This is a genomic window from Pseudomonas sp. NPDC089752, assembly GCF_044748725.1.
Lineage (GTDB): Bacteria > Pseudomonadota > Gammaproteobacteria > Pseudomonadales > Pseudomonadaceae > Aquipseudomonas.
The window spans coordinates 115,344-171,093 of the sequence record NZ_JBIVGP010000012.1 but is presented as its reverse complement, the minus strand read 5'-3'; the positions used below and the strand labels follow the sequence as shown (position 1 = coordinate 171,093).

Genomic DNA, 55,750 nt, shown 5'->3' with positions numbered 1-55,750 from the left:
CTGCTGCACCTGGTTTACGGGGTGGTGAAGTCGGGGATACCGTTTGACCCCAAAATCGCTCTTGCAGGGTGAGGGTCAAGACGGTATCTACAGGGGCTGGCGTCGCGCAATCCAGGTAGGAGCGGCTTCAGCCGCGATGAGGCCGGCACAGGCAACCCAACTGGCACAGTCCATGCACTAACTCCCACACAACAACCCCACTGATCAACGGCGATCAACCCAGGGGCACTCCGTGATGAATACAGGCAAAGGCGCCTGGAGCTTCGGCTCCAGGCGCTTTTTTTTTGATCGAGGATCGGCGTATGAAGGCAACAGCGAGCAGCGGGCAACGAGAGCGACTGGTCATCGTCGGCAACGGCATGGTCGGCCACCATTGCGTCGAGCAACTGGTCGAACGCGGCGCCCTGGCGCGCTTCGAGCTGCATGTGTTCGGCGAAGAGCGCCAGCGCGCTTACGACCGCGTGCACCTGTCGGAGTACTTCGGCGGCAGCTGCGCCGAAACCCTGGCCCTGTGCGAGCAAGGGTTCTATGGCGACAACGGCGTGCACCTGCACCTGGGTGAAGCGGTGCTGGAGATCGACCGCGAACGCTGCGAAGTGGTCACCGCCGAGGGCCGTTACGGCTACGACCAACTGATCCTGGCCACCGGTTCCTATCCGTTCGTGCCGCCGATCGAAGGCTCCAGCGGCAATGCCCGCCTGGTCTATCGCACCCTCGATGATCTCGACGCGATCCGTACCGCCGCTGCCAATGCCTCTCGCGGCGTGGTCGTCGGTGGTGGATTGCTTGGTCTGGAAGCCGCCAACGCCCTAAAGTCGCTAGGCTTGGAAGCGCACGTGGTGGAGTTCGCTACTCGCTTGATGCCGGTGCAACTGGACGGCGAGGGCGGCGCGGCGCTCAAGGCGCAGATCGAAGCCCTGGGCGTGGGCGTGCACCTGTCACGCGCCACCCAGTCGATCAGTGCCGGTGAAGCCTACCGCTATCGCATGAACTTCGACGGCGGCGAATACCTTGAGACCGACCTGATCGTCTTCTCCGCCGGCATCCGCCCCCAGGATGCCCTGGGCCGTGCCAGCGGCCTGGAAGTCGCCGCGCGCGGTGGCGTGGTGATCGACAACCACTGCCGCAGCAGCGACCCGCGCATCTTCGCCATCGGCGAATGCGCCTCATGGAACGGCAGTGTGTTCGGCCTGGTCGCGCCGGGTTACAGCATGGCGCGCAACCTGGCGGCGCTGCTGCTGGGCGAGGCCGCCGGTGAATTTACCGGCGCCGACATGTCGACCAAGCTCAAGCTGCTGGGCGTGGATGTCGGCTCCATCGGCGACGCCCACGGCGCTACGCCAGGCTCGCGCAGCTACCGCTTCATCGACGAGGCCAACGCCGCCTATCGCCGGCTGGTGGTGGATGCCAGCGGCAAGCACGTGCTCGGCGCCGTGCTGGTGGGTGACAACAGCTACTACGACACCCTGCTGCAGTACGCCCAGAACGGCATCGTCCTGCCGGCCGACCCCGCCGCGCTCATCCTGCCGCAGAGCGGTGGAGCGCCAGCCCTGGGCGCCGACGCATTGCCCGACAGCGCGACCATCTGCTCATGCCACAACGTCAGCAAGGGCGCTGTGTGCGCTGCCATCGACAACGGCTGCGGCGACCTCGCCGCCGTCAAGGGCTGTACCAAAGCAGCGACCGGGTGCGGCGGTTGCGCAGCATTGCTCAAGCAGGTCTTCGAGCATGAACTGACCGCCCGTGGCGTCACCGTGGACAAGAGCCTGTGCGAACACTTCGCCTACACCCGCCAGGAGCTCTACGGGCTGGTTCGGGTCGGCGGCATCCGCACCTTCAACGACCTGCTCGAACGCCACGGCAAAGGCCACGTCGGTTGCGACATCTGCAAGCCGGCGGTGGGCAACATCCTCGCTTCATGCTGGAACCAGCCGATCATGGACCCGGCGCTGGTGCCGTTGCAGGACACCAACGACACCTTCATGGCCAACATGCAGAAGAACGGCACCTACTCGGTGGTGCCGCGCATTCCGGGTGGCGAAATTACTCCCGACAAGCTGATCGTGATCGGCCAGGTCGCTAAAAAATACGACCTCTACACAAAGATCACCGGTGGCCAGCGCATCGACCTGTTCGGCGCCCAGTTGCACGAGCTGCCACTGATCTGGGGCGAGCTGATCGAAGCCGGCTTCGAGACCGGCCACGCCTACGGCAAGTCGACCCGCACGGTGAAGTCGTGCGTGGGCAGCACCTGGTGCCGCTATGGCGTGCAGGACAGCGTCGCCATGGCGCTGCGCCTGGAAGACCGCTACAAGGGCCTGCGCAGCCCGCACAAGCTCAAGTTCGCGGTGTCCGGTTGCACCCGCGAATGCGCCGAGGCGCAAAGCAAGGATATCGGCGTGATCGCCACCGACAAAGGCTGGAACCTGTACGTCTGCGGCAACGGCGGCATGCGCCCGCGCCACGCCGAACTGTTCGCCACCGATCTGGACGACGAAACCCTGGTGCGCCTGATCGACCGCGTGCTGATGTTCTACATCCGCACCGCCGACAAACTGCAGCGCACCTCGGTCTGGCGCGAAAGCCTGGAGGGCGGCCTGGACTACCTCAAGCAGGTGGTTCTCGACGACAGCCTGGGCCTGGCGGCCGAGCTGGAAGCGCAGATGCAGCATGTGGTCGATCAGTATGAATGCGAGTGGGCCAACGCCCTCAACGACCCGGAAAAACTCAAGCGCTTCCGCACCTTCGTCAATGACCGGCGCGCCGACCCTGATGTGCATTTCGTACGCGAGCGCGAACAGCGCCGGCCGGCTGCTGCGCTACATCTGATCCCAACTGTCGAGGAGGCTGTGTGATGAACTTGTCCAATGCTGCTATGAAAACCCAAGAGAACTGGCAGGCGGTGTGCCGGGCTGATGATCTGGTCGCCGATTCGGGGGTGGTGGTGTGGCTAGAGGGGGAGCAGGTTGCGCTGTTCTACGTGCCTGGGCAGGCACAGCCGCTGTACGCAGTCGATAACCGCGACCCTCGCTCGGGGGCTAATGTCATCGGCCGAGGGTTGGTGGGGAGCTTGCAAGGGGAGCTGGTCGTGGCAGCGCCGCTATACAAACAGCACTTCAGCCTGGCGAGCGGCGAGTGCCTGGAAGATGCCGGGCAACGGCTGCGGGTGTGGCCGGTGCGGATGAACGGGGGGGCTGTGGAAGTGGCGGTGGCCTGATCCGATGGGGTTGGCCCCATCTCCTGTATGTGGAGGATGGGGCCGCTTTAGAGGTTACTTTTCAAGCAAAGGCCTGCCGCTCATTGAGGTATTGGGCTGCTATGGAGGCCGCCCAGGAGCACCTCAGCTTGATGATTGCTCTACTTGGTCGGGGGCAGTGCGTGATTCCAGGTCCATTTCGGCGGGCCATTTGACTTTTGGGGCACGTTGATCGAAGGGGTTGGAAAGTTTCTCTTCGTTCCAGTCCCGCGGCGGGTGAATAAAGTCAGGGATTGCATCGGGACCTTCTTGCATGAATAACCTGGCGATGGCCCAGTACTGCTCACCTTCTTGAATGTCGTCGCTTAGGAAGAAGCGGTCGATGACTTCACCGCTTTCAAGGTCGCGGACTGATATCCGTACTTCCTCCTTCAAACCGCCGTAGCCCATTGGCAGGTACATGCGGTAAACCTCGGCAGTGAGAGCGTCCCAATCGTAGGCGATGGGCTGGACGCCCCATCCTTTGCGGCCAAAGGGATTTAGTCGATTCATTCTGTATTGGTAGAAATACACTTTTCGACGGTGTCTATTGAAACGGATGGGCTCATCGCGCGGCAGGCCTAGCTCGAAGCGAAGGTAGGGTATCGTGGCAAATATTGAAAGGATGCAAAGTGCCAGTATAGCGAAGAAAAGTTCTAAGTCTAGTTTTGCATCAGCGAGCATGCTAAGAAAAATTCCAATTGAACCTATTATTGTGAACAACAATACTGGTGGCATTAAAATTATAGAGATGCCTCTAATTTTTAGTGTGGATCTTGGTATTTCTAAAAAAATAGTATTCATTTGGTTAGGAGGGGGATCCAGGTGGGTCAAGATTGACTCTGATGAAGCCGCATGAGAGGAACTTGGAATGTCGTATTTCCAGCCGGGCGCACGAGGTGGCAGGCTCATTTGTTTTCCTCCTGAATCACGATTTCGGCCACAGCGCTTGGGATGTCTCGGTCTGGCCAATAGGCTAAAAATAGCGTCGCGCTCGTTATGTTGTGCTTCCCCAGATCAGGAGAAAGTTCGATGCTGCCGGTAACTGCCTCGGTGGTTAACGCACCATTTGATAGGGGGCTAGATTGCGTTCTTTTGCTAATGGTCAGTGTTTCAGGCCTGTAATCAGGGAATCTTTGAGGGGTTGAGGGCCCGGGAAACTCGTGGCTTGAGGCTCTCGTAGTAAAGCTTGGCACGCCGTGCTTGAGGTTTGCTATTACTTCCCCACTCATTTGGCTCTGTGCAATGACATCCCCTGCTCGGTGAGCTATTAGAATGCAGTGAAAGCTCGAAAGAGTTTCTGAGTATTGAGGTAGAGTAAAATTAAAGTTAAGCGTGGTTCTGGTTTCGATGTTCACCAGTCCGCCTATTTTAGGGCTTGAGGCATAATCCGCTCTAGTGGTTTTGAACTTAATGTTGGCGGTCGCGCCTAAGGTGCACGCGTTCAGTTCAGACAGCGCAATGTCTGCGTGATTAGGTGAGTTCCAATGAATGGTTGGAATTTCGTTAGCTTTACCAAAGTAGCAGCGCCTAGCCCATCGCTCCAAAGGTGTGGACTCTTCCTGTTCTCCTTTTTTCGTAAATGCATAAGTTATAAGCCCTGCCACGATGGCAATCCCCAAAGCTCCAATTAATGCTGGAAAGATACTGCGATGATTGCGGATGCGGTACTAATTGCACCTGAAATGCTAGTGGCTATGTACCATTTGAAAGCATTTTGGTCGCCAGCGATGTGAGTCCGCTTCGCTGCAATAGCAGCTTGAATTACATCGAATATGCCTGCTGCAGCATTGATGATTGCCCCGGCACGAACAACTTTGCGGCCGGTCGAGAATTTGTTAGGCGTGCTCTCCTTGTGGGGCATCAATAATCCCAAAAACTCAATACCTCCACCGAGAATACCTACGCTCGACCCATACAACGCCATCATCGCTTCGCTGGACTTCGGCCCTAATTCTTCTTCCGCCTTTTCCAGATTCTTCCCCAGGCTATCACTCAACAAATAAAGCCCGCCGATTGAAAGCAGCAACTCCCACCCTTTGCCGGTCCCCCTCAACCCAGTAAAACCACCGCTCACCAACCGCGAAGCCTGCCCCGCACTGATCCGCATGCCATCGAGCAATTTCCGCGCACTCGGCTCCAGTGTCCCCGCCGCCACTTTGAGATCGACCAGCGTCATCTGTGCCGCAGGCCCCAGTTGATTGACGTTCAACTTGACCTCATTGGCCAGTCGTTCATGCAGTTCGTGGGCCGTACCCTCGACCCAGACGCTGACGTTGACCACCGTGTGCGCCACCTTCGGGTCGAGCACCGCCAGGCTCAGCAAGCCGGTCTGGATGATGGGCTTGACCTTGTTTGCCTTGTTCTCCACGCCCCCCATGACTTCGTGAAGCGGCGGCATCATCCGCGTCCGCGCCTTGGCCAGTTTCTCGCTGGCGCTGTTTTGCAGTTCGCGCAGGTGGGCGCTCTGCAAGGCGTAGTACTCGCCCAGCTTCATCTGCACCTGCAACTCGATCAGGTGCACGCCGTTGTAGATTCGTTGACTGGCGCTGTTCAGGTGGCGGATTACCTGTTGCACACCGGGGTCGAGCCACACGGCCAGGCGCTGGCTGGACGCGTTGACTGCCCCTTGCAGTTCGGTGACCGACTGCTTGAGCGCATCGCGCAGCTTGAGACCGGCGTCTTCACTGGCGATGAATTTGCTCAAGGCGGTGTACAGCTTTTCGCTGTCATTCCAGTTGTTCGATTCGGTCTGCGAAAAGCTGGGCAGCAGCGCGGCCAGCAAGGCGCCATCGCGCAGCAGCAAGGCGCGGTAAGCGGGGCTGTTTGGGTCTTGTAACCACTTGAGCCACAGGGCTGCGCTGGTGCCGGCGGCAGGTGCGGCGGGCTCGGCGCTCGTGGATGGGGCTTCGGTAATACCGCCCGCCAGGCAGCCGGCCATGGTCTTGGTGTAGGCGATGCCCGACTCGCGGTTCCTGCCGTCATAGTCATGCCGCTCGATCAGGGCGAAGGCTGCGCTTTCGCAGTGCGCTACGTAAGCGGCGGCGTGTTGGTCGATGTGGCGTTGGAACTGAAGTTCCTGCTGGTCGTACTCGGCCTGGAAGGCAGCGCGCCGGGGTTCGTCATACCGCTCTTCGAGCTTTTCATCGCTCTCCCGCTGGCGCACGTCCACGAGTCGCTGGCGTTCGGTGGCGGGGTCGGTGAACGCCGGCGGGCCGTCGCCGGTTTGCGGCTCGAAGGACGGCTGTATCTCTTGAGCCGCCCATTCACGCTGCGTTTCCCGGATGATCTGTAGAATCTGCGAGGTTTGCAGTTGGTAGGCGCGCAGCGGATCCTCGCGCCAGGCCTGGCGTTTGACCACCCAGTTCAGGCGCTGGTGGTTGTACTCCTGAACCAGGCCGACGGTGTCGTCGAGCACCACCGCCAGCACGCCGTTTTCCAGCGCGTGCTGCTGCATGGCGTTGACCACGTAACCGCGCAGGGCGAACTTGCGCAGGAAGCGGCTGTGGAAACCGTGGGCACTGTCGAACGGGCCGTTCAGTTGCTGGGCGTATTCGAAGACCTGCTTGTCCACTTGCAGGTTGTCCGGGGTCATGGCCAGGCCGAGTAGCTCGGGATTGTTGCGCGCCTGGGTCAGGTCCAGCCCTTCGAAACGGTGCGCGGGCGCCTGGCCATTGCGGTAAGCCTGCAGCACGCTGACCGGCCAGGCATCGCTGGAGAAGGCCAACCAGGCCGAGCCGTAGGTCTCGGTGTCGATGTTGAGAAAGGAAGACGGCAGGTCATGGTCCGCCTGCGTGCACCGTTCGGGCAGCGGCGGCGGTGGCCCGGGTGGCGGTTCGTAGGGGTTGAAGCGGCGCAGGTGGCCGTGGTCGGTCACTTCGTAGGCGTGCCAGATACGCTGGTCGAGCAGCACGTAGAGGTAGCCGCTGCGCAAGGTGCGCAGGCCCATGCGGGTTTGCGTGGCCGAGTCGCGGCCTGGGCGGGTATCGGGGACCAGGGCTTGGCGCAGGGGCAGGATCGGCAGGCCTTGGCGCTGGCAGGCTTTGCAGGGGGTGAGGAGGAAATCGGTTTCGGCGACTAAAGTGGCGATGCTCTGGCTGATGCTCATGGGCAACAACCCCCCAGTTCAAGCTGAGAGGATTTTTTGATATGGAGCATGGAGGTCCCTCATTCACCCGTCATCGCTCGGCTACGCCGGCCAACGGTTGGTTAGCAAACAGTTGCGTCGAAGTTGCACCTGAACACTAACGAGGAACGATTTCTCAGAGGAGTTTGGCTCTTCCTAAAACTCTGTAGGAATATTCGCCGATTAATTTTCCAAAAGTATGGCCTGACATTACTGCACTGCTGCTACCGGCTTCTTCGCGATCCGACTTGCCCCGCGAAGAGGCCGGCACAAGCTACTTAGATCACCAACCCCTGCGGCTCACGTCCAGCAAACACATCCACCAGGCTAGCCACCACCATTTCCCCCATGCGCGTGCGGGTCTGCACCGTGGCACTGGCCCGATGCGGCTGCAAAACGACGTCCTCACGCTCGAACAACGCCTCTGGCACACGCGGCTCATCCGCGAACACATCCAGCGCCGCCCCCGCGATTTCACCGGCTTCGAGTGCCGCGATCAATGCCGGTTCATCCACCAGCTTGCCGCGCGCAATATTGATCAGATACCCCTCAGCGCCGAGCGCCTGGAGAACCTCGCGGTTGATCAGGGCTTCACCTTTGTCCGCTGCCGCTGCCAGGATCAGCGCATCGCTGTCCTTGGCCAACTGCAGCAGATCCGCCTCGAACCCGTAAGGCACATCCTGCGCCTGCAGATCGGTATAGCGAATCGGGCAGCCAAACGCCGCCGCCCGCTGGGCCACCGCACGACCCACCCGGCCCATACCGACAATACCTACGCGCATGCCCGACACTTGGCGTGCCAGCGGCAACGGCGCCAGTGGCGTGGCGCTGGTTGCCCACTGGCCTGAACGCACGAAGCGGTCGCCGGTGCTTATTCCTCGGCACACGCCGATCAGCAAGCCGATGGCCAGGTCGGCGACGTCTTCGGTGAGCGCGCCAATAGTGGCCGTTACCTGGATGCCGCGATCACGCGCATAGGCCAGGTCCACCGCATCGGTACCCACGCCATTGACCGCCACGACTTCCAGCTTGGGCAGGCGCGCCATCAGCGCCTGGCTGATGCCAGTGTGGCCGCCGGTGATCACGCCACGAATGTTGGGGCCGTGCTGGCTGACATAGGCCTCCTTGTCGGCCTGCTCGTAGTAGCGGTGCACGGTGAACAGGGCTTCCAGACGCTCGCGGATGGTTGGGATGAGGATCGGGCTCAGTTGCAGGACTTCAGGTTTCATCGGGTACTCCATTCAAGGCAGGGGTCAGCCACGGCCGACAAAGGGCATGTTGCTGGCCATCACGGTCATGTTCAGGACGTTGGCGTCGAGCGGCAGCGCGGCGATGTAGCGCACCGCGTCGGCCACATGGCGCACGTCGAGCATCGGTTCGGCGGCGATCTCGCCATTGGCCTGGCGCACGCCACGGGTCATGCGTTCGGACAGCTCGGTCAGGGCGTTGCCGATGTCCACCTGGCTGCACACGATGTTGTACGGGCGGCCGTCCAGCGCCAGGGCCTTGGTCAGGCCCAGCACCGCATGTTTGCTGGCGGTGTAGGGCGCCGTGAACGGGCGCGGGGTGTGCGCCGAGATCGAGCCGTTGTTGATGATCCGCCCGCCCTGTGGCTGCTGACGGCGCATCAGGCCGAAGGCGGCGCGGGCGCAGAGGAACACGCCGTCGACATTGGTGGCGATGACGTTGCGCCAGTTTTCCAGGGGCAGCTCGTCGATCGGCACGGCGGGGGCGTTGATGCCGGCATTGTTGAAGATCACGTCGAGGCGGCCATGCACCTCTTCGATAGTGGCGAACAGCTGCGCAACGCTCTGTTCATCGCGCACGTCGGTGGGCACCGCCAGGGCTTCACCGCCGGCGGCCTGGGCTTGCTCGACCAGCGCCTGCAACGGCTCGGCGCGGCGCCCGGCGAGCACCAGGCTGAAGCCATCCTGCAGCAGGGCGAGGGCGACGGCGCGGCCGATGCCGCTGCCGGCGCCGGTGACCAGGGCGATTTTCTTGTGTTGGCTCATGTCAGGGCTCCAGAGGTTCAGGCCGCGTCGGCGGCTTGGGCGGCGGGGCGGGGGCCGACGCGCAGTTGCAGTTCGCCGATGCCGTCGATGCCGGCATGGATCAGGTCGCCTGGGTGCAGCGGCGCTACGCCGGGCGGGCTGCCGGTCATGATCAGGTCACCGGGGCGCAGCGGCAGTTGCCGGGACAGCCGGCTGATCACCTCGGCCAGCGGCCAGGTTTGCTGGCTCAGATGCGCGCGCTGGCGCTCCTGGCCGTTGACCTGCAGCCACAGCGACGCATCCAGTGGCCACGGCAGCTGGCTGGCGGGGGTGATGGCGGTCATCGGCGCCGAGGCCTCGAACACCTTGGCGCCTTCCCACGGCAGGCCCTCGCTCTTGGCCTGGCGCTGGCGGTCGCGGCGGGTCAGGTCGAGGCCGGCGGTGAAGCCGAACACATGCTCCAGCGCGCGTTCCGGGGTGATGTCGGCGCCACCTTTGGCAATCGCCACCACCAGCTCTATTTCATGGCAGAACTCGTCGGTCTGTGGTGGGAAGGGCAGTTCGCCCAGCGCCTCGACCACATTGCTCGCGGGCTTCATGAAGAACACCGGCTCGCGCGGCGCCGGGCCTGTGGACTCGGGCCAGGGATAGTTGCGGCCCAGGCAGAACACCCGGCCGACCGGGAAGCGCGCAGTGTCGCCAAGGATCGGCAAGCTGACGACGGCGGGCGGGTTGAACAGGTAGGTCATGGGTGGATCCTCTGTACTGGAGTGGCCAGCGTAGCCTGCGGCTGGCGGGCAAAGTTGGACGAAAACGGTGTTGGTTTGGACTATCCAAGGCATCTTTACCGGCCTCTTCGCGGGGCAAGCCCGCTCCCACAGAGCCCCGGCAAGCCGCTATACCTGTGGGAGCGGGCTTGTCCCGCGAAGAGGCCTTTGAGTCAGGCCGCAGTTTTCAATTCGATGCGGAACAGCTTGCCCAGCAGCAGCGAGTACGACAGCGTGCCCATCAAGGCCACCGCGCCGATGAACCAGAACGCCAGAGCGAACGAGCCACTGGCCTGCACGATCGCGCCAATCACGATCGGCGTGACGATGCCGCCGATATTGGCCGCCAGGCTGGTAATACCGCCGGTCAAACCGATCAGCTCCTTGGGCGCGACTTCCGACACCGCCGCCCACGACGACGAGGCGATGCCCTGGGCGAAGAACGCCAGGGTGAGAATGGCGATGCACAGCACATTGGAATCGGTGAAGTTCACCAGCACGATCGACATGCCCAGCATTGAACCCACCACCAACGGCAACTTGCGAGCGAACGACAGCGAGTAGCCTTTGCGAATCAGCAGGTCGGAAACGATACCGGCGAGGAGGATGCCGACCGTGGCGCCAATGAACGGCATCACCGCGAAGATGCCGACCTTGATCAGGGTCAGCTGACGCTCTTCGATCAGGTAGGTCGGGAACCAGGTGAGGAAGAAGTACAGCGCCGAGGTGCTGGCGAATTTGCCCAGGCAGATCGCCCACACCTGACGGTAACGGAACAGCTCGGCCACCTGGCGCCAGTCGAAGCGGGTGCGTTGCTGGCTGCTTTTCACCAGCCCGCCGCCGTTTTCGATGTAAGCCAGTTCTTCCTTGCTGACTTTCTTGCAGTTCAGCGGGTCGCGATACAGGAACAGCCACACCACGCCAAACACGATGCCGACCACACCCGTGCTGTAGAACACATGGCGCCAGTCGTAGGTGGTGGCCAGCCACAGCAGGGCACCGGTGAACAACGCGGTGCCCAGGTACTGGCCACACACGTAGATGCTGCTGGCCATACCGCGCTCACGCGCCGGGAACCACACCGTGACCGCGCGGCTGTTGGCAGGGAAGGCCGGCGCTTCCATGGCACCGACCGCCAGGCGCAGGCCGAACAGAGAAGCGAAACCGCTGGCCATGCCTTGGGCGACGGTGACCGCCGACCAGCTGATCAGCGACACGCCGTAGGTCAGGCGCGAGCCGAAGCGGTCGGCGATGAAGCCGGCGGGTACCAGAGCCAGCGCGTAAGTCCAGGCGAAGGCGGAGAAGATCAGGCCCATCTCGACCTTGTCCAGGCCCAGGTCCTTGGCCATGAACGGCGCGGCGATGGAGATGTTCACCCGGTCGACGTAGTTGATGATGGTCGCCACCAGCAGCAGCGACAGCATGAACCAGCGGCGGCGGGTGGGCAGGCGCTGGGCAGGGGCCGCGTCCAGCGCGTACGACGACGCGGCGCGGGGGGTAGGCGTGCTCGACATGAGTCGACCTCGTTTGTTGTTGGTAGAGGTTGGGCTGCAGTCCCTTTTCTAAGGTGGTCGTACAACGTCGTGAAAGCAACGGGGGTTTTAGATCGTTTTTTTCACCCGGAGCGGGGGTGAGTCATGGTGTCCAAGAAAATCCAGGGGCGGGGTTTTGCCTCGATATTTTGCTGAATTGCTGATTTCTAGAGGGCTGTAGCGATTTGCTGTTGCATCGGTTTTTGCAGACGGGGTTAAATTGCAGAGTTTGGACGTCGTACAACTTAATGCCTGGTTTCTGGAGATAGCCCATGCCCCCCAAGCGCGAGGTGCCGACCTACCTCATGCAGCAGCGCAGCGAGCTGATGGATTTCTACATCCGCGATCAGCGTGGCCGCCCCGCCGAGACCGCGCCGCATCGCCATGAGTACTTCCAGATTCAGGTCAATTTTGGCGGCGACACCGTGCAGCATATCGGCAACGTGCAGCGCCCGTTCCGCCGCAACACCCTGGCGTTCATCCTGCCGCACCGGGTGCATGTGATCCCGCATCCGGCCGACAGCGACTTCGTGGTGATCAACTTTTCCCAGACTTTCCTGCTGCCGCACCTGGCCTGCGATCCGATGGACCTGGAAGAGGTGTCGATTCTGCAGGCACCGGAGCTGTCACCGTTCCGCTTCCAGGAACACCTCGACTTCTGCCTCGATGAGGCCGATTTCGCAGAGGTCCGGCGCCTGCTCACGCAAATGCGCGAGCTGGATGCCAACCGCCGCTTCGGTAGCCGCGAGATCCTCAAGGGTCTGCTGCTGCAACTGATCGGCCAGGTCTGCGGCCTGTACGCCGAAGCCCTGCGCGAACTGGCCGACAACAACGCCGCACAGCTCAGCCGCCGCGCTGCGCTCGGGCGCATGAGCGAGTACCTGCGCCGGCATATCGACGACCCCGATCTCAACTTGCACAAGGTCGCAGCCGCGACCTACCTGTCACCCACTTACCTGACCCACTGGCTGCGCAAGGAAATCGGCAAGACCTTCAGCGAGCTGGTGCTGGAGCGGCGCATGCACGCGGCGCGCAACTACCTGCTCAATGGCAGCCGACCGGTAGGGGAGGTGGCGCGCCTGTGTGGCTTCGCCGACGAAGCCTATTTCTCGCGGCGCTTTCGGCAGATCCACGGCTTGCCACCCGGGCAATTCCGCCGCCAGCAGCGCGACCCGGATACGCCGCAGGTGGCGATGCGGTAAGCTTGCCGGCATGAACCTCGACACCCGCATCAAGTACCGCCACCTGCTGTGTTTTCTGGAGATTGCCCGGCAGGGCAGCCTGGCCAGGGCGGCCGATATTCTGGCGATCAGCCAGCCGGCGATCTCCAAGACCCTCAAGGAACTCGAAGACCTGCTCGAAGCGCGCCTGTTCGAGCGCAGCCGCCAGGGCGTCGAACTGACCCCGGCCGGTACCCGCTTCATGCGCTATGCCGGGCCCAGCGTGCAGGCCCTGCGCGATGGCGTGAACAGCCTGCGTGGTGAGGCGCGGGCGCCATCGCAGGTTCGCATTGGCGTGCTCTCGACGGTCGAAGGCCTGCTGATGCCAGAAGTGCTGTGCCGCCTGCATCAACGCCATGAAGCGTTGCTGATCAGCGTGGTGACCGGGGCCAGTGCGCAGTTGCTCGGGCAATTGCGCCTGGGCGAGCTGGAGCTGGTGGTCGGGCGCATGACCGACAGCCCGCAGATACAGGGGTTGTCGTTCGAGCACCTGTACAGCGAGTCGATGGCCCTGGTGGTTCGCTCCGGGCATCCGTTGCTGGCCAGCACGCCCGTGGAGCGAGCGCGTGTAGGCCGCTATCCACTGGTGCTGCCGCCGCCCGGCACGACCATTCGCCAGCACGCCGACAGCCTGTTCGTGCAGTGCGGCATTCAGCTGCCGTCACAGCGCCTGGAGACCCTCTCACTGGCGCTGAGCCGTCGCTACTTGTTGGGCAGCGATGCACTGTGGGTGGCGCCGCGTGACGCGGTGCTGCTCGACCTGCGTCGTGGCGAGTTGGCCGAGTTGGACTTGGGTGTCCGCGAGCCGGGCGGGTCGGTGGGCATCTGCCGCAATGCCGCGTTGCCGCAAAGTGTGCCAGGGCAATGGGTGGGCGATGTGCTGCGCGAGGTAGCGGGGCAATACCGCGAGGGTGATTACCCCTGAGCGGCTGCTCAGAACCTGCAGACATAAATCGCCACAAATTCCGGGCAAAAGCGCGATGAAGGGTCAATACTGGCCAATGGCTGTAAAGCTTGGATGAATTCGCTTTTAAGTACTGAACTTCCTTATCAGAACCCGCTCTTATGCCGGTAGCCATTGGTAATGGCCGCCTGATAAGCTCGCGGCTTTACCCTGATTGCCCACATGGCGCATGAACAAGGAAATAGCATGAAACAGCATCGTTTGGCGGCTGCGGTTGCCCTGGTAGGCCTGGTACTGGCTGGCTGCGACCAACAAGCCAGCAGCCCCGAGCTGAAGACTCCGGCACAGAAAGCCTCCTACGGTATCGGCCTGAACATGGGCAAGAGCCTGGCTCAGGAAGGCATGGAAGACCTTGATTCCAAAGCCGTCGCCCTCGGCATCGAAGACGCCGTCACCAAGAAAGAACAGCGCATCAAGGATGAAGAGCTGGTAGAAGCCTTCACCGCGCTGCAGAAACGCGCCGAGGAGCGCCTGGCCAAGGCCAGCGAAGAAGCTGCCACCGCCGGCAAGAAATTCCTTGAAGAAAACGCCAAGAAGCCAGGCGTGGTCACCACCGCTTCGGGCCTGCAGTACGAAGTGATCAAGAAGGCCGACGGCCCGCAGCCCAAGCCGACCGACGTGGTCACTGTCCACTACGAAGGCAAGCTGACCGATGGCAAGGTGTTCGACAGCTCGGTAGAGCGCGGCAGCCCAATCGATCTGCCGGTCAGCGGCGTGATCCCAGGCTGGGTCGAAGGCCTGCAACTGATGCACGTCGGCGAGAAGTACAAGCTGTTCATCCCGGCTGAACTGGCCTACGGCGCGCAGAGCCCAAGCCCGCTGATCCCGGCCAATTCGGTACTGGTGTTCGATCTGGAACTGATCGCCATCAAGGACCCGGCCCAGCTGCAAGGCGACGCGCCTGAGGCTGAAGCTCCAGCTGAAGCACCTGCCAAGTAATACTGGCCGGTACCTGCACAACGCCCCGTCTCTACGGGGCGTTGTCATTTGTGCGCCAGGTACTGGGCCGAACCTCATGACCCTGATAGTGTCCGAGGTAAGGCAGCGCAAATCTTTTGCGGATTTGAAACGACTGTGTAAAAAACGCCCGATCTGACCGGGGCCCTTGCCTTGTGGGCGCCTGAAGTCGGAAACTCCGCCCTGTTCACAAGGTTATCCACAATAAATGTGGATAACCTATCCCTGCTGGAGGCTCCATGAGCGCACCCTGGAATTTCGCCCGCTTCCTGCCCCTGGCCGAACGCCTGCTCAGCCGTGGCCGGCTGCCGGCCCTGCTATTCGCCGTCGCCCGCAAAGGCCCGCGCCTTGGCCAGCTGCGCGAAGACATCAAGCTGCTGCAGTCGTTGTGCCTGGCCTGGTGGCGCGGCGAGTATCGCGCCATCAGCCCCAAGGCCCTGGTGACCATAGTCGCTGGCCTGCTGTACTTCGTCAGCCCCATCGATGCGATCCCCGACTGGTTGCTGGGTGTAGGTTTTCTCGATGACATCGCCGTGCTCGGCTGGGTGCTGAAGACCGTGTCCGACGAACTGGCGCGCTTCAAGGCATGGCGTGACAGCCAGGCGCCAGAGCGCCTGCGCGTGGTCGAACGCCTGCCGGATACGCCGGAAGCCTTGCGTCTGGAACGTAAAACGCACTGAAAACGAGCAGATCCCCACAGACTCCCGAGCTTGGTAATATAATTGGCATAAGGATTATGCCTACGGATTACATGCCGTAATCCTACGTTAGGGGGTTGTTATGGGTATTCAGGTCATTAGCCGGGACGGTCAGCCCGAGTACGCCGTCGTTCCCTGGGAGCAATACCAGGCGTTGCTCAAGGCGGCCGGACAGGCGCCAGCCGAGGCGGTTGGCGGATCAAACGAGCAGAAGTCAGCAGAAGCCAGCTTGCCTGCGTTCAGCGAAGTGGCGCAGTTGCGACAGAGCAAAGGCATCGCCGCCGAACAGCTGGCGCGTAATGTCGGCGTCAGCCCAGCCTATCTGGCGATGATCGAATCGGGCGAACGGGAGCCGGGCGACGCGATTCGTCGTGCCCTGGCCTGGCACTTGGGCGTGGCGGGCTGGAGCGAGCCGTCATGAGCCAGGTCAGGATCAGCCGACAGCATTGGCAGAGCCTGCTGGATGAGCTTGACCTGGCCCGCCGTCAACGGCACTTGCTGACTTACCGTGCGCTGATCGAGCGCCTGCAATTGCCCACCCCGGCCATGCAGACCCTGACCGCCGCGCTGGAGTATCTGGCCGTGCTCGATGCCCGCGCCGAGCAACCGCTGCGCAGCTCGCTGGTGATCAGCCAGGGTGCCAGTCGCCTGCCGCGTACCGGCTTCTTCGAATGCGTGGAGCGCCTGGGGCGCTTTTCGGGGCCGGTAGACGGTATGGAAGCGGCTTCGTGGCATGCCTCGGAGGTGGTGCGGGTGTTTGAGTATGCTTATCCCGAGGTTGCTTGAATTGTGTTGGGCTGCCGGGTGCATGCCGATAGTTTTTCGGCGTTCACGAGATCGAGCGCCGCCCGCGCGGCGCATCGCGAGCAACGCTCGCTCCTACGTTTGTTTCGGGCCAGTAACGTCAGTAACAGACGCGCGCGGACGCCTGGTGTGTAGGACTCAATATCGCGTCAAGCACCGAGGCGTTCGCGCGCAAATCCCACAGGAATAACTGGCCAAAAACAAACGTAGGAGCGAGCGTTGCTCGCGATGCGCCGCGCGGGCGGCGCTCGATTTAATCGGCGCCACATATTTCAAGACATGCGCCCCAAAAGAAAGGGCCGGGCATTCACATGCCCGGCCCTTCATTTCACCCTGACGCAATGGCCGCTTACTGCTTGGCCACCTTGGTGCTCGCACTCAGGTAGTCGATCAGAATGCGCCCAGTCTCGGACAAGTAAGCATCGTCTTCCGGCTTGGTATTTTCATCCTCGGTCGGCAGCGCGTCTTCGTCCTCTTTTTTCAGCTCTTTCAACGGCTCCTCACCCTTGGCCTTGCGGCGGATGTTCTCCAGCGCCAGCTGCTTGCCTTCGATCTCGTCATGACGGGCGCGGCGGTCCTGCTCGTTGAGGCTGACGGTTTTTTCGTCCATCAGCTTCTTGGTCAGCGCCAGGCGATCACGGATGTAGGTGAATTCCGCGTCCTTGTCGCTGCGCGCCTCATGCTGCGCCTTGAGTTGGGCCAGGAACGGCTTGAACGGGTCGGCCGCCGGCTTGACCACCGGGCGGATGGTGTCCCATGGCATGGCTTCGGGCAGGGCGCTTTCGCCGATTTCCTTGGTGTCGATGATCGACGGGTAGTCGATGTCCGGCAGTACGCCCTGGTGCTGGGTGCTCTGCCCGGAAACCCGGTAGAACTTGGCCAGGGTCAGCTTCAGCTCGCCGTGATTGAGCGGCTGGATGGTCTGCACGGTGCCTTTGCCGAAGGTCTGGCCGCCGATGATCAGGGCACGGTGGTAGTCCTGCATGGCACCGGCGAAGATCTCCGAGGCCGAGGCCGACAGGCGGTTGACCAGCAGCGCCAGTGGGCCTTTGTAGAAAGCACCGGGGTTTTCGTCTTCGAGCACGTCGACACGGCCGTCGCTGTTGCGCACCAGCACGGTCGGGCCTTTCTCGATGAACAGGCTGGTCAGCTCGGTGGCTTCCTGCAGGGAACCGCCGCCGTTGTTGCGCAGGTCGATGACCACACCGTCGACTTTTTCCTTCTGCAGCTCGGTGAGCAGCTTTTTCACGTCACGGGTGGTGCTTTTGTACTCCGGATCGCCGGCACGGTAGGCCTTGAAGTCCAGGTAGAAGGCCGGGATCTCGATGATGCCCAGCTTGTAGTCACGGCCAGCCTGCTTGAGCTTGAGCACCGATTTCTTCGCCGCCTGCTCTTCGAGCTTGACTGCCTCGCGGGTGATCGAAACGATCTTGCTGGTCTGGTCGCTCGGCGCATTGCTGGCCGGGATGATTTCCAGGCGCACCACCGAGCCTTTCGGGCCACGGATCAGCTTGACCACTTCATCCAGGCGCCAGCCGACCACGTCGACCATTTCCTTGTTGCCCTGGGCCACGCCGATGATCTTGTCGGCCGGGGCCACCTGCTTGGTTTTCGCCGCAGGGCCTGCCGGCACCAGGCGGACGATCTTGACCTGGTCGTTGTCGCTTTGCAGCACCGCGCCGATGCCTTCGAGCGACAGGCTCATGTTGATGTCGAAGTTCTCGGCATTGTCCGGCGACAGGTAGTTGGTGTGCGGGTCGTAGGACTGGGCGAAGGTGTTGATATAGGCCTGGAAGATGTCCTCGGCACGGGTCTGGTCCAGGCGCGACAGCTGATTCTTGTAGCGCTTGGTCAGGGTTTCCTGAATCTGCTTGGGCTCTTTGCCAGCGATTTTCTGGCGCAGCACTTCGTCCTTGACGCGTTTGCGCCACAGCTCGTCGAGCTCAGCCTGGTTCTTCAGCCACGGCGCATCCTTGCGGTCGATCAGCAAGGTTTCCTTGGTGGTGAAGTCCATCTTGTCGACGCCTTTGTTCAGCTCGGCCAGGGCGAAGTCCAGGCGTTGCTTGACGCGGTCGAGGTAGCGTTTGTAGATGGTGAAGCCAGGGTCGAGGTTGCCGCTTTTGAGGAAGTCGTCGAACTGCGTCTTCCACTTGTCGAACTCGGCGATGTCGGCTGCGGTGAAGTAGCTGCGCGCCGGGTCCAGCAGCTTGATGTAGCTATCGTAGATGATCACCGAGCGGGCGTCATCGAGCGGCGGCTTGCTGTAATGGTGGCGCTTGAGCAGCTCCACGACGTTGAGGCTGGCGACGATCTCGTCACGGTCCGGCTGCAGGCTATCCCACTTGTTGGCGGCCGCCGCATTGCCGCCGAGCGTGAGGCTACCCAGGCCGATCATCAGGGCCAGGGCGGTGCTAGGTAGGAAATGCTTCATGCTGATTCGACGTGGAGGCAATTGATCACGCATAGTAGGCCGTCTTTTCCGTTGCCGGTTCCATGGAGCCGGACAAATACTGCAAAAAGCCCGGGGCGAGGGTTCCCCAGGCTCAGTCATGTGATTCAACTATGGAGGCACTGTGAAGGCATTGCAAGGCGAAGACGGACATGTGGAGTGGGTCGAGGCCGAGCGCCCGGCCCTTGACGCCGGCCAGGTACGCATTCGCGTGGCCGCTGCGGGGCTGAATCGCGCCGACCTGTTGCAAATGAAAGGCCTGTATCCGCCGCCGCCTGGCGCCAGCCCTTATATGGGCCTGGAGTGCGCGGGCATCATCGAAGAAGTGGGCGCTGGCGCCGACTGGCGGGTGGGCGACCGGGTCTGCGCGCTGCTGGCCAGTGGGGCGATGGCCGAAGAGGTTGTGGTGGATGCCCGCCATGTGCTGCCGGTGCCAGAGGGCCTGAGCCTTCATGAAGCGGCGGCGCTGCCTGAGGTGTACGCCACGGCGTGGTTGAACATCTTCCAGCTGGGCAAGGTTAAAGCTGGGGAGAAAGTGCTGGTGCATGCGGGCGCGAGCGGTGTCGGCTCGGCGGCGATCCAGTTGTGCAAGGCGTTTGGTAACCCGGTGTATGTCAGCGTCGGTTCGCAGGATCGTCTGGCGTACTGCGAGGCGCTTGGCGCGGCGGGTGGCGTGGTGCGTAACGAGAACCTCGAAGCGCTGGAAGGCTTCGGGCCATTCGATGTGATCCTCGATCCGGTGGGTGCCAGCTATGGGCCGCTTAACCTCAAGCTGCTGTCGCGTGACGGGCGCTGGGTGATCATCGGCCTGATGGGCGGGCGCAAGTTTGAGCTGGATCTGGCGCAGGTGCTCGGCAAGCGGCTGGAAATCACCGGCTCAACGCTGCGCAACCGTGATGACGGGTTCAAGGCCGAGTTGTTGCGCGAGTTGCAGCAGCAGGTGTGGCCGCTGTTTGCCGAAGGGCGCTTGTCGCCGCAATTGGTGGATTCCTACCCGGTGGCGTTCGCTCAAGCGGCGTATGCCGCGCTTGAAAGCAATCAGGTGTCGGGCAAGCTGGTGATGGTGATCGATCCGAGCCTGATGTAGCCAGGGCCGGCCTCTTCGCGGGCAAGCCCGCTCCCACAGGCCCACCACAATTCTTCAAATCTTTGGAGTACCTGTGGGAGCGGGCTTGCCCGCGAAGAGGCCGGAACAGACGCTACAAAACGCTAGCTCCAACTCAAGATCGGCCACCCATTGGTCTCGGCATGCTCCCTCAACACCGCATCCGGGTTCACCACATGCGGGTGATCCACCTTCAGCAACAACGGCAAGTCGTTACGCGAATCGGAATAGAAACTCGCCCCTTCCAGATTTTCCTGTTCCTGATCCAGCCATTCCAGTAAGCGAGTGATCTTGCCTTCACGGTAGGTCAGCACCCCGTGGGTCCTGCCGGTATACACCCCATTCACCGCCTCCAGCTCGATCGCCAGGTACTCATCTACGCCCAGCCGCGCCGCAATCGGCCCAACCAGGTGCGTACCGCTCGCCGAAATGATCAGAATGCGGTCCCCACGCTTGCGGTGTTCGGCGATGCAGCGGCAGGCGTCGCCGAAAATGATCGGCTCGATCACATCCTCGACCCACGGCTCGACCAGATGCTCGACCTCTTCCAGCGTGCGCCCGGCAATCGGCTCCAGGCTGAAGGCCATATAGTCCTCCATCGCCAGGTGGCCTTTGCCGTAGGCCTCCATCAATTCATGGTCGCGGCGCAGAAAGTCTTTGCCGTCTACCCAGCCCAGCCGCGCCATCTGTTCGCTCCACAGCGACGCGCAGTCGCCATGGATAAGGGTTTCGTCGAGGTCGAAAATTGCCAGTGCCATGCGTTGAATCTCCTTAGGCCACTTCCCGTAGCGCCGTGGGGTCGATCGACAAGGATACCCGCTGGCCGTCCGCGTGCAGGTCGGCCGATGAGCGGTTGAGCACGTCGACCACCAACTCCACGTCGCGCACCCGCACCCGATAGCGAATCACGTTGCCAAGCAGGCTGTGGCTGCGCACCTCGCCGTCCAATTCCCCATCGCGGCCCAGGGTGATCGACTCCGGCCGAATCGCCAGGCGGCTGGCCACCGGGCGCTGCAACAGGCGGCTGGCGCTGTCCGGGTCGAGCAGGTTGTAGTTGCCGATGAAGCCGGCGGCGAACAGGTCCACCGGCGCGGTGTAGAGGGTTTCGGCATCGCCGCTCTGGACGATGCGCCCCTGGTTCATGAGGAAGATGCGGTCGGACATCGTCAGCGCCTCCTCCTGGTCATGGGTGACGAAAATGGTGGTCAGCCCCAGCTCGCGTTGGATCGCGCGAATTTGCTCGCGCAGGTGCTTGCGGATGCGCGCATCCAGCGCCGACAGCGGCTCGTCGAGCAGCAGCAGGCGCGGGCGGGTGACCAGCGAACGGGCCAGGGCCACGCGCTGGCATTGGCCCCCCGACAGCTGATGTGGGTAGCGCCCGGCAAAGCTGCCCAGCTCGACCAACTCCAGGGCTTCGCGCACGCGGGCCTGGCTTTCATCCGCCTTGACCTTCTGCATGCGCAGGCCGAAGGCGACATTCTGCTCCACGGTCATGTTGGGGAACAGCGCGTAGCTCTGGAACACCATGCCGATGCCGCGCTTTTGCGGGCTGACCGGCACGATATCCTGGCCGTCGAGGAGGATCTGCCCGCCGTCCACCGGGGTCAGCCCGGCGATGCAGCGCAGCAAGGTGGACTTGCCGCAGCCCGACGGGCCGAGCAGGGTGACGAACTCGCCGCGTTCGATCTGGCAGTCGATGTTCTCGAACACCGAGGTGCCGGCATAGCGCTTGTGCAGTTTTTGTACGCTGACGAAGCTCATGTCAGGTCTTGTCCTTGTTCAAACGGTTGGCGACCCAGGTCAGCACCAGCACGAAGGCGAAGTACGAGATCACCAGCGCGCTGTTGAAGTGGCCGCTGCTGTTGCGCATGTTGTTCAGGTACACCTGCAGCGTCTCGTAGCGGGTGCCGACCAGCAGGTTGGCGAACACGAACTCACCGAACAGGAACGAGAACGACAGCAGCAGCGCCACCATCAGGCCCTTGCGCAGGTTCGGCAGTACCACCAGGAATGCCGCCTGCCAGGTGCTGGCCCCGAGCAGTTGGGCGGCGTCCATCAGGTCGCGCAGGTTGATCGCCTGCAGGTTGTTGGTGATCGCCCGGTACATGAACGGCAAGGCGATGGTGAAGTAGCAGCCGATCAGGATCCACGGCGTACCGACCATGGCCATCGGCCCGCTGCCGTAAAGCTGCAGCAGGCCCACCGACGACACCACCGGCGGCACCGCGAACGGCAGCAGAATGAGGATGTTCATCAGCGCGTCGAGCTTGGGGAAGTGGTAGTGCACCACGAACAGCAGCGGCAGGATCAGCACCACCGACAGCAGCAGCGCCCCCATGCACACCAGCAGCGACTGGCCAAAGGCGGCAAGAAAGCGCGGCTCGCTCCACAGTGCCACGTACCATTTCAGGGTCAGGCCGCTGGGCAGCAGGCTGGCAGACCAGCTGGTGGCCAGCGAGTAGAGCAGTGTGCCGGCCAGCGGCAGCAGCAGGATCAGAAACAGCAGGTACACCACCACGCGGTGGTAGAGGCTGCTGGCCTTGGCTTCAGCGCGCATGGTAGCTCCTCTTCAGCAGCCATTGATGGACGATCGTGACCAGCGTCATCAGCCCCACCAGCACCATCGCCAGGGCGCTGGCCAGGTTGGGGTCGAGGCTGATGTCACCGGCCACCAGCCCGGCGATGCGGATCGGCAGCACGTTGAAGTTGCCGGTGGTCAGCGCATACACCGTGGCGTAGGCGCCCAGGGCGTTGGCCAGGAGGATGACGAAGGTGCCGAGCAGTGCCGGGGTCAGCACCGGCAGGCCGATGTGCCGCCAGTACTGCCAGTGGCTGGCGCCGAGCAGCGCGGCCGACTCGCGCCAGTCTTCGCGCAACGCGTCGAAGGCGGGGTAGAGCAGCAGCACGCCGAGCGGGATCTGGAAGTAGGTGTACACCAGGATCAGGCCGCTTTTCGAATAGATGCTGAAATCTTCCAGCAGGCCGATCTGCTTGAGCAGCAAGGTCAGCGCGCCGTTGAAACCGAGCAGGATGATGAAGGCGAAGGCCAGCGGCACCCCGGCGAAGTTGCTGGTCATGTTGGCGAAGGCGCTGACGAAATCGCGCAGGCGTGAATCCACCTGGCGCAGCGAGTAGGCGCCGAGGGTGGCGATGACGATGCCGAACAGGCTCGACCAGAAGCTGATCTCCAGGCTGCGTTGCAGCGCCTGCAGGTAGAACTTGGAGGCGAACACCTTGGTGAAGTTTTCCACGCCCCAGCCGGCCTCCGACTGCAGGCTGTTGATCGCCACCCAGGCCAGCGGGGCGATCTGGAAGATGACGAAGAACACGGCGAACGGCAGCAGGCAGAGCAAGGCCAGGGCGCGGCTTCTGGCACTCACTTGAGCAGCTCCCGGCACACGGTCTTGTCGTGGGGCACGCCGAGCACTTCGCAAATGGTGCCGCACAGTTCGGTCTGCAGCGGCTTGGCGGCGGGGTCGAGGCTGAAGGCGTCGCCGAACACGAACAACGGTACCTCGCGTTCCTCGGCCAGCAGGCCGTTGTGCGAGCGGTCGTTGTTCATGCCGTGGTCGGCGGTGACCAGCACCTGGTAACCCTCTTCGAGCCAGCGCGGCAGGTAGTCGGCCAGCAGGATGTCGGCGCTGCGCGCAGCGTTGCGGTACTGGCTGCTGTCCAGGCCGTGGCGGTGGCCGGTGTCGTCGATGCTCATCGGGTGCACCAGCAGGAAGTTCGGTGCGTGGCGGCGGCGCAGGTATTCGGCGTCGGCCAGCAGGTGTGAATCGGGGTAGCGGTCGTCCCAGTAGAACAAGCCGTGCTGGATCGGCAGCTTGGGCGCGTGGGTGTGGCGATCGCGCTGAGGGTCGAAGGGCGAGCGGTTGTACAGTTCGCTCATCCAGTGATAGGCCGCCGCAGCCGTGCCCAGGTTGGCTTCGCGGGCGTAGTGGAACACGCTGCGCTGGTTGGACAGGCGGTTGATGTTGTTGTGCACGATGCCGCTGTCGATTGGCGCAACGCCGGTGAGGATGCACTCGTACAGCGGTCGCGACAGCGATGGCAGCTCGCACTCCACGCGGTAGAGCGCGGCGCGGTCGGCCTCGACGTACGCGTGCAGGTGGCCCATGGCGTGGTGCGCGACCTGGTGGTTGAGGCCGTCGAGCAGGACCAGGATGACGTTGTGGTTCATTCGAAGCTCCGCGGGTTTTCAGGATCGGCCGCTGTGCGGCCGTTCGCGGGTCAAGCCCGCTCCCACAGGTTCTCCATAGCTCTTGAACCCTATGCTGTACCTGTGGGAGCGGGCTTGACCCGCGAACGAGGGCGCAGCCCTCGCTATCACTCCATCTCGATGATCACTTGCTCCTGCCACTGCTGCGGCAGCCCCTTGGAGGTCGCTTCCCAGGCCTCGGCATTCTTGATTGGCTGAGCGGCCCCGTATTGCTCGTTAGGCAGCAGCTTGGCCTGCACATCCGCCGGCAGTTTCAGGTGCTCGGCACGGATCGGCCGGGCATGCCCCTTGGCCAGGTTGATCTGCCCGGCATCGCTGAAGATGTACTCGCGCGCCAGCTTCGCCGCATTCGGGTGCTTGGCGTACTTGTTGATGATGGTGGTATAGCCCGAGGTGACCGAACCGTCCGACGGAATCAGCACTTCAAAGCGCTTGGGGTCGATCTGATCACGGTAGCTCAGGCCGTTAAAGTCCCACACCACGCCGACTTCCACCTCGCCTTTTTCCAGCGTCTGGATGGTCGGGTTGGCCAGTGACAGGCGTTTCTGCTGGGCCAGCTTGGTGAACAACTGCAGGCCAGGGGCGACATTGCTCTCGTCGCCTTTGTAGGCAATCGCCGCGGCCAGCACACCGTTGGCCGCCTGGGCGGCAGTGCCGACGTCACCGATGGCGACCTTGTATTTGCCCTTTTCAAGGTCATGCCAGGTCTTAGGCCGTTCGTCTTCCTTCACCAGGTCCTTGTTGATGATGAAGGCGATGGTGCCGGTATAGGCCAGCGCCCAGTGCCCGTCCTGATCCTTGGCCCAGGTCGGCACCTGGTCCCAGGTGCTTGGCTTGTACGGCTGGCTCACGCCCTTGGCCACGGCGATCGGGCCGAAGGCAGCACCCACATCGCCGATGTCGGCGCTGGCGTTGTCCTTTTCGGCTTCGAACTTGGCGATTTCCTGGGCCGAACTCATGTCGGTGTCACTGTGCTTGAGGCCATACTTGCTGGCCAGGTCATCCCAGGTGCCTTTCCAGTTGGCCCAGGCATCGGGCATGCCCACGCTGTTGACGGTGCCTTCCTTGCGGGCGGCGTCTTCCAGGGCCTTGAGGTCGGTGCCGGCAGCCATGGCCGAAGTACAAAGGGTGATGGCCGAGCCGAGCAGTGACGCCATGAACAACTTTTTCATCCGAAGCTCCTTGGGTGGGTGCCTTGCGCGATCGTTGTTGGTCTAGGTCAGCAAACCTTGCGCCAAGGTAGACCGCTTGCGTGACAGTTTGATGTAGGGAAAGCCCTGGAAATACAGCGTAGACCAGATCGAAAGGCCCGATTTATTGGGGTTGGCGCGAATCTGGCAGGCGTGCTCAGGCGGTTTGTCACAGGATGTTCATCAGCCCTGCCTAGGCTTGCACTATTCTCCAAGTGCCCTGTTCTGGGGCTGGACTAGTCCAGATAGGTAACCCTTGATGCAGCCCACCCCACCGCGTGCGGTAACAGCCATCTGCCATGCCCTGCAGGAGCAGATCGAGCACGGCCTGCTGGCGCCGGGGGGCAAGCTGCCGGCCGAGCGCAAGCTCAGCGAAGTGTTCGACACCACGCGCATTACCCTGCGCGAAGCGCTGGCGCAACTGGAGGCGCAGGGGCTGATCTACCGCGAAGAGCGGCGCGGCTGGTTCGTCGCGCCCGAGCGGCTGACCTACGACCTGATCGAGCGTAGTCACTTTCACGCAATGGTGCGGGACCAGGGGCGGGTTCCAACTACCGAGTTGCTTTCGGCCAGGCTGCAACCGGCGTCAGCTGCGGTTTGCGCGCGCTTGCGCCTGCCCGCGTTGTCGAGCGTGGTGCGCATCTGCCGGCTGCGCCGGATAGACGGGCGGGCGGTGCTGTACGCCGAGCACTACCTCAACCCGAGGTACTTCCCGGCGATTCTTGAGCAAGACTTGGCACAGTCGCTGACCGAGATTTATGGTCGGGTATACGGAATCGGCTATGGCCAGGTGTGTTTCGAGATACTGCCGACGGCGCTGCCGGTGGACGCGGCAGCGGCATTGAAGGTGTCCACGGGCAGCCCCGGGCTGCATATCACCCGGGTCAACAGTGACCAGCATGGGCATCTGATCGACTGTGACCTGGAGTATTGGCGGCATGATGCGATCCGCATTCGCGCCCAGGCGGGCTAAGCCCTAGCTGGCAGGTTTGCCGGCTTCGGCCATACCACCGCCGCCCGCCGTCACCACCTGCACCGACAGGCGCGGGGTCGCCAGGTCCAGCCCTGCCTCATCCAGCTGTCGCTTCAAGGCCAGGTTGAATGCCCGCGACACTTCCCACTGCTTGATCGGTGCGGTCTTGAAGCGCGCACGCAAGATGGCCGAGCCCGACTCGAAGCTTTCGACCCCTTGCAGCTCCAGCGGCGACCAGATGTTGCGGCGCATCAGCGGGTCGTTGCGCAGCTTCTGCCCCACTTCACGGATCAGCGTGATGGCCTGGTCGATGTTCATGCTGTGCGGGATGGCCACGCGGAAGATCGCGTAGCCGAATTCACGCGAGTAGTTCTTGATGCTCTTGATCTCGCTGAACGGGATGGTGTGCACGATGCCGTCGATGTCGCGCAGGCGCACGGTGCGGATGGTCAGGCCCTCGACCGTGCCCAGGTGGCCGCCGACATCGACGTAGTCGTCGATGGCCAGCGAGTCCTCGATGATGATGAACAGGCCGGTGATCAGGTCGGCCACCAGCGACTGCGCGCCAAAACCGATAGCCAGGCCGATCACACCGGCACCGGCCAGCAGTGGCGTGACGTTCATGCCCATGTTGGCCAGGGCGACGATCACCGCGATGATGAAGATGAACACGAACAGCACGTTGCGGATCAGCGGCATCATGGTTTGCGCGCGGGCGTTGGCCAGGCCCCGGCGCGAGCGCACCAGCGCATGATGCACGGCGGTGTCGGCGAGGATCCACACCAACCAGGCGACGATCAGCGTGCCGGCCAGGCCCAGCAGGCGCAGGCTGACTTCGTGGCCGTCACCTTCGGCGAAGCTGATCATCGACTGACCCCACACGCGCAGGCCCAGTTCGATGAACACCAGCCAGATGAACAGGTGCACCAGCAGGTAGCCGAAGTTGCGCAGGCGCTCGGCATACACCGCCTGGCGCTTGTTGGCGCGCTTGGGGTGGGCGGCGTGGCGGCGCACCAGGCCGTTGAGCACCATGCACACCACCACCAGCACCGTGCACATCAGCGACTGGCGCAGGGCGGTGCTGGTGTCGCCAGCGGAAACGAAAGTGGCGAACAGCGAGATGGCCACCAGGATCAGCGCCGGGATGAACCAGAAGCTGCCGAGGATCTCGATGGTGTCGCTGAGCGTGCGCCGGGTCAGGCGCCGCGACAGGGGCTGGTTGCGGATCAGGTGGGCGATCGGGCGGCGGAAGCGCAGGATGAACAGCCCGGTGCACAGCGCGGCGATGACGTTGGCCAGGGTGGCCAGGGCGTGTGCCAGGTGCGTGCCCAGGGCGACCAGCATGCGCGGGTCGCTCATCGCTTCGCCAAAGGCGGCGAAGCTGCCGATCAGCCACAGCGGGCGGAAGGCCTGGTGGCGCAGGATGTGCAATGCGCGGTGGCGATGCGGGCCATCGAGCAAGGAAAACGCGATCACGCAGATGGCCGAGAAGCAGGTGCCGACCACCAGGGCATAAGCCAATACCATGGCCATCGACTTGCCGAGCGAGGAGGGCAGGGCGAAGCTCAGGTACACCGTGAACACCAGCGCCACCAGCCACGGCCCGAGTTTGCGCAGGGCGAAGCGCAGCAGGTCCCAGGTGCGCGGGTGCTGGGGCAGCTCTTCGGTCAGGCCGAAGCGCACCCGCACGCGATGGCCGATCCAGTTGAAGGCATAGGCCAGCAGGCTCCACACGGCGATGATCGCGGCGAAGCCGAACAGGATTGCCGGCCATTGATGTACCGGTACCACCAGGTCCATCAGCTCGGCCTGGGCCTGGTCGATTTCCAGGGACCAGCGATGGAATGGGCTGGCGTCGCCGCTGAACTGCTTCTCGAAGTCATGCAGTGCGCCGCCGATCAGGCCCAGCACGCCCTGTTCGACGGTCGGTTGCGATTGTTTGGTGGCGTCGCGCAGCTTCTTCAGGTCGGCCAGCAACTTGGCCCGCTGCTGGTCGTTTTCCAGGTTCTTGATCACCTCGTCCAGCGATTTGCCCAAGGGTTCGCTGGCTTCGGGCTGAGCCGGCGCGCTGGACCCCAGCAGGCTCGGCAGGCCGGCCGCGTGGGCGGGGGCGATGAACAGAAACAGCAGCAGGGCAAGGCAACGCAGGAGGGCTGGCACCGGGAAATCTACCTCAGGTCAAACGATTGGCCGAGTGTAGAGGTTTATGTGGGCAGTTTCTCCAGGATCTTCCAGCAGGTGAGGCCGAAGATGCCCAGGGTGCCGATCCACATCATCAGTACGCCGATGTTGCGCTCGCGCATACTGAAGCCGATGGTCAGCAGCATCAGAAACAGAAATACCGGCACGAACAGGGACAGGAAGGGGGACATGGGCGGCAATCCTTTTGCGTTGGGGCCATGTGTTAAGCATAGCGGGTGGCAAGCGAAGCGGGATTGATCCGGGGCAGGTGGGGTGTCATTGCCGGCCTCTTCGCGGGGCAAGCCCGCTCCCACAGGTACAACACAGTTCTCCTGTGGGAGCGGGCTTGCCCCGCGAAGAGGCCAGGCCTGCTTACATCAAATTCAAGGCAAATCGCGGCTGCGATAGAAAGCAGTCAACACCTTCACCAGATGCGCCAGGTCATGGCTGCCGCACAGCTCACGAATCGAATGCATGGCAAAGGTCGGCAAACCGATGTCGACCGTGCGCACGCCCAGGTGGCTGGCAGCGATCGGGCCGATGGTCGAACCGCAGCCCATGTCGCTGCGTACCACGAAGCTCTGCACCGGCACTTCTTCGGCCATGCACAGGTGGCGGAAGAACCCGGCAGTTTCGCTGTTGGTGGCGTAGCGCTGGTTGTTGTTGACCTTGATCACCGGCCCGGCGTTGAGCTTGGGCCCGTGGTTGCCGTCGTGCTTGTCGGCGTAGTTGGGGTGCACGCCGTGGGCGTTGTCGGCCGAGACCATCAGCGAACGCTGAATGGTGCGCACATAGGCGTCGCCATCCGGCAGCAGGCGTTGCAGGGTCTGTTCGAGCATCGGGCCGTCGGCGCCGCAGGCCGAGCTGCTGCCGACTTCTTCGTGGTCGTTGCACACCAGCACGCAGGTTTCGTCGCTGTCGGCGGCCAGCATTGCCTGCAGGCCGGCGTAGCACGAGAGCAGGTTGTCCAGGCGCGCGCCGGCGATGAAGTCGCCGTGCAGGCCGATCTGTGCAGCGTCCTGGGTGTCGTAGAAGCTCAGCTCGTAATCGAGCACAACGTCGGCATTGAGCTGGTGCTCGCGGGCCAGCTGTTCGGTGAGCAGGGCGCGGAAGTCGATGCGCTCGTCGCCAGCGACCTGGGCCAGGATGGGCGGCAGCTCGGTCTGCGGGTTGATCATCCAGCCTTCATTGGCGGTGCGGTTGAGGTGGATGGCCAGGTTGGGGATGATGGCGATCGGCAGCTTGAAGTCGATCAGCTGGCTTTCGACCTTGCCGTCGCGGCGGAAGGTGACCCGCCCGGCCAGCGACAGGTCGCGGTCGAACCATGGCGCCAGCAGTGCGCCGCCATACACCTCCACGCCCAGTTGCAGGAAGCCCTGGCGCTGCAGCTCGGGCTGCGGCTTGACCCGCAGGCACGGGCTGTCGGTGTGCGCACCGACCATGCGGATGCCGCCCTGCAGCGGTGCTTGCTTGCCCAGCTTGATGGCGATGATCGAAGAATCGTTGCGGGTGACGTAGTAGCGACCGCCAGGCACGGTGGCCCAGCTGTCACGCTCATCCAGGCGCTGGTAGCCGGCAGCCTCGAGGCGCTGGGCCAGGCTGGCGGTGGCGTGGAAGGGCGTGGGGGAGGCCTTGAGGAAATCGATCAGGCCGGTATTCAGTGCTTCGCGCATAACTCACTCCAGACAGCAGTGGGGGCGAGTTTAGCGCAGATAGATCACAAATTGTGTCGGCCTCTTCGCGGGACAAGCCCGCTCCCACATGAGAACTGTGTTGTACCTGTGGGAGCGGGCTTGCCCCGCGAAGAGGCTGGTACAGCCATCACAAAATCAGAAGGGGGCGGGGCACTCGAACTTCAACCGCTCCCCGGAAACCGGATGAGTAAAGCTCAGCATCGCCGCATGCAGGCACAACCGCTCATGCGCCGCCAGCGCCTCGGGATTGGCATACAAACGGTCACCCAGTAATGGATGCCCAATCGACAGCATGTGCACCCGCAGCTGGTGCGAACGCCCGGTGATCGGCGTCAGCTCCACCCGGCAGTAATCGCCGCAACGTTCGAGGATGCGCCAGAAGGTCAGCGCATGCTTGCCCTGTTCATGGTCCACCACATGCCGAGGCTTGGTCGGCGGATCATAGCGCAGCGGCAGGTCGATGCTGCCGCTGTCCAGCGCCGGTTGGCCCCAGCACAGCGCGGTGTAGGCCTTCTCGGTCTCGCGGTCGTGGAACTGGCGCGACAGCTCACGGTGGCTGTCGGCGTCGCGGGCCAGCAGGATGATGCCGGAGGTTTCCCAGTCCAGGCGGTGGACGATCAACGCATCGGGGTAGCCGTTTTCCTGCAGGCGGGTGATCAGGCAGTCCTTGTTGTCATCGGCACGGCCTGGCACCGACAGCAGCAGGGTCGGCTTGTTGACCACCAGGATGGCGGCGTCTTCATGGAGGATCTGGACGTTCGACAGCGGCATTGCAAGTTCTCGATGAAAATGACAAAACCACTGGGGCTGCAGGGCAACCCCAGTGGTTTCGTCTGTACCTGACGGGCTGAATCAGCGATCAGGCAGGGTGATGTTCAGCTCCAGGATCGAGCAGCTGCCCTGGTTTTCCAGCTCGATGTGCACGTCATCGTTGCCGATGTTCACATACTTGCGGATCACTTCGAGCAGTTCTTTCTGCAGCGCCGGCAGGTAGTCCGGTTCGCTGCGCTGGCCGCGCTCATGCGCCACGATGATCTGTAGACGCTCTTTCGCCACCGACGCACTGGTCTGTTTCTGTCTGCCACGAAAGAAGTCAAAAAGGTTCATGGTTTACTTGCCTCCAAACAGGCGCGCGAAGAATCCTTGCTTCGGCACTTCGATGAAACGCAGGGGTTTCTCTTTGCCCAGGAGGCGGTCGACGGTGTCGCTGTACGCCTGGCCCGCATCGCTCTGGTCATCGAGGATGACCGGGATACCCTGGTTGGACGCCTTGAGCACCGCCTGCGACTCGGGAATCACACCCTTGAGCTTGATCGCCAGGATCTCTTCGACGTCGGCGATGCTGAGCATTTCGCCCTTTTCGACACGCTCGGGGTGGTAACGGGTGATCAGCAGGTGTTCCTTGATCGGCTCTTCGCCGTTTTCGGAGCGGCGCGACTTGCTCGACAGGATGCCCAGCATGCGGTCGGAGTCACGTACCGAAGAGACTTCAGGGTTGGTCACGACGATGGCTTCGTCAGCGAAATACATCGCCAGGTGGGCGCCTTTCTCGATACCGGCCGGCGAGTCGCAGATGACGTATTCGAACTGTTCTTTCAGCTCCATCAGCACCTTTTCCACGCCTTCCTGGGTCAGTGCGTCCTTGTCGCGGGTCTGGCTGGCGGCCAGCACGAACAGGTTTTCGAGGCGCTTGTCCTTGATCAGGGCCTGCTGCAGGTTGGCTTCGCCGTTGACGACGTTGACAAAGTCGTACACCACGCGGCGTTCGCAGCCCATGATCAGGTCGAGGTTACGCAGGCCGACGTCGAAGTCGACGATGACGGTCTTGTGGCCGCGCAGCGCGAGGCCGGTGCCGATGGCGGCGCTGGTGGTGGTCTTGCCCACACCCCCCTTGCCGGAAGTAACGACGAGAATCTTGGCCAAGGTGTTTCACCCCTAAATAAGTCGGGACAGCTGTCCCAGCAAAATGCAAAAAACGGCAACTGGGAAAAAAGTTGCTCTGAAAATGACGGCAAGTATCCGTTAAAGACGGGTGATGTTCAACACGTCACCGGACAGGCTGACTTGCACGCCCGAGCCCCACAAAGGGTCGCGGCGCAGGTCCTCGCAGACCCGGTACTGGCCAGCGATTGAGACCATTTCAGCGGTCATCTGCTGGCAGAAGATACGGGCCTTGGTATTGCCTTTGATGCCGGCCAAGGCGCGGCCGCGCATGACGCCGTACACATGGATGTTGCCATCGGCGAGAAGTTCCGCACCCGGGCTGACCGAGGCGGTGACCACCAGGTCGCCACCCTGGGCGTAGATCTGCTGGCCGCCGCGGACCGGTGAGGTGATGATGCGGGTTGGGCGCTGCTCTTGCACAAGGACGGGCTCGGGCGCAGGCGCAGGGGCGGGTGCCGGCTCGGGTTTCACCTCGGGCTCAGGCTCCAGTGGCCGCTCACGCGCACCGGAGGGCGGCAGCACCGGCAGGTCGATGGCGATCGCGGCAGCGATGTCCTCGATGCGGTTGGCGCGAATGGCCAGGGTGCGCAGGCCATGGTGGCGGCAGATGCGCATCAGCCCGGGCAGGTCGATGGCGCCTTCACCGGCCGGCAGCTTGTCCAGCGCCAGCACCAAGGGTGTGTTGCTGAAGAAATTCGGGGCTTGAGCCACTTTCGCCGCCAATTGGCGGTCGAGGGCTTCAAGGTCGTTGCGCCCCAGTTCCAGCACAGTGATGGCAAGCATGCTGCCCTTGAGCTGGAACACGGAGGCTGTGTCGGGTGTGTGGTTTGGGCTCATGGTCTGCATAGACGACTTGCTAGGGAAAAAGTGCCCTGACTTATAGCGATAACACCGGTTGGCCGCAACCGGCACCGATCCGATGTAGAATGCTCGGCCTTTGACATTCCGGAAGCTTCAATGGAACGCCCGCGTTTTCGTCCCTATTTCCTTCACCCCAGGTTCTGGGGCCTGTGGCTTGGCTTGGGCCTGCTGTGGCTGGTGGTGCAGTTGCCCTACCGTGCCTTGCTGTGGCTCGGCGGCGCCTTGGGCGCGCTGATGTACCGGCTGGCCGGTGAGCGCCGGCGCATTGCCGCGCGCAACCTGGAGCTGTGCTTCCCGGAACTGTCCGTCGACGAACGGCGCCGGTTGTTGAAGGCGAACTTCGCCTCCACTGGCATCGCCTTCTTCGAAATGGCCATGAGCTGGTGGTGGCCCAAGGCCAGGCTGGCGCGCCTGGCGCATATCGAAGGCATCGAGCACCTGCAGGCCGCCCAACAGGCAGGGCAGGGCGCAATCCTCATGGCCGTGCATTTCACCACATTGGAGATCGGTGCGGCGTTGCTGGGCCAGGTCCACACGATCGATGGCATGTACCGCGAGCACGGCAACCCGTTGTTCGACTTCATCCAGCGCAACGGCCGCGAGCGGCATAACCTCGACTCGCTGGCGGTGGAGCGTGAAGACGTGCGCGGCATGCTCAAGCTGCTGCGTTCGGGCCGGGCGATCTGGTATGCACCCGACCAGGACTATGGCGCCAAGCAAAGCCTGTTCGTGCCCTTGTTCGGCATCCCGGCGGCGACCGTCACCGCCACCACCAAGTTCGCCCGCCTGGGCAAGGCGCAGGTGATTCCGTTCACCCAGAAGCGCCTGGAGGATGGCAGCGGCTATCGTCTGGTGATCCACCCGCCGCTGCAGGATTTCCCCGGTGAGAGCGAAGAGGCCGATTGCCTGCGTATCAACCAGTGGATCGAAGGCGTGTTGCGCGAATGCCCCGAGCAGTACCTGTGGGCGCACCGGCGCTTCAAGTCGCGGCCCGAGGGTGAGCCGCGGCTGTACGACAAGAAAAAGCGCTGACTTTGCAGTGACAGTGCTGGCCTCTTCGCGGGGCAAGCCCGCTCCCACAGGTATTGCATGGACTCTGTGGGAGCGGGCTTGCCCCGCGAAAGGGCCGGTACTGACAAAGTGAATCCAGGGAGGAATCGATGACCCCAACCACCGGCCTGATCCTCTCTGGCGGCGGTGCCCGCGCCGCCTATCAGGTCGGTGTTCTGGCCGGCATCGCCGAGCTGCTGCCACCCTGCGCGGCCAACCCCTTCCCGGTAATCGTCGGCACCTCGGCCGGGGCCATCAACGCCGTGACCCTGGCCAGCGGCGCCACCCGCTTTGGCGAATCCGTGCAGCGCCTCACCGCCTTCTGGCAAAACCTTCGCAGCCATCTGGTGCTGCGCAGCGACTGGCCCGGGGTGATCCGCCAGGCCAGCCGCTTCGTTGGCCACAGCTTGCTCGGCCTGGGCGGCCAGGCGCCGGTCGCGCTGCTCGACAGCAGCCCGCTGCGGGCCTTGCTGCAGTCTCACCTGGACCTCGACGGCATCGCCCAGGCACTGGCCAGCGAGCAATTGCGCGCTGTGGCGGTGACTGCATTCGGATACGAATCCGGCCAGGCCGTTACCTTCTACCAAGGGCGCGGCGGCATCGACACTTGGCTGCGTCACCGGCGCATCGGCGTGCCCACCCCCTTGACCGTCGACCACCTGCTGGCCAGTGCGGCGATCCCGCTGCTGTTCGCTCCGGTCCGCTTGGGTGACGAGTACTACGGCGACGGCGCGGTACGCCAGTCGGCGCCGATCAGCCCGGCCCTGCACCTGGGGGCCAGCCGCGTGCTGGTGGTCGGGGTCAGCGGCAACCCGCAGCGGCCGGCGCCGCCGCTGCCCACTCAACGCGTGTTCAGTGGCCAGCAGCCGAGCCTGGCGCAGATCGGCGGGCATATGCTCAACAGCACCTTCATCGACAGCCTGGAAGACGACATCGAACTGCTGCAACGGCTGAACCACCTCAGCCACCTGCTGCCCGCCCACCTGGATGCGCGGCGCCTGGGCCTGGCGCCAATCGAGGTGCTGGTAGTGGCGCCCAGCCAGCCGCTGGACGAGATTGCCGCGCGCCACCGGCGTGAGTTGCCAGCGGCTTTGCGCGTGTTCCTGCGTGGTCCGGGGGCGACCCGGACCAGCGGGGCGGGGGTGTTGAGCTACCTGCTGTTCGAAGCCAGCTACTGCAGTGAGCTGATCGAGCTGGGCAGGCGCGATGCCTTGGCCAAGCGCCGCGAGCTGAAGCAGTTCCTGGGCATTTGAAAGACCTTCACTCGGCTATCTGCAGTTTGCGCGCCTGGGTGTACACATACCGCACCTTCTCGTACTCGAACGGCGAGTTGAGCTGGCCATAGCGGAATTTGGTGGTGTAGCGCTTGTCCACCGCGCGCAGCAGGAAGATTTCCGGATGGTCGGTGCTGGCCTCGGCCACGTTGAGGTAGTTGATCGCCTGCTCGCCGGCATAGTCCACCACCACCCCGGTAGTGTCGCGCAGGTTCGACGGGCCCAGCACCGGCAGCATGATGTACGGCCCTTCAGGCACACCGTAGAAGCCCAGGGTCTGGCCAAAATCCTCGCTCTGGCGCGGCAGGCCCATCTTGGTCGCCGGGTCCCACAACCCGCCCACGCCGATGATGGTGTTGAACATCAGCCGCGCCGTGATTTCCGCCGAGCGTTTGCCCTTGAGCTGCAGCACGCTGTTGAACAGGTTCGGCACATCGCCCAGGTTGTTGAAGAAGTTGCTCACCCCGGTGCGCACGAAGCGTGGCGTGACGTATTGGTAGCCATCCACCAGCGGCAGCAGCACCCATTGGTCCAGGCGGTAGTTGAAGTGGTAGATGCGCCGGTTCAGCGACTCCAGCGGGTCGTAGATGTTCAAGGCGGCCAGGGTGGAACGCTCGAACTCGCGCTGGTCCAGGCCGGGGTTGAATTTCAGTTCGCGCAGCGGGTCGATGAAGCCGTCGCTCTCGGGGGCCAACGGCTCGGCGGTGATCTGCGGGTCGGCCTCGATCACGCTGGTGCGTGGCGCGGTTTCCGCAGCCAGGGCATTGCCGGCGACGACGAGCAGCGCGGTGGCGAGGAGCAATTGTTTAGCCACGGAAGAACTCCAGCATGGCGTCGCTGTTGACGCGGTAATTGAGGTTGCCGCAGTGGCCGCCATGGGGGTAAAGGGTCAGCCGATCGCCAAACACCTTGCGCAGGAAGCCAATGTCGCCCGGGCCGAGGATGACGTCGTCGGCGTTGTGCATCACGGCGATTTTCGGGCTGTCGCGCAGGTAATCCTCCAGCGCGTACAGGCTGACCTGGTTGACCAGTTGCAGGATGCTGTTGCCGTCGGTGCGGGCGCGCCACATCGGGATCACCTGCTCGGTCATGTAGCAGTCGAAGTCGCACTGCAGCGCACGTTTGAAGAACGGCGTCAGGCTGCTGCTTTCGGTGATCGGGAATTTCGGCGGAATGATCAGGCCGCGGCGGTTGATCAGGTCGGAGGTGAAGGCGATGTCGGCAGCCGAGAAGCGGAACGAGGTGCCGATCAGCATGGCCATCTGTTCGTTGGACAGGTGCTGGCGCGACTGCTGGAAGTCATACAGCAGGGCGTCGTTGAGGTCGATGTAGCCCTTGTCCTGGAAGTAGCGGGTGAGCTTTTCCAGCATCAGTTCGTAGAAGGTGGTGCTGCGATCTATCCCCTTGACCTGGGTCTGCACCAGCTTGTCGAGGTTGTTGATCGAGGTGTACAGGTTGACTGGCGGGTTGAGCAGCAGTACGCGCTTGAAGTTGAAGCTGCGGCGGGTTTCGTCCAGGTGGCTGACGAACGCCGCGTCCAGCGCACCGAGGCTGTAGCCGGTAAGGTAGAACTCGCTGATCGGCAGGCGCGGGTGCTGGGCACGCACGGCCTGCATCACGCGGTACATGTCTTCGGCGTCTTCCTTGCTGACCCCCGGTGTGGCGAAGCGCGAGGCGGCGCTCATGAAGTCGTAGCTGGTCGGCGACGACAGTTGCACCACGTGGAAGCCGGCCTGGTAGAACAGCTTCTTCAGGTATTCGTTGATGGTGCTCGAGTAGGGTGCCCCGGTGCCGGCGATGATGAAGATCAACGGCGCAGCGTGGTCCTGGCGGGCCAGGCGATACTTGAGTTTTTTCACCGCCCAGAAGTTGTCGGGCAGGGTGAACTCACGTTCCGGGCGCAGGTTGAGGCTGTAATCGCTCTGGTCGATTTCGTCGTCGCTGGGCAGCGTCGGGCGCTGGTCGGGCGGCGTGGTGGCGATGGTCGCCTCGAACGGGTTGGTCAGGGGGAAGCCGTAGGTCGCGGGGTCGATGTCCCGCGCCGAAGCGGCCGCAGCCATGAGCAGGCCGCCAAGTAGGGCGGCTAGGCGCCAAGATCGATGCATGTAATCCCCCAGAAAGAACGCGAGCAAGGTACTGCGCTACGCAGGCTAGGACCACGAGTGCCCTGGCAAAGTTGCCAGGTGCTGTGGCCTTTGGTGTGCTTGTTATCTGCAACATAGCTGCAGGACTGTGATTTTGCCTTACAACGGGCCTTGGGCGATCATGGACGTTTTCGATTACCGCTATTGGAGAATGGGATGTCTCGTTCGTTGCCGGCTGCGTTGCTGCTGCTGTTTCTCGCACTTTGGCTGGCTGCCAGTTATGGCGTGCGTTACGGGTTGATGGAAGATGCGCAGTGGGTCGGCCTGTGTACGGCGCCGGGGGAGTACTGGCAGTGCCAGGTGCGCTCGCTATTGGGATTGGGCATTCACTTTCAGGTGATGGCTTGGGCCGGGCTGGGGGTTGCGCTGCTGGCTCAGTTCGTCGCGGGCCGGGCCGGTTGGTGGCTGGCGGTGCTGGCCTTGGTGTTCGGGGTGCCAGCGTTGGTGCTTTATACCGCGAGCATTGCGGTGTTCGCGGTGGTGCTGGCGGGGTTGCGGTTGGTCAGGTCTCAGGCTTGGGTTTTACGGTGAGGCGCAAATCGAGCGCCGCCCGCGCGGCGCATCGCGAGCAACGCTCGCTCCTACGTTTGTTTCCGGCCAGTTATGCCAACGGGATTTGCGCGCGGTCGCCTTGGTGCTCCACGCGATACCAAGTCGGACAAACAAGGCGGTCGCGCGCGTCGGTCACTGACGTTACTGGCCAGAAACAAACGTAGGAGCGAGCGTTGCTCGCGATGCGCCGCGCGGGCGGCGCTCGATCTCAACAACGCCGCCGCCCCTGAGTCTTACGCACCCGCAAGCCGCGCCACAGCGCCGCCGTCATCAGCACGCTGACCACTGCCCACCCCCAAGCCTGCTGATTCTCCAAGCCCTCACGATACAGCTGCGGCAGCACCCCAGCCCCGACGATAAACGCCAACAACGCCACTTCGGCCCGCCTTGCCACCACCGGCCGCAGCAGATAAACCACCGCCGGCAAGGCCAGCGCCGGGGTAGGAAAGCTGCGATAACGCGGATCGAAGACCATCCCCAGCATGCTCACCGCCGCTGCAAACCCGGCCGCCAGCAACAGCCAGCCCGCACGCGCTTCGAACCAGGCAAACATCCGCTCACGCCAGCCAGCGCGGCGCGCCAGCGCCAGCACGGCATGGGCCAGCACCAGCAGGTTCAGCCCCGCCAGCAGCACCGCCCACAACCACTCCCCGGCAAACCGCGCGTGAGTGCGCATCAACTCGCCCCACAGCCCCAGGCAGCCAGCGCCGAACGCGGCCAGCAGCGGCAACAGCCAGGCCCCGGCCAGGGTTGCAGGGCGCCCGGCGAACATCAGCATCACCGCCATCAGCACAGCGCTGGCCAACAACCACTGCGGCCAGTAGTGCAGGTTGCTCACCGGCCCTTCGAGCACGCCCTTGTCCTGCCGATCGGCATCGTACAGCCCCCAGTAACCGCCCACCGCGCCTTCGCTGGCACGCTTCCACGGCTGGTCGAAGGCTTCGATCAGGTTGTAGTGCCAGCCATTGGCCTCGGCCATGGCGACGAAGCCGCGGATGAAGCGCGCCTCGTTGGCGCGGCTGGGCACCGCGGTCTCGCGCTGGCGACCCTCGCTGGGCCAGCCAGTCTCGCCGATGAAGATGTCCTTGGGCGCAAAGCGCGTGCCGAACACCTGACGCACGTCGGCGACATGTGCCAAGGCATCGGCGATGCCGCGCGGCTCATCTTCCCAGTAGGGCAGCAGGTGAATGGTGAGAAAATCCACCGCTGGCGCCACCTGCGGGTGCTGCAGCCAGAACTCCCAGACATCGGCATAGGTGACCGGCACCTTGACCTGGCTCTTGACCTTGCTGATCAACCCGGCCAGGCGCTCGCCGGTAACTTCCTTGCGCAGCAATGCCTCGTTGCCGACGATCACCGCGCTCACCACGTCCGGGTTGGCATTGGCGGCGGCAATCAGCAAATCCACCTCTTTGTCGGTATCGACCGGGTTGGCGTTGACCCAGGCGCCGAGCATCACCTTCAGCCCATGCTTGCGCGCTAAAGCCGGGATTGCCTCAAGGCCGGTCATTGAATAGGTGCGGATGCACTGAAAACGCTCGGCCAGCAGCGCCAAATCGGCGTCCATGCGCGCCGGGCGCAGGCGAAACGGCTGGTCGAACGGCGACTGGTCTTTATCGAACGGGGTGTAGGAGGCGCACTGCAACTTGTGCGTGGGGCTGGCCGCATCCGGCAGCACGATCGGCTTGCCAAGCCCGTACCAGAGCGCGCCAAGGCCGAGCAGGCCAAGCAGGCAAGCGAGCAGGTACAAAGGCAACATCAGGCGGGCAGGGGCGGGCATCGGGCGGTCCATCGTCAGTGCAAAGCGTTAGATAGTAGCCCGGCGCCAATCATTTGGCATGCAAGGATCGCGCAGAACCCTGTAGGCCGATGCCGCTAATGGCACAGTGCTGTCGCATCGGGATGGGGTATAGGTCGCAGCTGGAGCAGGTCGCCCTCTGTTGCAGGCACATGATGCAATCTCCGAGACCTGACGAGGGGATGCATTGATGGCGACTTCTACAAGAATGCGACGTTTCCTGGGTGTGGGCACCGCCCTGGTATTGGCCATGGGCGCCGCACAGGCAATGGCCAAGGAAGTAAGCATCGGTTACGTGGATGGCTGGTCCGACAGTGTGGCGACCACCAACGTCGCCGCCGAAGTGATCAAGCAGAAGCTTGGCTACGACGTGAAGCTGCAGGCCGTGGCCGCAGGGATCATGTGGCAGGGCGTGGCGACCGGCAAGCTCGATGCGATCCTCTCGGCCTGGCTGCCGGTTACCCATGGCGAGTACTGGGCCAAGAACAAGGACAAGGTGGTCGACTACGGCCCGAACTTCAAGGACGCCAAGATCGGCTTGATCGTGCCGGAGTACGTCAAGACCCAGAGCATTGAAGACCTCAAGACCGACAAAGGCTACAAGCAGAAGATCATCGGTATCGATGCGGGTTCGGGAGTCATGATCAAGACCGACCAGGCGATCAAGGACTACGATCTGAATGGCTACAAGCTGACTGCAAGTTCCGGCGCTGGCATGACCACCGAGCTGGGCAAGGCCTACGCCAAGCAGGAACCGATTGCCGTTACCGGTTGGGTGCCGCACTGGATGTTCGCCAAATGGAAACTCAAGTTCCTCGATGACCCGAAAGGCGTGTATGGCGCGGCCGAAACCGTCAACAACATCGGCAGCAAAGAGCTGGAGCAGAAAGCCCCGGAAGTCGCCGAGTTCCTCAAGAAGTTCCAGTGGCAGTCCAAGGATGAGATCGGTGAAGTGATGCTGGCGATCCAGAATGGTGCCAAGCCTGAAGCGGCGGCTAAAGATTGGGTGGCCAAACATCCAGAGCGGGTCGCGGAGTGGACCGGTAAGTAACTGACGGGCCAGTGTGGCCTTTTCGCGGGGCAAGCCCGCTCCCACAGGAATAGTGCAGTTTCGAACTTTGCACTCATCCTGTGGGAGCGGGCTTGCCCCGCGAAATGGCCGGCACTTTGTTACGCAATCGGTAAAACAGTGTTGCATCTAAGACTAAGGTCGTCTGGTTGGCGTCCAACGGCAGCATAAAGTAACGGTGTGGGTTCCATCACCTCACTGTGCTGCTAGGACAAAAACAATGAACGACAGCATTTACCTCTCGATACAAAACAGCCCCCGCTTCAAGGAGCTGGTCACCAAACGCGAACGGTTCGCCTGGGTTCTCTCGGCGATCATGCTCGGCCTGTACAGCGCTTTCATCCTCCTGATCGCCTACGGTCCTCAACTGCTGGGCGCCAAGCTCAGTCCTGAGTCGTCGATCACCTGGGGCATTCCCCTGGGCGTCGGCCTGATCCTGTCGGCATTCGTCCTGACCGCCATCTACGTACGCCGCGCCAACGGCGAATTCGATGAGCTGAACAAGGCCATCCTCAAGGAGGCGCAACAATGATTCGCCACGCCAAAGCCCTGGCCGTACTGGCCTGCGGCGCGTTCGCACCTGCCGTGTGGGCAGCCGATGCCCTGACCGGCGAGGTGCAGAAACAGCCGCTCAACGTTGCCGCGATCGCCATGTTCGTGGCCTTCGTCGCCTTCACCCTCGGCATCACCTACTGGGCCTCCAAACGCAACAAGTCGGCGGCGGACTACTACGCTGCCGGCGGCAAGATCACCGGTTTCCAGAACGGCCTGGCGATTGCCGGCGACTACATGTCGGCCGCGTCCTTCCTGGGTATTTCTGCGCTGGTGTTCACCTCTGGCTACGACGGCCTGATCTACTCGATCGGCTTCCTCGTTGGCTGGCCGATCATCCTCTTCCTGATCGCCGAACGCCTGCGCAACCTGGGCAAGTACACCTTCGCCGACGTTGCCTCGTACCGCCTCGGGCAAAAGGAAATCCGCACCCTGTCGGCCTCCGGTTCGCTGGTGGTGGTGGCCTTCTACCTGATTGCGCAGATGGTCGGTGCCGGCAAGCTGATCGAGCTGCTGTTCGGCCTGGACTACCACGTCGCGGTGATCCTGGTGGGCATCCTGATGTGCCTGTACGTGCTGTTCGGCGGCATGCTGGCCACTACCTGGGTACAGATCATCAAGGCGGTGCTGCTGCTGTCCGGTGCCAGCTTCATGGCGCTGATGGTGATGAAGCACGTGGGCTTCGACTTCAACACCCTGTTCTCCGAAGCGATCAAGGTGCACAGCAAGGGCGAGGCGATCATGAGCCCGGGCGGCCTGGTCAAAGACCCGATCTCGGCGTTCTCTCTCGGCCTGGCACTGATGTTCGGTACCGCCGGCCTGCCGCACATCCTGATGCGCTTCTTCACCGTCAGTGACGCCAAGGAAGCGCGCAAGAGCGTGCTCTACGCCACTGGTTTCATCGGCTACTTCTACATCCTGACCTTCATCATCGGCTTCGGCGCGATCCTGCTGGTCAGCACCAACCCGGACTTCAAGGACGCCGCCGGCGCCCTGCTGGGCGGCAACAACATGGCGGCGGTGCACCTGGCCGATGCCGTGGGTGGCAGCATCTTCCTCGGCTTCATCTCGGCAGTGGCCTTCGCCACCATCCTGGCCGTGGTCGCGGGCTTGACCCTGGCCGGCGCCTCGGCGGTGTCCCATGACCTGTACGCCAGCGTCTGGCGCAAGGGCAAGGCCAACGACAAGGACGAGATCCGCGTGTCGAAGATCACCACCGTCGCCCTGGGCGTGCTGGCGATCGGCCTGGGGATTCTGTTCGAGAAACAGAACATCGCGTTCATGGTGGGCCTGGCGTTCTCCATCGCTGCCAGCTGCAACTTCCCGGTACTGCTGCTCTCGATGTACTGGAAGAAGCTGACCACCCGCGGCGCCATGATCGGCGGCTGGCTGGGCCTGGTGAGCGCGGTGACGCTGATGATCCTTGGCCCGACCATCTGGGTGCAGATCCTCGGCCACGAGAAGCCAATCTACCCGTACGAGTACCCGGCGTTGTTCTCGATGCTGATTGCCTTCATCGGTATCTGGTTCTTCTCGGTCACCGACAAGTCCAAGGCAGCTGAAAGCGAACGTGCGCTGTTCTTCCCGCAGTTCGTTCGGTCGCAGACCGGCCTGGGAGCTTCGGGCGCCGTCTCGCACTGATCCACCGGCAATAAAAAAACCGCGCTACGGCAACGGCCCGTAGCGCGGTTTTTTCGTTCAGGGCGCTAGATCATGCCAAGTAACAACAGCACCAGCAGTATCACCAGCACCACGCCGATGATTCCGGATGGGCCGTAGCCCCAGCTGCGCGAGTGCGGGAAGACCGGTAAGCCACCAATCAACAGCAGGATCAGGATGATGATGAGGATCGTGGTCATGACGGAGTCCTTGCGTGGTTAGGGTTCAAAGGGCCTCGTACTGCTGGCCTCTTGTTAATTCGGACCGGTGCCGCTTGCGAAAGATTCCATTCACTCGCCACTGACCGCACGGTCATGCCCGCCCATTCACTACCCTGATGGATCCTGCCATCGGCCAAGGCCTTGATTAGACTGGCCTGACAACCATCAGCAGAAGGCCTGCCAGCATGCACAACCGCATCATGATCACCGGCGCCGGGTCCGGTCTTGGCCGCGAGATCGCCCTGCGTTGGGCGCGCGAAGGCTGGCGCCTGGCGCTGGCCGACGTCAACGATGCCGGCCTGCGCGAAACCCTCGAACAGGTGCGCAGCGCCGGTGGCGAGGGCTTCATTCAGCGCTGCGACGTGCGCGACTACAGTCAGCTGACCGCCCTGGCCCAGGCCTGTGAAGAGAAGTTCGGCGGCATCGACGTGATCGTCAACAACGCCGGTGTCGCCTCGGGCGGGTTTTTCGCCGAGCTGTCGCTGGAGGACTGGGACTGGCAGATCGCGGTCAACCTGATGGGCGTGGTCAAGGGCTGCAAAGCCTTCCTGCCGCTGCTCGAACGCAGCAAGGGGCGGATCGTCAACGTGGCGTCGATGGCGGCGCTGATGCAGGGGCCGGGGATGAGCAACTACAACGTCGCCAAGGCCGGGGTGCTGGCGTTGTCCGAGAGCCTGCTGGTGGAGCTGCGCCAGCTGGAGGTGGCGGTGCATGTGGTGTGCCCGTCGTTCTTCCAGACCAACCTGCTGGACTCTTTCCGCGGCCCCAACCCGGCAATGAAGGCGCAGGTCGGCAAGCTGCTGGAGGGCTCGCCGATCAGCGCGGCTGACATTGCCGACTATATCCACCAGCAGGTCGCTGCCGGTGAGTTCATGATCCTGCCGCATGAGGCAGGGCGCCAGGCCTGGGAGCTCAAGCGCCAGGCGCCAGAGCGGCTGTACGACGAGATGGCGGAAATGGCGGTGAAGATGCGTGGCAAGGCACAAACGCGCTGATTGCAGGATCTGTCTGTAGGAGGGTTTACCTCAAGGCGTAGGTCTGTTCTGAATTGCCAGGGAAGTATTGAGTAGCCAAATATCCCCATGCACGCTGTGGTTTTCCCCGTTGCAGGAGGACCGCAGCATGTTGGTCATTGGACGTGAAGTCGGTGAAGTCATCACCATCGGTGACGATATTCAGATCAAGGTGGTGGAAACCCGCGATGGCATGGTGCGTTTTGGCGTCAGTGCGCCGCGTGATGTGCCGGTGCACAGGGCGGAGGTATACAAGCGGATCAAGGCGGGGGAGCGCAAGGGCAATCTGGCCTGAGGCTGTCAGTACCGGCCCTTTCGCGGGCAAGCCCGCTCCCACAGGTACACCACCATCCCCAAGACTGGTGGTGTACCTGTGGGAGCGGGCTTGCCCGCGAAAGGGCCGGTACTGTCTATTCCAGTAGTTCGCGCGGCACATCGTGCTTGGCCAGCAATTGGCACTGCTGGCTCTCCACATCGAACAAAATGAACGCCTGGCCCTTGGCCAACGCCTGGCGCACCCGCAGCACGCGGGTTTCCAGCGGCGTGTCGTCGCCATTGTCGGTGCCGTCACGGGTGACGAAGTCCTCGATCAGGCGGGTCAGGGTTTCGGCTTGCAGTTGTTCGTAGGGGATCAGCATGGGCGGCATTCGGCTTGGTTGAACGATGCGCCCATGCTACGCGAAATGTTTCAGCCCTTGTTACCCACCAGGCTGTCGACCGCCGGCACCCGCGTGTCGCTCTCCATCTGCGCATCGTGCTCCAACTGATGGCTGAAGCGCTCCAGTGAGGCATTGGCCGGGTTGGAGTCGCTGGCGAACACCGGCGGGCTGAGCAGATAACCCGACAGCAGGCGGCTGAGCGCGGCCAGGCTGTCGATGTGGGTGCGCTCGTAGCCATGGGTGGCATCGCAGCCGAATGCTATCAGCGCAGTGCGAATATCATGCCCGGCGGTGACCGCCGAGTGGGCATCGCTGAAGTAGTAGCGGAACACGTCGCGCCGCACCGGCAGGTCCTGGTCGCCGGCCAGCTTCAGCAGGTGGCGTGACAGGTGGTAATCGTAAGGGCCTGAAGAATCCTGCATGGCCACGCTGACGGCATGTTCGCTGGAGGCCTGGCCAGGCGCGACCGGAGCGATGTCGATGCCGACGAATTCGCTGACGTCCCAGGGCAGGGCAGCAGCGGCGCCGGAGCCGGTTTCCTCGGTGATGGTGAACAGCGGGTGGCAGTCGATCAGCGGCTGGCGGCCACTTTCCACTACGGCTTTCAGCGCCGCGAGCAGGGCCGCCACACCGGCTTTATCATCCAGGTGACGGGCGCTGATATGGCCGCTTTCGGTGAATTCCGGCAGCGGATCGAAGGCGACGAAATCACCGATGGCCAGCCCTAAGGCTTCGCAGTCGGCGCGGGTGGTGCAGTAGGCGTCCAGGCGCACTTCGACGTGTTCCCAGCTGACCGGCATCTGGTCGATGGCGGTGTTGAACGCGTGCCCGCTGGCCATCAGTGGCAGCACGCTGCCGCGAAATACGCCGGTGTCGGTGAATACGCTGACCCGGCTGCCTTCGGCGAAGCGGCTCGACCAGCAACCCACCGGTGCCAGGGCCAGGCGGCCGTTGTCCTGCAATTGGCGGACACTGGCGCCGATGGTGTCGAGGTGGGCCGAGACGGCGCGGTCGGGGGAGCTTTGCCGGCCCTTGAGGGTGGCGCGGATGGTGCCGCGGCGGGTCAGCTCGAAGGGGATGCCCAGTTCGTGCAGGCGCTCGGCGACGTAGCGCACGATGGTGTCGGTGAAGCCGGTCGGGCTGGGGATGGCGAGCATCTCCAGAAGGACACGCTTGAGGTAGTCGAGATCGGGTTCGGGGTAATGTTGGGACATGTGTACTCCTTTGCCGGCCTCTTCGCGGGGCAAGCCCGCTCCCACAGTGGTACTGGTATCACCGATCATTGTGGGAGCGGGCTTGCCCCGCGAAGAGGCCGTTATTGGTTTACGCCAACGCCCGGCTTTGCGGGAACAGCAGGTCGACAAAGCGCTCCGCCGTCGGCTGTGGTTCATGATTGGCCAACCCAGCGCGCTCGTTGGCCTCGATGATCACGTAGTCCGGGTGTTCGGCATCGCGCACCATCAGGTCCAGGCCCACCACCGGAATATCCAGCGCCCGCGCAGCACGCACGGCGGCATCGGCCAGCACCGGGTGCAGGCGCTCGGTGACATCTTCCAACGTACCGCCAGTGTGCAGGTTGGCGGTGCGGCGCACGGCCAGGCGCTGGCCGGCGGGTAGCACGCTGGCGTAGTCGAGGCCAGCGTCGCGCAGGGTGCGCTCGGTCTCATCGTCCAGCGGAATACGGCTTTCACCCCCGGTGGCGGCCTGGCGGCGCCGGCTCTGCGCCTCGATCAGCGCCTTGACGCTGTGCTTGCCGTCACCGATCACCTGCGCCGGGTGGCGGATGGCGGCGGCCACCACTTCATGGCCGATCACCAGAATGCGCAGGTCCTGGCCAGGGTGGAAACTTTCCAGCAGCACGCGGCTGTCGAAGCGGCGGGCGTGTTCGATGGCCTGGCTGACTTCGTCGTAAGTGGTCAGGTTGACCGCCACGCCCTGGCCTTGCTCACCGTCCACCGGCTTGACCACCACCGCGCCATGCTCGTCGAGAAACGCCAGGTTGTCGTCGGCATTGCCGGCCAACTGCTGCACCGGCACCTGCAGGCCGGCGTTGTGCAGCGCTTGCTGAGTCAGGCGCTTGTCCTGGCAGAGGGTCATGCTGATCGCGCTGGTCAGGTCGCTCAGCGACTCGCGGCAACGTACCCGGCGCCCGCCGAGGCTGAGGGTGAACAGCCCGGCGGCGGCATCGTCCACCTGCACGTCGATGCCGCGCCGGTAGGCTTCATCGACAATGATCCGCGCATAGGGGTTGAGCCCGGCTTCAGGACCGGGGCCGAGGAACAGTTGCTGGTTGATGCCGTTCTTGCGCTTGACCGCGAAGGTCGGCAGGTTGCGAAAACCGAGCTTTTCGTAGAGCCGCTTGGCCTGGCGGTTGTCGTGCAGCACTGACAGGTCCAGATAAGCCAGGCCACGGCTCATGAAATGCTCGATCAAGTGCCGTACCAGCACCTCACCCACGCCGGGGCGGGTGCATTGCGGGTCGACGGCCAGGCACCACAGGCTGCTGCCGTGTTCGGGGTCGTCGAAGGCCTTGCTGTGGTTCAGGCCCATGACGCTGCCGATCACCGCGTGGGTGTCTTCGTCCTCGGCCAGCCAATACACCGGCCCGCCGAGATGACGCGGGGTCAGCAACTCGGGCTGCACCGGCAGCATGCCGCGCGCCTGGTACAGGCCGTTGATCGCCTGCCAGTCGGCATCGCTCTGCGCCCGGCGGATGCGAAAGCCGCGAAATACCCGCTGCGCCTGGCGGTAGTCGGAAAACCACAGGCGCAGGGTGTCGGACGGGTCGAGGAACAACTGCTGCGGAGCCTGGGCCAGCAATTGCTGCGGCGCCGCCACGTACAAGGCGATGTCGCGCTCGCCGGGGCGCTCCTGCTGCAGCGCCTCGGCCAAGGTCGCCGGGTCCGGATAAGTGTGGCCAATCAACAGCCGCCCCCAGCCGCAGTGCAGGGCACGCGGCTGGTCGTGGGGCTCGCTGCCATCGCCGGCCAGGCGCGCCTGCAAACGCTCGTAGGACGGCGTCTGGCCGCGCAGCAGGCGCTGACCGTAAGCGATCTCATGGGGCTTCATGGGTCAGATTCCTTGTTCGCTCAGCCACAGGTTCAGGGCTGCCAGCTGCCATAGCTTGGAGCCGCGCAGCGGGGTCAGCTGGCCGTGCGGGTTGCTCAGCAGGCGGTCGAGCATGGCCGGGTTGAACAGCCCACGGTCCTGACTGGGGTCGGTCAGCAGTTCGCGCACCCAGCCCAGCGTCGCGCCTTCGAGGTGCTTGAGGCCGGGCACTGGGAAGTAACCTTTCTTGCGGTCGATCACTTCGTGAGGGATGACACGGCGCGCGGCCTGCTTGAGCACCTGCTTGCCGCCATCGGGCAGCTTGAAGCGCGCCGGAATGCGCGCCGACAGCTCCACCAGGCGGTAGTCGAGGAATGGCGTGCGGGCTTCCAGGCCCCAGGCCATGGTCATGTTGTCGACGCGTTTGACCGGGTCGTCGACCAGCATCACCGTGCTGTCCAGGCGCAGCGCCTTGTCCACTGCATCGGCTGCGCCGGGGCGGGCGAAGTGTTCGCGGACGAAATCACCGGCCGCATCGGTTTCCAGCAGCCACGGGGCCTGCACGGTGTCGCGGTATTCGGCGTGGCTGCGGTCGAAGAAGGCATCGCGGTAGGCGCCGAAGGCATCCTCGGCGCCGTCGACCTGCGGGTACCAGTGGTAGCCGGCGAACAGTTCGTCGGCGCCCTGGCCGCTCTGCACGCCCTTGCAGTGCTTGGCGACTTCCCGCGACAGCAGGTAGAAGGCGATGCAGTCGTGGCTGACCATCGGCTCGCTCATGGCACGGAACGCGGCCGGCAGCTGGTCGATGATCTCGTGCTCGGCGATGCGCAGCTGGTGGTGATGGGTGCCGTAGTGCTTGGCGATCAGATCGGAGTATTGGAATTCGTCACCGCGCTCGCCGCCGGCATCCTCGAAACCGATGGAGAAGGTCGACAGGTCGTCCACGCCGACCTCACGCAACAGGCCGACCAACAGGCTGGAATCGACACCGCCGGACAGCAGCACACCGACGTCCACGGCCGCACGTTGGCGAATGGCCACGGCATCACGGGTGGCATCGAGCACGCGGGTGGTCCAGCCTTCCAGGTCGAGTTCGCGCTCGTCGGGGTTGGGGCCATAGTGCAGCTGCCACCAGGTCTGGCGCTCGACTTCGCCATGGCGGTCGATGCGCATCCAGGTGCCGGGTTCGAGCTTCTGTACGTTGGCCAGCAAGGTGCGCGGCGCGGGTACCACGGCGTGGAAGTTGAGGTAGTGGTTGAGCGCCACCGGGTCGAGCATCGGGTCGATATCGCCGCCTTTGAGCAGCGCCGGCAGGGTCGAGGCAAAGCGCAGGCGCTCGCCATTGCGCGACAGGTACAGCGGCTTGACGCCGAGACGGTCGCGGGCCAGGAACAGGCGCTGGTTGTCGCGCTCCCAGATGGCCAGGGCGAACATGCCGTTGAGCTTGGGCAGCAAGGCCGCGCCCCAGGCGTGGTAGCCCTTGAGCAACACCTCGGTGTCGCCGTCGGACCAGAAGCTGTAACCCAGATCCTGCAGCTCCTGGCGCAGTTCGGGGAAGTTGTAGATGGCACCGTTGAACGCCAGCGACAGGCCCAGGGTGTTGTCGACCATGGGCTGCGCCGAGCCGTCGGACAGGTCCATGATTTTCAGCCGGCGGTGGCCGAGGGCGATCGGGCCCAGGCTATGGAAGCCCCAGGCGTCGGGGCCACGGGGCGCCAGGTGATGGGTCATGCGCTCTACCGCGGCGAGATCCGCCGGGCGAGGGGCTTGGTCGAGGGGGGTGAAACGCAACTCTCCTGCTAATCCGCACATAGGTCCTTACCGGTTTTTCCGTTGGGGAATCAGTGCCCCGGATTAGGGCACCTATAAGGAACTGACCTGAGCGATTTGTGAGAGTTTTAGATCAATCTGTTATATAGCCAAGTATGTAGCCAGTGGGAGCGGCTTTAGCCGCGAAGCAGGCGCCGCGGTGAATGGCACCGGCTATGCCGGTGTTCGCGGCTGAAGCCGCTCCCACTGGGGTCCGCATTTATCGGTCATTTACCGCGTATCAATTTGCGCAATGCAAACCGATTCGGATGACACGCCTCAGCCACCGCCCGAGGCAACGGCAGCGGCTCGCCACTGGCCCAGGCCGCAATCAACTCCCCCGAAAGCGGTGCCGTGATCAACCCCCGCGAGCCATGGCCACTGTTCACATACAGCCCCTCCAGCCAAGGGCAAGGCACCTCGGGCACCTGCCGCGCGTCCTTGCTCAACACGCCATACGCGTCGGCAAACGCAGCCGGGTCGGCGAGCGGCCCGACAATCGGCAAATAATCCGGGCTGGTGCACCGAAACGCCGCACGCCCCTGCAGTTGCTCGGGGTCGAGTGCCGCACTGCCAAGGCGCTGGGCAAGGTCCGGGGAGATTTCATCCAGCAGCGCCAGATTGCCCTGATGCTCGGCCACGGTCGGGGCCAGATCATTGCTATGAAAGTCGAAGCTGGCGCCCAGGGTGTGTTCCTCACCTCGTGGGGGCGCCACGTAGCCTTCGGCACAGACCACGGTTTTCAGTGCCCGACTGCCTTCGGTCAGCGGCAACCGGGTGATCTGCCCGCGGATGCGCTTGAGCGGCAACTGGGAGCAGGCATCGAAACGCTTCACTTCGGCGGCGCCGGCCAGCACCACCAGCGGCGCACTGGCCAGCAGCCGCTCGCCATCCCAGGCCTGCCACAGGTCATCGACTTTGCGCAGGTCGACGACTTCGTGGTGGGCCAGCAGGCGAATGTTGGGATGATTCAGTTGCGCCTGGCACAGCGCCGGCGGATGCACCCAGCCGCCCTCCGGATAGAACAGCCCACCCGCAGGCAGCGAGACGCCGGCAATGGCTTGGGCTTCTTCACGCGGCAAGGCGCGCAGCAAACCACCGTCGAACGCCTCGGCAAGCTTGCCCTGGCGCTCAGCCTCCTTGCTGTCGAAAGCAAGCTGCAGAACCCCACAGGCATCCCAGTCCTGTCCGCGCTGCAGCTGCTCAAGTTGACGGCGGGTATAGCCGAAGCCTGACAGGATCATCCGCGACAATGCGGTGCCATGCGCGGAAAGCTTGAGGTACAGCACACCCTGGGGATTGCCGGACGCTTCCCGGGCCGGGGCGTCGTGACGCTCCAGTACCGTTACCTGCCAGCCGCGTGCGGCCAGGCTCGCTGCACTGGCGCTGCCCGCAAGCCCCGCACCGATCACCAGCGCCTGACGCGGGCCACCGATGGCGCTTGGCCGGGCATACCACGGCGCAGCCATGGCGGGGGCAGGCGGGCCGCTGTAGACGCCGCTCATCACTTCCCATTTCTTGCCCAGGCCCGGCACCTTTTTCATGGCGAAACCGGCTTCGACCAAGCTGCGCCGCACCCAACCGGTGGTGGTGAAGGTACCCAGCGCGGTCCCTGCGCGCGACAACCGCGCCAGTTGCGCGAACAATTCGGGGGTCCACATGTCGGGGTTTTTCGCCGGGGCGAAACCGTCGAGGAACCACACGTCGATGCTGGCATCGAGCTGCGGCAGCTGTTCGAGCACATCGCCGATCAGCAAGGTCAGGGTGACCCGGCCGTGGTCGAAGGTGAACTGTTGAAAGCCGGGATGCACCCCCACGTACTGGGCCAGGAATGGCTCGCTGAAGGCCGCCAGCTCCGGCCACACGCGCACCGCACGTGCCATGTCGTCGTGGCCGAGCGGATACTTTTCAACGCTGACGAAATGCAGGCGGGCGTCGCTCGGCGCTTTTTCGGCAAACAGCTGCCAGGCACAGAAAAAGTTCATGCCGGTGCCGAAGCCGGTTTCGCCGATCACCAGGCAGGCGTGCGGCGCCAGTTCGGCGAAGCGTTGCGCCAGCCCGGTCTGTTCAAGGAACACGTAGCGGGTTTCGTCGGTGCCTTCGTTCTTCGAGAAATAGACGTCGTCGTATTGCCGCGAATGGGGGCGGCCCTGGTCGTCCCAGTCGATCTGGGCATGCTGGAGGAGGGTGGACATGGTTGGCTCGGTTGCAGCGGATGAGGGATTTTATGTCATCTGCGGGTTTTGCGCAGGGCTACAGGCCTGTTACAAATCCGCTAGTCTTGCTTATCCATTGAAGGAGCCCCTGCATGTTCGAATCCGCCGAAATCGGCCACAGTATCGACAAGGAAACCTTTGAAGCAGAGGAGCCTGCCCTGCGCGAGGCCCTGCTTGAAGCCCAGTACGAACTCAAGCAACAGGCACGCTTCCCGGTGATCGTGCTGATCAACGGCATCGAGGGCGCTGGCAAGGGCGAGACGGTCAAACTGCTCAACGAATGGATGGACCCACGCATGATCGACGTGCTCACCTTCGATCAGCAGACCGACGAAGAACTGGCCCGGCCACCGGCCTGGCGCTACTGGCGGGCGCTGCCGCCGAAGGGGCGGATGGGCGTGTTTTTCGGCAACTGGTACAGCCAGATGCTCCAGGGCAGGGTGCACGGGGTGTTCAAGGATGCCGTGCTCGACCAGGCAATTGCCGGGGCCGAACGCCTGGAGCAGATGCTCTGCGACGAAGGCGCGCTGATCATCAAGTTCTGGTTCCACCTGTCCAAGAAACAGATGAAGGCGCGGCTCAAATCCCTCAAGGACGACCCGCTGCACAGTTGGAAGATCAGCCCGCTGGACTGGCAGCAGTCGCAGACCTACGACCGCTTCGTGCGCTTTGGCGAGCGCGTGTTGCGCCGCACCAGCCGCGACTACGCGCCGTGGCACATCATCGAAGGCGCCGACCCGCACTACCGCAGCCTGGCCGTGGGCCGCATCCTTCTTGAAAGCCTGCAGGCCGCGCTGGCCGTCAATCCGAAGGAAAAGCATCACGGCAACATCGCGCCGTTGGGCCGCAGCATCGACCAGCGCAGTCTGCTCGGCGCGCTGGACATGACCCTGCGGCTGGACAAGCAAGATTACCAGGAGCAACTGGTGACCGAGCAGGCCCGCCTGGCCGGGCTGCTGCGCCACAAACACATGCGCCGGCATGCCCTGGTGGCGGCCTTCGAGGGCAATGATGCCGCTGGCAAGGGCGGCGCCATCCGCCGCGTCGCCGCCGCGCTCGACCCCCGCCAATACCGCATCGTGCCAATCGCCGCGCCCACCGAAGAAGAGCGCGCACAGCCTTATCTGTGGCGCTTCTGGCGGCATATACCGGCGCGCGGCAAGTTCACCATCTTCGACCGCTCCTGGTACGGCCGGGTACTGGTGGAACGCATCGAGGGGTTCTGCTCGCCCGCCGACTGGATGCGCGCCTATGGCGAGATCAACGATTTCGAGGAGCAACTGGTCAATGCCGGGGTGGTGGTGGTCAAGTTCTGGTTGGCAATCGACCAGCAGACCCAGCTGGAGCGTTTCGAGGAGCGTGAGCAGATCCCGTTCAAGCGCTACAAGATCACCGAAGACGACTGGCGCAATCGCGACAAGTGGGACCTGTATGTCGATGCGGTGGGCGACATGGTCGACCGTACCAGCACCGAAATCGCGCCTTGGACACTGGTCGAGGCCAACGACAAGCGTTGGGCGCGAGTGAAGGTTTTGCGCACCATCAACGAGGCCTTGGAGGCGGCGTTCGCCAAAGACAAGAAGTAGTCAGTCCCGGCCTCTTCGCGGGGCAAGCCCGCTCCCACAATTTGGGGCACGGCACGATCCCTGTGGGAGCGGGCTTGCCCCGCGAAGAGGCCGGCACTGGCGATATCGATGCCTGAGTGGAATGACCTGATGAATTCTTTTCCTTCGGCGCCAGGCAGCAAGCCCTTAGAATCCAGAAACCCCCGCCACGGGCTCGATCGAGGACTTTATGCACATCACTTCCGGACGCTGGGGCTATGGCCTGTTCCTGGCGCTGTTGACCGCGCTGCTCTGGGGCATTCTGCCGATCAAGCTCAAGCAGGTGCTGCAGGTGGTCGACCCGTTGACAGTCACCTGGTTTCGCCTGCTGGTGTCCGGCAGTTTGCTGTTCGCCTGGCTGGCGAGCCAGCGGCGCTTGCCGTCGTTGAAGAAGCTGGGGGGCAAGGGCAAGGGCCTGGTGGCGGTTGCCGTGTGCGGGCTGATGGGCAACTACGTGCTCTACCTGGTCGGCCTCAACCTGCTCAGCCCAGGTACCGCGCAACTGGTGGTGCAGGTTGGCCCGGTGCTGCTGCTGGTGGCCAGCGTGTTCGTGTTCAAGGAGCGTTTCAGCCTGGGCCAGGGCTTGGGGTTGGTGATCCTGCTCGCAGGCTTTGGCCTGTTCTTCAACCAGCGTCTTGAAGAGCTGCTGACCTCGTTGGGCACCTACACCACGGGGGTACTGACCATTCTGTTGGCCACCAGCATCTGGGTGTTCTATGCCTTGAGCCAGAAGCAACTGCTGACATTGTGGAATTCGCAGCAGGTGATGATGGTGATCTACCTGTGCTGCGCGGCGTTGCTGACGCCCTGGGTGCATCCGCTGGAAGCGCTGCAGTTGACGCCATTGCAAGGCTGGCTGCTGCTGGCCTGCTGCCTGAATACGTTGGTGGCCTACGGGGCGTTTGCCGAGGCGCTGGCGCATTGGGAGGCATCGCGGGTGAGCGCTACCCTGGCGATGACGCCGTTGGTGACCTTTGTCGCGGTGGCGATTGCGGCGTGGGTGTGGCCGGATTATGTGCAGGCTGAGGATATCAATGCCCTGGGGTATGTCGGCGCGGTGACGGTGGTGCTGGGGTCGACGGTGGTGGCGTTGGGGCCGTCGTTGGTGGCGGGGTGGCGGGCACGTTTGGCGCGGGCTAATTGATTGTCTGCGCCGGCCTCTTCGCGGGGCAAGCCCGCTCCCACAGTGACAGTGTCGAGTCGAACATTGTGGGAGCGGGCTTGCCCCGCGAAGAGGCCGGCACAGCCAACCTATCAATCAGCCCTTGCCGCCGGGGGCCAGCATGTTCTCCGGCCTGACCCATTCATCGAACTGTTCGTTAGTCAGGTACTTCAATTCCAAAGCCGCCTCGCGCAGCGTCTTACCCTCGCCGTAAGCCTTCTTGGCAATCTCCGCCGCCTTGTCATAGCCAATATGCGGGTTCAGCGCCGTTACCAGCATCAACCCCCGCTCCAGGTGCGCCGCCATCTGCTCGGCATCCGGCTCGATCCCCGCCACGCAATGCTGCTGGAAGTTACGGCAACCATCGGCCAGCAGTTCGACCGACTGCAGCAGGTTGTGGATGATCACCGGCTTGAACACGTTCAACTGCAGGTGCCCCTGGCTTGCGGCAAAGCCGATCGCCGCGTCGTTGCCCAGCACCTGGCAGGCCAGCATCGACAGCGCCTCGCACTGGGTCGGGTTGACCTTGCCCGGCATGATCGAGCTGCCCGGCTCGTTGGCCGGCAGGCGCACCTCGGCCAGCCCCGCGCGGGGGCCGGAGCCGAGCAGACGCAAGTCGTTGGCGATTTTCATCAAGGCCACCGCCAGGGTCTTGAGCGCGCCGGCCAGGCTGGTCAAAGGCTCGTGGCCGGCGAGGGCGGCGAACTTGTTCGGCGCAGTGACGAACGGCAGGCCGGACAGCGCGGCCAGTTCGGCGGCGATGGCTTCGGCGAAACCATGCGGGGCATTCAGCCCGGTGCCCACGGCGGTGCCGCCCTGGGCCAGTTCGCACACCGCCGGCAAGGTGGCGCGGATGGCGCGTTCGGCATAGTCGAGCTGGGCGACGAACGCCGACACTTCCTGACCGAAGGTGATGGGTGTGGCGTCCATCATGTGCGTACGGCCCGTCTTGACCAGCTTGTGGTGGCGCGCCGAAAGCTCGGCCAGCCCCGACGACAACTCGGCAA

Annotated in this window: 51 protein-coding genes (1 of these 51 running past the window's edge); 20 read left to right on the top strand and 31 right to left on the bottom strand. The window is 63.4% G+C overall.

All coding sequences use genetic code 11. From position 1 onward, the window contains the following. Window positions 1-302: 302 nt before the first annotated feature. Window positions 303-2,855: a nitrite reductase large subunit NirB gene (gene nirB / locus ACIPZF_RS20380; protein ID WP_400802499.1), complete on the top strand. Its 2,553-nt coding sequence runs from the start codon at window positions 303-305 to the stop codon at window positions 2,853-2,855. Beyond that, window positions 2,855-3,217, top strand: a complete 363-nt coding sequence (gene nirD, locus ACIPZF_RS20375) for a nitrite reductase small subunit NirD (RefSeq protein WP_400802497.1) — start codon at window positions 2,855-2,857, stop codon at window positions 3,215-3,217. Before nirB ends, nirD begins: the two co-directional genes overlap by 1 nt. 123 nt (window positions 3,218-3,340) lie before the next feature. Here nirD and ACIPZF_RS20370 read toward each other — a convergent pair whose 3' ends face one another. The 7 genes from ACIPZF_RS20370 to ACIPZF_RS20340 form a co-directional block, all read right to left on the bottom strand. Next, a complete protein-coding gene (locus ACIPZF_RS20370; protein WP_400802496.1) occupies window positions 3,341-4,147 on the bottom strand; it encodes a DUF6708 domain-containing protein in 807 nt (268 codons plus the stop codon). Continuing rightward, window positions 4,144-4,842, bottom strand: coding sequence for a hypothetical protein (locus tag ACIPZF_RS20365; RefSeq protein ID WP_400802494.1), 699 nt, complete (start codon window positions 4,840-4,842; stop codon window positions 4,144-4,146). The genes ACIPZF_RS20370 and ACIPZF_RS20365 overlap by 4 nt, the downstream gene beginning before the upstream one ends. Window positions 4,843-4,865: 23 nt before the next feature. Next, entirely contained in the window at window positions 4,866-7,343 is a 2,478-nt protein-coding gene (locus tag ACIPZF_RS20360) for a T6SS effector BTH_I2691 family protein (protein ID WP_400802493.1), read from the bottom strand. A gap of 296 nt (window positions 7,344-7,639) precedes the next feature. Further along, window positions 7,640-8,590: a 2-hydroxyacid dehydrogenase gene (locus ACIPZF_RS20355; protein ID WP_400802491.1), complete on the bottom strand. Its 951-nt coding sequence runs from the start codon at window positions 8,588-8,590 to the stop codon at window positions 7,640-7,642. Window positions 8,591-8,614: 24 nt separating this feature from the next. Then, a complete protein-coding gene (locus tag ACIPZF_RS20350; RefSeq protein ID WP_400802489.1) occupies window positions 8,615-9,373 on the bottom strand; it encodes an SDR family oxidoreductase in 759 nt (252 codons plus the stop codon). Window positions 9,374-9,390: 17 nt separating this feature from the next. Further along, complete coding sequence (locus tag ACIPZF_RS20345) at window positions 9,391-10,101, bottom strand: fumarylacetoacetate hydrolase family protein (RefSeq protein WP_400802488.1); 711 nt, start codon at window positions 10,099-10,101, stop codon at window positions 9,391-9,393. A gap of 191 nt (window positions 10,102-10,292) precedes the next feature. Continuing rightward, window positions 10,293-11,633: an MFS transporter gene (locus tag ACIPZF_RS20340; RefSeq protein WP_400802486.1), complete on the bottom strand. Its 1,341-nt coding sequence runs from the start codon at window positions 11,631-11,633 to the stop codon at window positions 10,293-10,295. 290 nt (window positions 11,634-11,923) lie between these two features. Here ACIPZF_RS20340 and ACIPZF_RS20335 point away from each other — a divergent pair, with 290 nt between their 5' ends. From ACIPZF_RS20335 to ACIPZF_RS20310, 6 genes are all read left to right on the top strand, one after another. After that, entirely contained in the window at window positions 11,924-12,853 is a 930-nt protein-coding gene (locus ACIPZF_RS20335) for a helix-turn-helix transcriptional regulator (protein WP_400802484.1), read from the top strand. 10 nt (window positions 12,854-12,863) lie between these two features. After that, entirely contained in the window at window positions 12,864-13,796 is a 933-nt protein-coding gene (pcaQ, locus tag ACIPZF_RS20330) for a pca operon transcription factor PcaQ (RefSeq protein ID WP_400802482.1), read from the top strand. Window positions 13,797-14,021: 225 nt separating this feature from the next. Further along, the gene (locus tag ACIPZF_RS20325; RefSeq protein ID WP_400802480.1) at window positions 14,022-14,774 is read left to right on the top strand and encodes an FKBP-type peptidyl-prolyl cis-trans isomerase; all 753 of its coding nucleotides are present in this window, start codon (window positions 14,022-14,024) and stop codon (window positions 14,772-14,774) included. 257 nt (window positions 14,775-15,031) lie between these two features. Next, a complete protein-coding gene (locus ACIPZF_RS20320; RefSeq protein WP_012313180.1) occupies window positions 15,032-15,472 on the top strand; it encodes a YkvA family protein in 441 nt (146 codons plus the stop codon). Between the two features lie 100 nt (window positions 15,473-15,572). Next, window positions 15,573-15,911 (top strand): multiprotein-bridging factor 1 family protein, encoded by a 339-nt coding sequence (locus ACIPZF_RS20315; protein WP_400802478.1) that lies wholly within the window; start codon window positions 15,573-15,575, stop codon window positions 15,909-15,911. Beyond that, window positions 15,908-16,276, top strand: coding sequence for a hypothetical protein (locus ACIPZF_RS20310; protein WP_400802476.1), 369 nt, complete (start codon window positions 15,908-15,910; stop codon window positions 16,274-16,276). The genes ACIPZF_RS20315 and ACIPZF_RS20310 overlap by 4 nt, the downstream gene beginning before the upstream one ends. A gap of 367 nt (window positions 16,277-16,643) precedes the next feature. On the opposite strand, the gene ACIPZF_RS20305 is transcribed toward ACIPZF_RS20310, so the two are convergent. Further along, window positions 16,644-18,725 carry a carboxy terminal-processing peptidase gene (locus ACIPZF_RS20305; RefSeq protein ID WP_400802475.1) on the bottom strand — a complete coding sequence of 694 codons (2,082 nt, stop codon included), beginning with the start codon at window positions 18,723-18,725 and terminating at the stop codon, window positions 16,644-16,646. A gap of 142 nt (window positions 18,726-18,867) precedes the next feature. On the opposite strand from ACIPZF_RS20305, the gene ACIPZF_RS20300 reads away from it, so the two are divergent. Further along, window positions 18,868-19,830 (top strand): NAD(P)H-quinone oxidoreductase, encoded by a 963-nt coding sequence (locus ACIPZF_RS20300; RefSeq protein WP_400802473.1) that lies wholly within the window; start codon window positions 18,868-18,870, stop codon window positions 19,828-19,830. A gap of 122 nt (window positions 19,831-19,952) precedes the next feature. On the opposite strand, the gene ACIPZF_RS20295 is transcribed toward ACIPZF_RS20300, so the two are convergent. The 6 genes from ACIPZF_RS20295 to ACIPZF_RS20270 form a co-directional block, all read right to left on the bottom strand. Further along, complete coding sequence (locus tag ACIPZF_RS20295; protein WP_400802471.1) at window positions 19,953-20,606, bottom strand: HAD family hydrolase; 654 nt, start codon at window positions 20,604-20,606, stop codon at window positions 19,953-19,955. Window positions 20,607-20,619: 13 nt separating this feature from the next. Next, complete coding sequence (locus tag ACIPZF_RS20290; protein WP_400802469.1) at window positions 20,620-21,609, bottom strand: ABC transporter ATP-binding protein; 990 nt, start codon at window positions 21,607-21,609, stop codon at window positions 20,620-20,622. 1 nt (window position 21,610) lies between these two features. Continuing rightward, window positions 21,611-22,405 (bottom strand): ABC transporter permease, encoded by a 795-nt coding sequence (locus ACIPZF_RS20285; RefSeq protein ID WP_400802467.1) that lies wholly within the window; start codon window positions 22,403-22,405, stop codon window positions 21,611-21,613. Continuing rightward, window positions 22,395-23,228 carry an ABC transporter permease gene (locus tag ACIPZF_RS20280; protein ID WP_400802465.1) on the bottom strand — a complete coding sequence of 278 codons (834 nt, stop codon included), beginning with the start codon at window positions 23,226-23,228 and terminating at the stop codon, window positions 22,395-22,397. The genes ACIPZF_RS20285 and ACIPZF_RS20280 overlap by 11 nt, the downstream gene beginning before the upstream one ends. Continuing rightward, window positions 23,225-24,031: an alkaline phosphatase family protein gene (locus ACIPZF_RS20275; RefSeq protein WP_400802463.1), complete on the bottom strand. Its 807-nt coding sequence runs from the start codon at window positions 24,029-24,031 to the stop codon at window positions 23,225-23,227. The genes ACIPZF_RS20280 and ACIPZF_RS20275 overlap by 4 nt, the downstream gene beginning before the upstream one ends. A 146-nt stretch (window positions 24,032-24,177) precedes the next feature. After that, window positions 24,178-25,242: an ABC transporter substrate-binding protein gene (locus ACIPZF_RS20270; RefSeq protein WP_400802462.1), complete on the bottom strand. Its 1,065-nt coding sequence runs from the start codon at window positions 25,240-25,242 to the stop codon at window positions 24,178-24,180. A gap of 277 nt (window positions 25,243-25,519) precedes the next feature. Here ACIPZF_RS20270 and ACIPZF_RS20265 point away from each other — a divergent pair, with 277 nt between their 5' ends. After that, complete coding sequence (locus ACIPZF_RS20265; protein ID WP_400802460.1) at window positions 25,520-26,233, top strand: UTRA domain-containing protein; 714 nt, start codon at window positions 25,520-25,522, stop codon at window positions 26,231-26,233. A gap of 3 nt (window positions 26,234-26,236) precedes the next feature. Here ACIPZF_RS20265 and ACIPZF_RS20260 read toward each other — a convergent pair whose 3' ends face one another. The 7 genes from ACIPZF_RS20260 to minC form a co-directional block, all read right to left on the bottom strand. After that, window positions 26,237-28,393, bottom strand: a complete 2,157-nt coding sequence (locus tag ACIPZF_RS20260; RefSeq protein ID WP_400802458.1) for a mechanosensitive ion channel family protein — start codon at window positions 28,391-28,393, stop codon at window positions 26,237-26,239. 44 nt (window positions 28,394-28,437) lie between these two features. After that, window positions 28,438-28,605 carry a hypothetical protein gene (locus ACIPZF_RS20255; protein ID WP_016501052.1) on the bottom strand — a complete coding sequence of 56 codons (168 nt, stop codon included), beginning with the start codon at window positions 28,603-28,605 and terminating at the stop codon, window positions 28,438-28,440. Window positions 28,606-28,797: 192 nt separating this feature from the next. Beyond that, window positions 28,798-30,087 (bottom strand): M18 family aminopeptidase, encoded by a 1,290-nt coding sequence (locus ACIPZF_RS20250; protein ID WP_400802457.1) that lies wholly within the window; start codon window positions 30,085-30,087, stop codon window positions 28,798-28,800. A 156-nt stretch (window positions 30,088-30,243) separates the two neighbouring features. Next, the gene (locus tag ACIPZF_RS20245; RefSeq protein ID WP_400802455.1) at window positions 30,244-30,879 is read right to left on the bottom strand and encodes an RluA family pseudouridine synthase; all 636 of its coding nucleotides are present in this window, start codon (window positions 30,877-30,879) and stop codon (window positions 30,244-30,246) included. A gap of 81 nt (window positions 30,880-30,960) precedes the next feature. Then, a complete protein-coding gene (gene minE / locus ACIPZF_RS20240; RefSeq protein WP_003252572.1) occupies window positions 30,961-31,215 on the bottom strand; it encodes a cell division topological specificity factor MinE in 255 nt (84 codons plus the stop codon). A gap of 3 nt (window positions 31,216-31,218) precedes the next feature. Beyond that, window positions 31,219-32,031: a septum site-determining protein MinD gene (gene minD, locus ACIPZF_RS20235; protein WP_152954217.1), complete on the bottom strand. Its 813-nt coding sequence runs from the start codon at window positions 32,029-32,031 to the stop codon at window positions 31,219-31,221. Window positions 32,032-32,130: 99 nt separating this feature from the next. Then, window positions 32,131-32,898: a septum site-determining protein MinC gene (gene minC / locus ACIPZF_RS20230; RefSeq protein ID WP_400802453.1), complete on the bottom strand. Its 768-nt coding sequence runs from the start codon at window positions 32,896-32,898 to the stop codon at window positions 32,131-32,133. A 111-nt stretch (window positions 32,899-33,009) separates the two neighbouring features. Here minC and ACIPZF_RS20225 point away from each other — a divergent pair, with 111 nt between their 5' ends. Then, window positions 33,010-33,945, top strand: coding sequence for a lipid A biosynthesis lauroyl acyltransferase (locus tag ACIPZF_RS20225; protein WP_400802452.1), 936 nt, complete (start codon window positions 33,010-33,012; stop codon window positions 33,943-33,945). Window positions 33,946-34,073: 128 nt separating this feature from the next. Next, window positions 34,074-35,216 carry a patatin-like phospholipase family protein gene (locus tag ACIPZF_RS20220; protein WP_400802450.1) on the top strand — a complete coding sequence of 381 codons (1,143 nt, stop codon included), beginning with the start codon at window positions 34,074-34,076 and terminating at the stop codon, window positions 35,214-35,216. 7 nt (window positions 35,217-35,223) lie between these two features. On the opposite strand, the gene ACIPZF_RS20215 is transcribed toward ACIPZF_RS20220, so the two are convergent. Together ACIPZF_RS20215 and ACIPZF_RS20210 are read right to left on the bottom strand one after the other, a co-directional pair. Next, window positions 35,224-36,051 carry a VacJ family lipoprotein gene (locus ACIPZF_RS20215; protein ID WP_400802448.1) on the bottom strand — a complete coding sequence of 276 codons (828 nt, stop codon included), beginning with the start codon at window positions 36,049-36,051 and terminating at the stop codon, window positions 35,224-35,226. Further along, complete coding sequence (locus ACIPZF_RS20210) at window positions 36,044-37,342, bottom strand: serine/threonine protein kinase (protein WP_400802446.1); 1,299 nt, start codon at window positions 37,340-37,342, stop codon at window positions 36,044-36,046. The genes ACIPZF_RS20215 and ACIPZF_RS20210 overlap by 8 nt, the downstream gene beginning before the upstream one ends. 195 nt (window positions 37,343-37,537) lie before the next feature. Here ACIPZF_RS20210 and ACIPZF_RS20205 point away from each other — a divergent pair, with 195 nt between their 5' ends. Next, window positions 37,538-37,912: a hypothetical protein gene (locus tag ACIPZF_RS20205; protein ID WP_400802444.1), complete on the top strand. Its 375-nt coding sequence runs from the start codon at window positions 37,538-37,540 to the stop codon at window positions 37,910-37,912. A 229-nt stretch (window positions 37,913-38,141) separates the two neighbouring features. On the opposite strand, the gene ACIPZF_RS20200 is transcribed toward ACIPZF_RS20205, so the two are convergent. After that, window positions 38,142-39,725: a beta (1-6) glucans synthase gene (locus ACIPZF_RS20200; RefSeq protein ID WP_400802442.1), complete on the bottom strand. Its 1,584-nt coding sequence runs from the start codon at window positions 39,723-39,725 to the stop codon at window positions 38,142-38,144. Window positions 39,726-39,921: 196 nt separating this feature from the next. Here ACIPZF_RS20200 and ACIPZF_RS20195 point away from each other — a divergent pair, with 196 nt between their 5' ends. The 3 genes from ACIPZF_RS20195 (at window position 39,922) to ACIPZF_RS20185 (ending at window position 42,993) form a co-directional block, all read left to right on the top strand. Then, window positions 39,922-40,782 carry a glycine betaine ABC transporter substrate-binding protein gene (locus ACIPZF_RS20195; protein WP_400802440.1) on the top strand — a complete coding sequence of 287 codons (861 nt, stop codon included), beginning with the start codon at window positions 39,922-39,924 and terminating at the stop codon, window positions 40,780-40,782. 238 nt (window positions 40,783-41,020) lie between these two features. Further along, a complete protein-coding gene (locus ACIPZF_RS20190) occupies window positions 41,021-41,332 on the top strand; it encodes a DUF485 domain-containing protein (protein ID WP_400802438.1) in 312 nt (103 codons plus the stop codon). Continuing rightward, window positions 41,329-42,993, top strand: a complete 1,665-nt coding sequence (locus tag ACIPZF_RS20185; protein ID WP_400802436.1) for a cation acetate symporter — start codon at window positions 41,329-41,331, stop codon at window positions 42,991-42,993. Before ACIPZF_RS20190 ends, ACIPZF_RS20185 begins: the two co-directional genes overlap by 4 nt. Before the next feature lie 65 nt (window positions 42,994-43,058). Here ACIPZF_RS20185 and ACIPZF_RS20180 read toward each other — a convergent pair whose 3' ends face one another. Continuing rightward, window positions 43,059-43,211 (bottom strand): DUF3309 family protein, encoded by a 153-nt coding sequence (locus ACIPZF_RS20180; RefSeq protein ID WP_003252624.1) that lies wholly within the window; start codon window positions 43,209-43,211, stop codon window positions 43,059-43,061. A 206-nt stretch (window positions 43,212-43,417) separates the two neighbouring features. Between ACIPZF_RS20180 and ACIPZF_RS20175 the strand changes: the two genes are divergently transcribed. Together ACIPZF_RS20175 and csrA are read left to right on the top strand one after the other, a co-directional pair. Next, entirely contained in the window at window positions 43,418-44,227 is an 810-nt protein-coding gene (locus ACIPZF_RS20175; protein WP_400802435.1) for an SDR family oxidoreductase, read from the top strand. Between the two features lie 127 nt (window positions 44,228-44,354). Continuing rightward, on the top strand, window positions 44,355-44,540 hold the full coding sequence (gene csrA / locus ACIPZF_RS20170; protein WP_400802433.1) for a carbon storage regulator CsrA: 186 nt from the start codon (window positions 44,355-44,357) through the stop codon (window positions 44,538-44,540). Window positions 44,541-44,655: 115 nt separating this feature from the next. Here the strand turns inward: csrA and ACIPZF_RS20165 are convergent, their stop codons facing one another. The 5 genes from ACIPZF_RS20165 to mnmC form a co-directional block, all read right to left on the bottom strand. After that, the gene (locus tag ACIPZF_RS20165; protein ID WP_400802432.1) at window positions 44,656-44,883 is read right to left on the bottom strand and encodes a YheU family protein; all 228 of its coding nucleotides are present in this window, start codon (window positions 44,881-44,883) and stop codon (window positions 44,656-44,658) included. Between the two features lie 50 nt (window positions 44,884-44,933). Then, window positions 44,934-46,118 carry an osmoprotectant NAGGN system M42 family peptidase gene (locus ACIPZF_RS20160; RefSeq protein ID WP_400802431.1) on the bottom strand — a complete coding sequence of 395 codons (1,185 nt, stop codon included), beginning with the start codon at window positions 46,116-46,118 and terminating at the stop codon, window positions 44,934-44,936. Window positions 46,119-46,227: 109 nt separating this feature from the next. Then, the gene (ngg, locus tag ACIPZF_RS20155; RefSeq protein ID WP_400802430.1) at window positions 46,228-47,973 is read right to left on the bottom strand and encodes an N-acetylglutaminylglutamine synthetase; all 1,746 of its coding nucleotides are present in this window, start codon (window positions 47,971-47,973) and stop codon (window positions 46,228-46,230) included. Between the two features lie 3 nt (window positions 47,974-47,976). Further along, window positions 47,977-49,764: an N-acetylglutaminylglutamine amidotransferase gene (locus ACIPZF_RS20150; protein ID WP_400802429.1), complete on the bottom strand. Its 1,788-nt coding sequence runs from the start codon at window positions 49,762-49,764 to the stop codon at window positions 47,977-47,979. A 224-nt stretch (window positions 49,765-49,988) separates the two neighbouring features. Then, complete coding sequence (gene mnmC, locus ACIPZF_RS20145) at window positions 49,989-51,956, bottom strand: bifunctional tRNA (5-methylaminomethyl-2-thiouridine)(34)-methyltransferase MnmD/FAD-dependent 5-carboxymethylaminomethyl-2-thiouridine(34) oxidoreductase MnmC (protein ID WP_400802428.1); 1,968 nt, start codon at window positions 51,954-51,956, stop codon at window positions 49,989-49,991. A 113-nt stretch (window positions 51,957-52,069) separates the two neighbouring features. On the opposite strand from mnmC, the gene pap reads away from it, so the two are divergent. Both pap and ACIPZF_RS20135 read left to right on the top strand, forming a co-directional pair. Beyond that, window positions 52,070-53,563, top strand: a complete 1,494-nt coding sequence (gene pap / locus ACIPZF_RS20140) for a polyphosphate:AMP phosphotransferase (protein WP_400802426.1) — start codon at window positions 52,070-52,072, stop codon at window positions 53,561-53,563. Between the two features lie 208 nt (window positions 53,564-53,771). Next, window positions 53,772-54,725: a DMT family transporter gene (locus ACIPZF_RS20135; RefSeq protein ID WP_400802424.1), complete on the top strand. Its 954-nt coding sequence runs from the start codon at window positions 53,772-53,774 to the stop codon at window positions 54,723-54,725. A 114-nt stretch (window positions 54,726-54,839) separates the two neighbouring features. On the opposite strand, the gene ACIPZF_RS20130 is transcribed toward ACIPZF_RS20135, so the two are convergent. Then, a protein-coding gene (locus ACIPZF_RS20130; RefSeq protein WP_400802422.1) for a class II fumarate hydratase crosses the window boundary here: on the bottom strand, window positions 54,840-55,750 show its 3' portion. The gene runs 484 nt beyond the window's last position; 911 of the gene's 1,395 nt are visible here — the last part of the coding sequence; its start codon lies beyond the right edge, outside the window; the stop codon is at window positions 54,840-54,842.

Bases quoted from the DNA above. Each gene is read 5' to 3' on its own strand.
- nirB (WP_400802499.1), top strand. From the start codon at position 303: ATGAAGGCAACAGCGAGCAGCGGGCAACGAGAGCGACTGGTCATCGTC.
- nirD (WP_400802497.1), top strand. From the start codon at position 2,855: ATGAACTTGTCCAATGCTGCTATGAAAACCCAAGAGAACTGGCAGGCG.
- ACIPZF_RS20370 (WP_400802496.1), bottom strand. From the start codon at position 4,147: ATGAGCCTGCCACCTCGTGCGCCCGGCTGGAAATACGACATTCCAAGT.
- ACIPZF_RS20360 (WP_400802493.1), bottom strand. From the start codon at position 7,343: ATGAGCATCAGCCAGAGCATCGCCACTTTAGTCGCCGAAACCGATTTC.
- ACIPZF_RS20355 (WP_400802491.1), bottom strand. From the start codon at position 8,590: ATGAAACCTGAAGTCCTGCAACTGAGCCCGATCCTCATCCCAACCATC.
- ACIPZF_RS20350 (WP_400802489.1), bottom strand. From the start codon at position 9,373: ATGAGCCAACACAAGAAAATCGCCCTGGTCACCGGCGCCGGCAGCGGC.
- ACIPZF_RS20345 (WP_400802488.1), bottom strand. From the start codon at position 10,101: ATGACCTACCTGTTCAACCCGCCCGCCGTCGTCAGCTTGCCGATCCTT.
- ACIPZF_RS20340 (WP_400802486.1), bottom strand. From the start codon at position 11,633: ATGTCGAGCACGCCTACCCCCCGCGCCGCGTCGTCGTACGCGCTGGAC.
- ACIPZF_RS20335 (WP_400802484.1), top strand. From the start codon at position 11,924: ATGCCCCCCAAGCGCGAGGTGCCGACCTACCTCATGCAGCAGCGCAGC.
- pcaQ (WP_400802482.1), top strand. From the start codon at position 12,864: ATGAACCTCGACACCCGCATCAAGTACCGCCACCTGCTGTGTTTTCTG.
- ACIPZF_RS20325 (WP_400802480.1), top strand. From the start codon at position 14,022: ATGAAACAGCATCGTTTGGCGGCTGCGGTTGCCCTGGTAGGCCTGGTA.
- ACIPZF_RS20320 (WP_012313180.1), top strand. From the start codon at position 15,032: ATGAGCGCACCCTGGAATTTCGCCCGCTTCCTGCCCCTGGCCGAACGC.
- ACIPZF_RS20315 (WP_400802478.1), top strand. From the start codon at position 15,573: ATGGGTATTCAGGTCATTAGCCGGGACGGTCAGCCCGAGTACGCCGTC.
- ACIPZF_RS20310 (WP_400802476.1), top strand. From the start codon at position 15,908: ATGAGCCAGGTCAGGATCAGCCGACAGCATTGGCAGAGCCTGCTGGAT.
- ACIPZF_RS20305 (WP_400802475.1), bottom strand. From the start codon at position 18,725: ATGAAGCATTTCCTACCTAGCACCGCCCTGGCCCTGATGATCGGCCTG.
- ACIPZF_RS20295 (WP_400802471.1), bottom strand. From the start codon at position 20,606: ATGGCACTGGCAATTTTCGACCTCGACGAAACCCTTATCCATGGCGAC.
- ACIPZF_RS20290 (WP_400802469.1), bottom strand. From the start codon at position 21,609: ATGAGCTTCGTCAGCGTACAAAAACTGCACAAGCGCTATGCCGGCACC.
- ACIPZF_RS20285 (WP_400802467.1), bottom strand. From the start codon at position 22,405: ATGCGCGCTGAAGCCAAGGCCAGCAGCCTCTACCACCGCGTGGTGGTG.
- ACIPZF_RS20275 (WP_400802463.1), bottom strand. From the start codon at position 24,031: ATGAACCACAACGTCATCCTGGTCCTGCTCGACGGCCTCAACCACCAG.
- ACIPZF_RS20270 (WP_400802462.1), bottom strand. From the start codon at position 25,242: ATGAAAAAGTTGTTCATGGCGTCACTGCTCGGCTCGGCCATCACCCTT.
- ACIPZF_RS20265 (WP_400802460.1), top strand. From the start codon at position 25,520: ATGCAGCCCACCCCACCGCGTGCGGTAACAGCCATCTGCCATGCCCTG.
- ACIPZF_RS20255 (WP_016501052.1), bottom strand. From the start codon at position 28,605: ATGTCCCCCTTCCTGTCCCTGTTCGTGCCGGTATTTCTGTTTCTGATG.
- ACIPZF_RS20250 (WP_400802457.1), bottom strand. From the start codon at position 30,087: ATGCGCGAAGCACTGAATACCGGCCTGATCGATTTCCTCAAGGCCTCC.
- ACIPZF_RS20245 (WP_400802455.1), bottom strand. From the start codon at position 30,879: ATGCCGCTGTCGAACGTCCAGATCCTCCATGAAGACGCCGCCATCCTG.
- minE (WP_003252572.1), bottom strand. From the start codon at position 31,215: ATGAACCTTTTTGACTTCTTTCGTGGCAGACAGAAACAGACCAGTGCG.
- minC (WP_400802453.1), bottom strand. From the start codon at position 32,898: ATGCAGACCATGAGCCCAAACCACACACCCGACACAGCCTCCGTGTTC.
- ACIPZF_RS20225 (WP_400802452.1), top strand. From the start codon at position 33,010: ATGGAACGCCCGCGTTTTCGTCCCTATTTCCTTCACCCCAGGTTCTGG.
- ACIPZF_RS20220 (WP_400802450.1), top strand. From the start codon at position 34,074: ATGACCCCAACCACCGGCCTGATCCTCTCTGGCGGCGGTGCCCGCGCC.
- ACIPZF_RS20210 (WP_400802446.1), bottom strand. From the start codon at position 37,342: ATGCATCGATCTTGGCGCCTAGCCGCCCTACTTGGCGGCCTGCTCATG.
- ACIPZF_RS20205 (WP_400802444.1), top strand. From the start codon at position 37,538: ATGTCTCGTTCGTTGCCGGCTGCGTTGCTGCTGCTGTTTCTCGCACTT.
- ACIPZF_RS20200 (WP_400802442.1), bottom strand. From the start codon at position 39,725: ATGGACCGCCCGATGCCCGCCCCTGCCCGCCTGATGTTGCCTTTGTAC.
- ACIPZF_RS20195 (WP_400802440.1), top strand. From the start codon at position 39,922: ATGGCGACTTCTACAAGAATGCGACGTTTCCTGGGTGTGGGCACCGCC.
- ACIPZF_RS20190 (WP_400802438.1), top strand. From the start codon at position 41,021: ATGAACGACAGCATTTACCTCTCGATACAAAACAGCCCCCGCTTCAAG.
- ACIPZF_RS20185 (WP_400802436.1), top strand. From the start codon at position 41,329: ATGATTCGCCACGCCAAAGCCCTGGCCGTACTGGCCTGCGGCGCGTTC.
- ACIPZF_RS20180 (WP_003252624.1), bottom strand. From the start codon at position 43,211: ATGACCACGATCCTCATCATCATCCTGATCCTGCTGTTGATTGGTGGC.
- ACIPZF_RS20175 (WP_400802435.1), top strand. From the start codon at position 43,418: ATGCACAACCGCATCATGATCACCGGCGCCGGGTCCGGTCTTGGCCGC.
- csrA (WP_400802433.1), top strand. From the start codon at position 44,355: ATGTTGGTCATTGGACGTGAAGTCGGTGAAGTCATCACCATCGGTGAC.
- ACIPZF_RS20165 (WP_400802432.1), bottom strand. From the start codon at position 44,883: ATGCTGATCCCCTACGAACAACTGCAAGCCGAAACCCTGACCCGCCTG.
- ACIPZF_RS20160 (WP_400802431.1), bottom strand. From the start codon at position 46,118: ATGTCCCAACATTACCCCGAACCCGATCTCGACTACCTCAAGCGTGTC.
- ngg (WP_400802430.1), bottom strand. From the start codon at position 47,973: ATGAAGCCCCATGAGATCGCTTACGGTCAGCGCCTGCTGCGCGGCCAG.
- ACIPZF_RS20150 (WP_400802429.1), bottom strand. From the start codon at position 49,764: ATGTGCGGATTAGCAGGAGAGTTGCGTTTCACCCCCCTCGACCAAGCC.
- mnmC (WP_400802428.1), bottom strand. From the start codon at position 51,956: ATGTCCACCCTCCTCCAGCATGCCCAGATCGACTGGGACGACCAGGGC.
- pap (WP_400802426.1), top strand. From the start codon at position 52,070: ATGTTCGAATCCGCCGAAATCGGCCACAGTATCGACAAGGAAACCTTT.
- ACIPZF_RS20135 (WP_400802424.1), top strand. From the start codon at position 53,772: ATGCACATCACTTCCGGACGCTGGGGCTATGGCCTGTTCCTGGCGCTG.